A 57,671-nucleotide genomic window follows, 5' to 3' on the forward strand; every position below is an offset into this window, starting at 1 on the left:
TCATGGTGATCAGTAAATCTGTCAGTTCCTTGAGATCCAGCGAAATACTGATACCGATGTAAGGCTGCTCTTCTGAAGCGCGAAGGATCTCGCCGACAACAGGCATCATTACAGGCACCAGTAATAAATCGCCTTCTTTCAGTAACAATTCACGCGCCCCGGCCGTAATGCGCTTTTCGCCCTGCAGCAGCAAACACAGCATAGGGCTGTAGATGGTGGGTGAGCAGGAGGTATTTTCCGTGCTGTGCACCAGCTTAATCTCCGGCAACGCCGTTTCGGTCAGTCCCGGCCCGTCAATATGCCGATTCACCAGGTTGATTAATTCTTGTTGGGTACCCGTCATAGTGTCACTCACCATTTTCTCATCCACATACGACTATAGAGTATAAGGCAAGCGTACTGCCACTGTTTTATCTCATAATGACAATTAGAGGATTAGGCAAGGATTGTGTAGGAAAAGGCAAGATATCAGCTGTGGCGCGTTTCTGTCTTTTGCAGACTCAAGTGTCTATAATCTTTACCGCTACTGGTGTGATTACTTGCTGAATTGATCTTTTTGTAGAAATAGGCAATCTTCTCCGAGCTTTCGACAATATCAATACGCTGAATGGAACATAGAATGACAAGGTGAAATCCGATCCCTCTTTAGTGGTTCGGATAAGACATTGCATTTATCGAATTTCGCGTATCAAAGTCAGAGAGGATTGCCTGATGACCCTATTCACCCCATTCAGAAACGTGTTCAGGAAACAGCTTCTTGGTGGCATGTCTGTCTTTCTGGTGTCCGCCTCCGGGACAGCTATCGGCAATGAATCTCCGGCATCACCGCCGCTGCCTGCCATCAGTGTGGCGACGGTGCTCAGTGAACGTATCACTGAGTGGGATGAATACACAGGCCGTTTGCAGGCACCCGAGACAGTGGTGCTCAAACCCCGCGTTTCCGGTTACGTGACTGAAGTGGCTTACCGCGAAGGCGATCTGGTTCATCAGGGTGATGTGCTGTTCAGTATTGACGATCGCCTGTTTCGCGCCGAAGTTGAACGGCTGGAAGCGCAGCAGGCCAGTTTGCAGAGTCAGTTAAAACTGGCCGAGAGTGAGTTTGTCCGCGCCAAACGACTGAACGCCACCAAAGCCATTTCTGCCGATGTCTATGACAACCGTCAGGCGGCATTACAGCAGGCCAGGGCCGAGCTGGATGCGCTGAAAGCTTCGCTCAAGCACGCGCGCTTGCAGTTGTCATTCACCCAGGTGGTGTCGCCGATTGACGGCAGAGTTTCACACGCGCAGGTCACGCAGGGCAATTATGTCACCAGTGGCCAGAGCGAGCTGACGACCATAGTGTCGACCGAACAGATGTACGCCTGGTTTGATGTCGATGAGCAAACCTACCTCAATTATGCCCGCAACCATCTGGTGCGTGTGTCGGAAACCCGTGATTCCAGTCCTGTGATGATGGCACTGTCTGGCGATGCCGGATTTTCATATCAGGGCCATATCGATTTTATCAATAACAGTGTCAATCAGCAGACTGGCTCGATTCGGATGCGGGCCACCTTTGAGAATAAAGCCCAGATGCTGATGCCCGGCCTGTTTGCCCGCTTACGGTTGATCGCCAGCAAACCTTATGACGCGATTCTGATTGATGAAAAAGCCGTCGGCACCGATCTCAACCGGAAGTATGTCCTTAAGCTTGATGACGCCAACGTGGTGACTTACCAGCCAGTGACCCTGGGTGAGAAAGTCGCCGGTTTGCGTGTGGTGCAATCCGGCCTGACGACAGAGGACAGAATTGTGGTCAGCGGGCTGCAGAAGATCCGGCCGAGTATGCAGGTTGCGCCGAAAGTTGTGGAAATGGCCACCACAGAGCAACTGGCCGATATTCACCGCTATCAGCAGTGGCACACAGAAGACAACAGTGTGGAAGGAAGCGGTGTGCTGACCGCCCGCCAATCAACCGACGCACAGTAATCAGGACAGACTATGTTTTCACAATTTTTTATCCGCAGACCGGTATTTGCTTCTGTGTTGTCGCTGCTGTTTGTCATTGTCGGCAGTATTGCTGTCTGGCAGTTGCCGGTGACTGAATATCCGGAAGTGGTGCCGCCGACAGTGGTGGTCACGGCCAATTATCCCGGTGCTAATCCGGGCGTGATTGCCCAGACAGTGGCTTCGCCGCTGGAGCAGGAAATCAATGGTGTGGAGAACATGCTGTACATGTCTTCGCAGTCCACCGCAGACGGCATGATGACACTGACCATCACTTTTGCCATCGGCACAGATGTAGATCTCGCCGTCTCGCAGGTACAAAGCCGGGTTGACCGGGCGCTGCCGCGTCTGCCACAGCAGGTGCAGCGGCTGGGCGTGGTGACGGAAAAATCTTCGCCGAACCTGACCATGGTGGTGCATCTGTTCTCGCCTGACGACCGCTATGACATGCTGTATCTGTCCAACTTTGCCAATCTCAAGGTCAAAGATGAGCTGGCGAAAGTCAGCGGTGTCGGCTCTGTACGCTCCTTTGGTGCCGGCAACTTCAGCATGCGGGTCTGGCTGGATCCCAATCAGGTCGCCGCGCTGAACCTCACGCCGTCCGACATCGCCGAGGCGATCCGTCAACAGAACCAGCAGGCTGTGGCAGGCAGTTTGGGTACCCAGCCTGCAAGCCATTCGGATTATCAGTTACTGATCAATGTCAAAGGGCGTCTGTCGACGGTAGAGGAATTTGAAAACATCATCATCCGTGTCGGGGAGCAGGGTGAAATCAGCCGCCTGAAAGATGTGGCGCGGATTGAGCTGGGTGCAGATTCCTACGCGCTGCGCTCCACGCTCGATAATCAGGATGCCGCCGCCATCGGTATTTTCCAGGCCGCGGGTTCGAATGCGATTCAAATCTCCAATGATGTGCGCGATACCATGGCGCGTCTGGCGGAAGATTTCCCGGAAGGCGTATCTTACGAAATCGCCTATGACCCGACTGTCTTTGTGCGCGGCTCAATTGAAGCCGTGATTCAGACCCTGCTGGAAGCCGTGCTGCTGGTGGTTGCCGTGGTGGTGCTGTTCCTGCAAACCTGGCGGGCGTCAATTATTCCGCTGGTGGCGGTGCCTGTCTCGCTGATTGGTACCTTCGCCTTTATGCTGCTGATGGGATTCTCCCTCAATGCGCTGTCGCTCTTTGGCCTGGTGCTGGCAATCGGCATCGTGGTGGATGATGCCATTGTGGTGGTGGAAAACGTCGAGCGGAACATCAGTGAAGGATTGTCCCCGGTCGATGCGACGGTGAAAGCCATGCGCGAAGTGACCGGGCCGATTGTGGCCACCACACTGGTGCTGGCGGCGGTGTTTATTCCGACGGCCTTTATGACCGGACTGACCGGCCAGTTTTACAAGCAGTTTGCACTCACCATTACGATTTCAACTTTTATTTCCGCGATTAATTCGCTGACCCTGAGCCCGGCGTTATCGGCGCTGTTGCTCAAAGGCCATGATGCGCCGAAAGACTGGCTGACCAGAGGTATGGACCGACTGTTCGGCCGCTGGCTGTTCAATCCGTTTAACCGTTTTTTCAGTGCCTTGTCGGGCGGTTATGGCGTGGTAGTGCGCAAAGTCATCCGGGCCGGTGCCATTGCATCGGTGGCTTATGTTGCCTTGCTGGGTTTCACTGGCTATCAGTTTGCCACCACGCCAACCGGCTATATTCCGGCGCAGGACAAGCAGTACCTGATTGCCTTTGCGCAATTGCCGAATGCCGCGTCGCTGGATCGCACCGATGCGGTGCTGGAAAAGATGTCCGATCTGGCGCAGGCGCAGACCGGCGTCACCAAGACTCTGGGTTTCCCCGGACTGAGCATCAATGGTTTTACCAATGCGTCCAACAGCGGCATCGTGTTTGTGACGCTGGATGATTTCGACAAACGTCAGGATCCGGCAGCCAGTGCCAACGCGATTGCTGCCCGGCTGAATCAGCAGTATGCCGGCATTGAAGAGGCGTTCGTTGCTGTCTTCCCGCCGCCACCTGTGATGGGCCTTGGCACTATCGGCGGATTCCGGCTGCAGATTGAAGACAGAAACGGGCTGGGTTTTGAGGCCTTGCATCAGGCAACCATGACGGTGATGCAAAAGGCAGCTGCGACCCCTGAGCTGGCCGGGGTCTTTTCCGGCTATCAGGTCAACGTACCGCAACTGGATATCGAGGTCGACCGCACCAAGGCCATGCAGCAGGGCGTGAACCTGGATGTGCTTTTCCAGACGCTGCAAGGGTATCTCAGCTCAACGTACGTCAATGATCTGAACCTGTTTGGCCGCACTTATCAGGTTAATATGCAGGCGGATCAGGCATATCGTCAGGATGCCGCGCAGGTGGGCCAGATCAAAGTCCGCAATGCGCAGGGGGACATGGTGCCGATTGACTCTTTCATCCATGTGAAAGACAGCGCCGGACCGGATCGAGTGATGCACTACAACGGCTTTATGACGGCGGAAATCAACGGCGGACCGGCTCCCGGCTACAGCTCCGGGGAAGCGCAGGCGGCCATTGAGAAAATACTGGCTGACACCCTGCCGCGGGGCATGAGCTATGAGTGGACCGAGCTGACCTATCAGCAGATGATCACCGGGGACTCTAACCTGTACGTGTATCCCTTGGTGATCCTGCTGGTGTTCATGGTACTGGCGGCGCAGTATGAAAGTGTCCGCCTGCCGCTGGCGATCATTCTGATTATTCCGCTCACCCTGCTTTCTGCGCTCAGTGGCGTGGTGCTCTACGGTGGGGATAACAATATCCTGACCCAGATCGGCTTTATCGTACTGGTCGGGCTGGCAACCAAGAATGCGATTCTGATCGTGGAGTTCGCCAAAGAGCTGCAGGATCGAGGTTATTCGGTGAAAGACGCGATTCTGGAAGCCAGCCGGTTGCGACTGCGTCCGATTCTGATGACGTCTATTGCATTTATTATGGGTGTGGCACCATTGGCGTATTCCACCGGCGCGGGCGCCGAGATGCGTCAGGCCATGGGCGTGGCGGTCTTCTCGGGCATGATAGGTGTGACTGTGTTTGGTCTGTTGCTGACACCGCTGTTTTATTACCTGCTGGCAAAACGCGGACAGCAGAAAGCACAGGCGACAACAGAGCCACCCACGTTGGAAAGCGTTCAAGAGGCATCATGAGTGATATCTGGCAGGACACATGCGTCGGCATACTGCTGTACAGTGCGGTCAGCTTCTCTCCTGTGCTTAACAGTTCACTGTCACCCGAGAGGCTGTTTCAGGCCTCTCGGGAGGCTTCGCAATACAATGGGGAGGCCTGGCAGCATCTGTTGAATCCGGCCGTTTTGACCAGCTTGCCTGAGCAGACGGCCGGTTTGAAAGAGACTGTGATTATGGGCCTTTGCCGGGGTGAGCAGGGCGGGCAGATCATCTGGCAGATCGAGCCGTCTGAGCTCTGACTTTTTGCCGGAGGCTCAGTGTCCACCCCGAATATAGTACAGCGGGGTTTGGCCGGTTTGCTGCTTGAAAAACGCGATAAAGGCACTGTCGCTGGAAAATTCAAGCCGGTACGCTGCATCATTAACCTGAAGCCCGGCAGATAACAGCTCGATGGCTTTCAGTAACCGCCATTGCTGGCGCCAGTCCTGATAAGGCATCCCGGTTTCCCGTATAAACAGCCGGCTGATGGTTTTACTGCTGGCGCCAACCTGTTCACTTAACACTTTCAGTGACGGGGCATTTTGCTGATCCAGGTGCAGTGCATTGAGCCATGCAGACAGGCGTCTGTCTGATGGTAAAGGCAGGGATAAACAGGTTTCACGGGCATCTTGCAGCTCCTCAAAAAATAACGCGTGTGTCAGTTGCATGCTGTCAGTTGGCTTGTCCCAACGCCAGAAAGCCATTCGTTCAATCAGGGCCTGCAGCAGTGGATTAACCTCAATAATTTTCACCCTGTCTTCAATGTGGGCAGTGAGCCTGGGATCAAAATAGAGCGAACGATACTCCACCACCTGATACATTTCCGCACAGTGAAGTGTACCGGCCGGAATCCATGCCGCACGGGTCGGCGGTAGCACACAGCGCATCCCGCTCAGGGTAATGTTCATGCATCCCTGCGGGGCATAGAGCAACTGTGCTTTCTGATGCCGGTGCATCCCTGAGTCATGTTTTCCCAGCCGGGCGGCAATGCCGATCACGTCGGTTTCAATATCATCGGCATCGAAGTAGGTGGATTGTTTGATCAAAGCCATGTGTCTTTATTTCGATGTTTTTTGTCTTGGTGTTGTTATTAGGACAGTAACAGGTCTGAGTAGACTGTGCGCATCTTTTATTCAGATGAGTGCAGAAATAATGAATCCATCTCCTTCTTTGTGGCTGATGGTGGTTTTGATTATGTTCCCCCAGATTGTCGAGACCATTTACAGCCCGGCGTTACCGGATATTGCGTCCGGTTTTGGTGTGTCGGTACCTGTTGCCAGCCAGACATTGTCTGTCTACTTCACTGCGTTTGCGATAGGTGTTGTGTTCTGGGGAGTCATGTCAGACTGGATTGGCCGCCGTAAAACCATGCTGGCCGGGCTGACGGTTTACGGCGTTGCAGCACTGGCCGCGATGCAGGCGCAACAGTTTGAAGCATTGTTGCTGTGTCGGGTGCTGACGGCTTTTGGGGCAGCCGTCGGCTCTGTGGTAACACAAACCATGCTCAGGGACAGCTGTGACCGCGCCTCGCTTGCCAAAGCGTTCTCTTATGTGGGTATGGGTGTTTCTGTCAGCCCGGTGATTGGCATGCTGGCGGGTGGGGTGCTGACTGAGTATGGTGGATACCCGGCTGTTTTTGCTGTGCTGAGTCTGCTGGCGGGTGTTTTATGGCTGCTTTGTCTGCTGGGCTTACCTGAGACCAGGCCGCGGGAAGTCGCCAGAGCTTCATTGCTGGTGCTGGGCAAACGAATGGTTGTTGATACTCATCTCTGGCGGCATGCAATACTGGTGGCAGGATTCAATGTGCTGTTGTTTTCTTATTATCTGCAGGGGCCTTTTGTATTTGCGCGGTTGGGGTACAGTCCGCAGGTGTTTGGTTACAGCGGCCTTATTCTGGCAGCCGGAACCGTAGTTGGCAGTTTTCTCAACAAGCAATGGTTGCACAAAGGGCGTTCTCAGAACGTGTTGATTCAGGTTGCCTCGGGGCTTGCTCTGGCTGGTGCAGCCGGTGTCGTTATCTTGCAGGATAGCCTGTGGTTTCTGCTACCCATGCTGCTGATTGTGGTGGGGTACGGCATGGGCATTCCGAACATCCTGAGCCAGTCTTTGCAGGCGTATCAGGCGCAGGCCGGGTCAGCGGGGGCGCTGTTTGGGCTTCAGTACTATCTGCTAATCGGCGTGGGCTTGTCTGTCGCAGGTATGACAGCAGAGTTCAGTGGGTTTCATATCATCATTGCCGTTTTGATGGCTTTGCTGAGCCTGTCAGTGAAAGCCACCTCTATGCTTGAACAGGTTCTCAGGCGCTAACTTTTTGTTGCGTAAGCAGGGACCGTGTTGCGAGAGCCGGTAACGGATCATGCTATCGCCTCAAACCGTGTCATGACGAACTCAACGAACAGCCGTACCCGCATTGGCAGATGATCGCGGTCGCGATAGAGCATAAACAGGGTGCGGGGTTTGCTGCACCAGTCCGGGAGGACTCTGTTGAGTTCGCCATTTGCGATCATAGGAAGGGCAAAATAGTCAGGAATATAACCTATCCCCAGGCCAGACTGGATGGCATGGGTCAGCAAGCGGATTTCATCGACTTCCAGACGCAGGCCTTTGACGGGTTGGTGATCATATTCCGTGCCTGTTTCTGAATGCACCAGTTGCCAGAGCGACATGGGATGACAGAGGATCGACGGATGGTCGCTCAGCATCTCCGGGTGAGTGATGGACTGCACCGGATACCCGGGATGAGCACAGACAATGAAGTGAATATCTTTGAGCGGACGGGCTATCCAGTTTTCTACCGCAGGGGTGCCGACACGAAAGACCACATCCATCGCCTGTGCTTCAATATCAATCAGAGTGTTGGAAAACTGCAGATCTAACTGAATATCAGGATACTGCAGCAAAAAGTCGAAAAAGATATCACGCAGAAACTGGGAGCCTGCATTGATCGGCGCACTGATACGAATTTTTCCTTTCGGCTCATGCTTGTCTCTGTGCAGATCTTCCCCGATATCACTCAGCTCATCAAACAGTGTGCTGGAGCGTTCAAAATATTGCTGACCGGTATGGGTCAGCGAAACCCTATGGGCATCCCGGTTCAGCAATCGCAACTGCAGGTCTGTTTCTAACTGACGAATCCGCCGGCTGAGTGTCGACAGTGGCATACTTAAATGTTCAGCGGCTGTTTTAAAGCTGCCCAGCCGGGCGACGGTACAAAAACAGCGCAGATCGTCGAGAGAGTAGTTAGATTTCATTTTTGGGATTTACCATGCTGATAATGCCTGTTTATTCAGATCATGAAACCAATAGACTAGCGGTTATCATGTGACAAGTCATCTGGAGTGACTATGAATGCTTCATCAACAACGAAAGCCGTTGTTCTGCTCATTATCTGTACCTTCTTTTGGGGCAGCTGCTTTCCAATTGGTAAACATGCACTTAACGAAGTGCATGCACTCACGCTGGTGTTCTGGCGTTTTGTGATCGCGGCAATTTGTCTTGCGATCTATCTGAAACTGATTGGATCAGAACGTTTTGTGTTAACGGTGAAGCAATGGTGCTGGGTGATTGGGGTCAGTGCAGTGGGTGTCGGTGGCCTGAACCTGGGCCTGTTCACCGGGCTGGAGCACACGGAGGCCACCAACGGTTCGCTGATTATGGCCCTCAGTCCTCTGATGACGGCGCTGATAGCCTGTGTAGCAAGGCGGACTTTACCTACCTTGCCGCAATGCTTCAGCCTTGTTGTCAGCTTGTCTGGCGTGCTGATGGTGATCACTAATGGCCATCTGGAAGCACTACTGAACATGGCGTTTAATCAGGGCGATAAGATGATTTTCTCCGGCATGCTGGCATGGAGCTTTTACACCTACTGCAGCCAGGGAATCAGCCGCTGGATACCTGTGATCCCCTATACGCTTGTCGGCATGGTCAGCGGGGCGGCTGTGATTGGCCTGATGTGTCTGGCGACACCCGAGGTGAAACCCTTTGCCGAGTTGCTGGGCAGCTCGTCAGTCGGACTGATTGAAGTGGCGTACATCGGTTTGTTCGGTACTGTGGCGGGTTATCTGCTGTGGCTGAACGGTGTCCGGGAGCTGGGGTCGCCTACGGCGGCACTGTTCTTTAATTTTGTGCCCGTCTTTGCCGTGCTCACTGCGTACCTGATGGGGCAGGCCGTGACGCAGCTGCAACTGGTCGGGATTGCGATTGTGATTCTGGGGTTACTGGTGCCAAGGCTGTCGGTATTCAGGAAAGCGACGCAGGCGGTATAAACTCATGTCGGCTTCAAGAGCCGGGAGTGTCACCACTCCCGGCCATTATTACAGCCCCGCCAGCAACTCGTAGGAACGCAGCTTTTTCTCATGGTCGAAGATCAGGGCGTTAGCCATGATTTCATCGGCTTGTGTACGTTCTGTCAATTCGATCAAGCGGGTCCGGACTGTGTCCTGATCACCGTGAATGGATTCCCGCAGTTGTTTTTCGATCTGGTACTTCTCATGAGGCAGCCAAACTGACTCCATACTCCAGACCGGTGGCGGGATTTTGCCCTGAACGCCGCGGATCATATTAAGAAACTTCTGTTTTTCCGTGGTACCCAGATACTGCGCTTCGTCATCAGTATCCGCCACTATGATATTCACGCCTATCATCACATACGGCTTATCCAACTGCTCTGAAGGCTGGAAATGCTCACGGTAGATCTGTATTGCGTTCATCATGGCATCCGGCGCGAAGTGAGAGGCAAAAGCAAACGGCAGACCTTTAATACCGGCCAGTCGGGCACTGTAAGTGCTGGAACCTAACAGCCAGATGGGGACTGAAGAGTCCGAACCAGGATACGCTTTGACCGGCTGATTGGGTGACACCGGCCCCATGAAAAACTGCAGCTCTTCCAGCAGTTCATCAAAGTTGGGGTCCATGCGCTCCGGATCGCGGCGCAGCGCATGCATGGTGGGATAGTCGGTGCCCGGTGCTCGGCCCAGACCGAGATCGATGCGATTGGGATACAGCGCTTCCAAGGTGCCGAACTGCTCGGCAATCACTAATGGCGCATGATTGGGCAGCATCACCCCGCCCGAACCCAGCCGGATGGAAGAGGTGTGCGCACCTATATGGCTGAGCAGCACAGAGGTGGCAGCACTGGCAATATCGGGCATATTGTGGTGTTCTGCCAGCCAGAACCGCTTGTAACCCCATTTTTCAGCGTGTTGCGCCAGCGATACAGAGCGCGCATAAGTGGACGAAAAATCGGCCCCTTCAGCAACAGGGGCTAAATCTAAAATTGAGCGAGGCGGTAGCGTCATGGACCCTTCTTTCATATCAACAATGAATGATTGCCTGACTATGCCTGTTTATTACAGACTGGTAAACAGACAGAATATTGCTTGCTTCTATTGATTATTTTGATGATTGCTCGTTCTGTTCCTGACCTTGTTCCGAGACATGATTCGAACGCTCAAATGCCATTTCTTCGTGGATTCTGTCTTCAAACTGCCTGAAGAGTTTGAGGTAGTTATTATCAAACCGCTCGCCTTCGTTCGACTCGCCCAGCCAGGCCTGATAGAGACCGGCAGACAGCTCATCATCCACGCGTTTGTACGCGGATTTCTGTTGCTGTGCCAGGCGAGGCGGGAGACCCAATTCCCGCAGGGCGGCGGCCCCAATTTCCAGTGCTGAATGGTAGGTTTCAGATTCAATCACATCAGCACCTGCCTGACGGAGCCGGTAACTGTGGCCACGGTCGTAGGCGCGGGCCAGGATTTTGACGTTAGGGTAAGTGTGCTTGATATGTTTGACCAGCATAATGCTGCTTTCCGGGGTGTCCATCGCAACCACCACCATGGCGGCCTGCTCTATTCCTGCTGTGTGCAGCAGGTCCGGGCGGGTGGCATCACCAAAATAGGCCTTGGTATTGATGCGTCGCATGGTATCTATGATGGTCGACTGGTGATCCAGCACCACGGTTTTGATGCCGTTGGCGATCAGCAGGCGGTTAACGATTTGCCCGAAGCGGCCGATTCCGGCAATGATCACTGTGCCCTGTTCATCAATGGTATCGGCTTCGCGCTCATTGGAGGAATGCTCAAAGCGCGGCAATATGACTTTGTCGTAGAAAATGAACAGTCCGGGGGTGAACATCATCGACAGCGCAACCACCAAAGACAAGGTTTGTGCCAGAGCCGGGGGCAGCACATGATTCTGGACGGTGAAACTGATGAGGACGAACCCGAACTCACCGGCCTGGGCCAGACTCAGGGCAAACAGCCAGCGGTTACTGTTGCGGATCCGGAAAATCAACGCCAGCAGGAAAAGCACCAGCGCTTTTACCAGCATGATGCCCAGTGTCAGACCAATCACAGTAAAGAATTCACTGAACAGAATGTTGAAATTGATCCCGGCACCAACCGTGATAAAGAACAGGCCCAGCAGCAGTCCCTTAAAAGGATCGATGTTGGATTCCAGTTCATGGCGAAATTCACTGTTTGCCAGCACTACGCCTGCAAGAAAAGTTCCCAGTGCCGGCGATAAACCCACCAGACTCATCAGGATAGAGACACCCAGCACCAGCATCAGAGCGGTGGCGGTAAAAATTTCCCGTAAACCTGATGCGGCGACAAAGCGGAACAAAGGGCGGCTGAGGTAGTGGCCGCCAACCACCACAAAGGCGATGGAGGCGGTGATCACCAGACCATAAGCCCAACCGGGCAATCCCGCTACCAGGTTGAGTTCTTCATGGTGTTCGGCCGCCGCCGCTGTCACTGATTGTGCCTGCGCAATCAACTCGGGCAATGCCAGCAGCGGTAGCAGCGCCAGCATGGGGATGACGGCTATGTCCTGAAACAGCAACACAGAAAATGCATTTTTACCGCCTTCGGTCCGGCCGAGTCCTTTTTCATTGAAGGTTTGCAGTACAATGGCGGTCGAGGACATCGCCAGAATCAGGCCAATTGCCAGTGCCAGCGTCCAGGGCAATTCGAAAAGCAGTCCCGCGCCGGTAAAAGCCAAGGCAGTCAAACCAATTTGCAACCCGCCCAGTCCGATGAGCCGGTGCCGCATGGCCCAGAGCGATTTTGGCTCCAGTTCAAGGCCAACCAGAAACAGCATGATGACCACACCAAATTCGGCAAAGTGTTGAATAGAGGTGGTTTCTTCACCCACTAAGCCGATGACTGGCCCGATGACCACGCCAGCAATGAGATAGCCCAACACGGAGCCCAGCCCGAACCGCTGTGCCAGCGGCACGGCAATCACGGCTGCAATCAGATAGATAAAGGCATAGATGAGATATTCCGTCATGGTTACTTCCTTTTGACTGGCGTGGTGGGCGAATTTTGAGCACAGTCTGATAGTTATATGTCAGTGAGTGGTATTTTCAAAGGTGAGTTTTGGGATAGGGGAGGGTGTGTACCGGGATATCAGTAGAGTTGAAGGTATGTCGCGCTTGAGTCCGGTGTTTCTTTCGGCATGGTGTGATGCGCGCCAGACACTCTTTGTCAGGCCAAAGAGTGCCCAGAAAGCCCTTTTTGTTCTTTGGCGTGGTCCGGGCCGGTTGTAGGCGCTCCCGGGGCCGACAACCTGAAAATTCGTCCTGAATTTTTTCCTCGGGGAGTGGGTTTCTTTGGCGTTTTTGGGGTGTTGAGGCTGGGGATTTTGGTACGGCTGAGGTATGTCGCGCTTGAATCCGGTGGTTTTCTTGGCATTGTGTGATGCGCGCCAGACACTCTTTGTCGGGCCAAAGAGTGCCCAGAAAGCCCTTTTTGTTCTTTGGTGTGGTCCGGGTCGGTTGTAGGCGCTCCCGGCGCCGACAACCTAAAAATACATCCATGTATTTTTCCCTTGGGGATGAGGAAATAATTTGGCTCGAAACTCGTTTTTGCCCCGTTATAATTCAGAGAAAAATCTCGTTCACATCTTATCGAGGCTAGTTTGCCTTATCTCAAGTTATCCGAAGTTGCGTGTACACCTGCTAGAAACAGATATCACGCTAAGAGGTATTGTTGATGCGTTGAATATCCAAGGATTCAAAACTCAGTGAGGTAAAGACTGGACGGCTGCTGGTATTAGAAACCTATTGGTTTGCCTGAGTAAACAAATCTTATCGAAGTAGCAATAGCAATAAGCAACTGATATAGTAAGAAAAAAGATAGAGCACATTATGACAGTACAGGCTATAAAAATTACCAATTTGTTATCATTCGATGAGATAAATGTAGATAACTTAAACGACTTAAACTGTATTGTCGGTCGCAATAACGTTGGAAAATCTAACTTACTTAAAGTTCTTAAATTCTTCTACAATAAACTAGAAGGTAAAGAAGAGTTACCTCCAAAATTAAACTCTAATTATTCGTATAAAGGTTCTATATCAGTAACTTTTGATATGACAAGAATTTATAGGATAGCTAGGAATCAACCTGAAAATAAGTATTTTGATTTTATAATCCGAAAACTTGTACCTCTCCATAAACGAAGCATATTTGCATTAACACGCTACGATAATGATTATACCACTTATACTTTGACTCTGAACATTTACAATGATGGTAAAGTTAAGTGGTCAACTAAAGACAAACAAACTTTAAACCTTATTCTTTATCTATTCCCATTTTTCCATATTGAACCGAGACACATGGATTTACATGAATGGGACAGCTTATGGGATCTTATATCAAGACTAAAGTCTTTTAATTTGTCTAAAATTGATGACCAATCTGTAATTGACTTTTTTGATAAATCAATAAATTCGAGTGGCGATAATTCGTATGAGAATTATATTTCAGACTTAAACAAAACAATATCTACTAAGCCAAGTTCTCAGAAAGAAAAGGTATTGATCTATATTAAAGCTGGATTAAAAGGTTATAGTTTTGAGATAGATGAGAATGATTTAAAGTTTCACTCAGATGGAACGAATTCATTTCATTTCATAAAAACCTTTCTTAAGATACTAATTACAATTTCAAGAAGAGAATATATAACACCATTTGTTTTTATTGATGAACCAGAGCTAGGTCTACACCCTAAAATGAATGAGGTTTTAGTCCAAGATATATATACTAGTTATAATTATAATGAAAACAAAGATGATCGAGTTACTAGACCAAAGGTATTTCTAACAACTCATTCGCCTAATATAGTAAAAGAGATAATTAAAAAATTCAGACAAAAGCAACGTGTTTATTGTTTTCAGAAGAAAGCTGATTCTAGAACTACGATTAGTACATTAAATTCCACTTATGACAACGAGAGCTTTATAAATATTTTTAGTGACAATGAAGCAAGATTGTTCTTTAGCGACTTTATCCTATTTGTAGAGGGTGAAAGTGAGTTGGAAGCTTTCGGAAACATGAAGATGACCGAACATTTCCCACATTTAAGAAATATAGATGTTTATAAATGTAGTAGCAATGTCATTGGTGAACGAGTTAATCCATCATACTCAAACTCTGCTATTCCATACCTATTCTTATTCGATGCAGACAAAGCAATATCAATCAAAGGTGAGCCTCAAAGTTTATCTATAAAACTAGGAAAAAATGGTGACTACTTTAACTTTAAACCAGACACTTTAAAATCAGAACTTAATAAGTATAAACTTGGATTTAGTAAGAAATACAAGACAAAACGAGAAAATATTGAAACTTTGTTATCCGTTATAAATAAAGCAGTAAAAGTAAATAATACAACTCAATGTTTTCTAAAGGAATCTGACTTCGAGTCGGTATTTACTGCTGTTAAAAGTAGGCTACTTGACAAGAATATTTATCTAAATAGAACAACCTTAGAGGGCTGTTTAATTCAGAAAAATAGCTCAAAAATTGTATATGAATGGTTGGGTAGGAAACATAATTCTAATTTTGATTCTATATTGCAGCGTATAAAACGAAGCAAGTATGTTACAGAGGATATGCTCATTGATTACATTAGAGTTATTTTTAATGGAAAATCAATGGCGCTAACTGACTATAGCCACTTCAATATTGAAGCATACAAACAAACTTTAGCTAAAAAGAAAAAGGTAAACGGCAAGCTGCGGTACACTTCTAGGCATGCAAAAATGCTAATGAAATTATTAGAAGAGAAAACTGTACACAACAAATACCTTGATAAAACCGATGGATGGACTACAAGCTTCCTAAATCATGCCGTCGAATACGTTGAGAAAGAATCTTTAGCTAAAAATCAACCATTTGGGGCAATATTTAAAGTTTATTTCCCTGAGTTCTATGATATCATTCGTATGCTTCAACCCGATAGTAGAGGGGAGATATGAGTTTCGACAAGTATCTGAGAGCTTGCCTCTCCCGCTCTTTGCTTGAGGGAGTCCAACTTCTTTTTGCTTTGGGCATAGTCCTAATGACTGCTAATCTGGTCGCTCTGATTAGTATGTGTCGAAGTACACACCTACGGTGTAATGGTGTTCTTTTGTATCGGGTTGAAGCTCTATGATTAAAAATAAAATTAGCGATGACTTCTTTAAGAAAGCAATACTTAAAGGCAATGAAGGTCTTCTAAATGACTTCTCTCCTTCTGTCAGAGAGTTTAAAGTTGGTTGCGACAACTTTTTTGAGATTTCTAGGGACTCTGAACACAAGCGTATAAATGATAGAATAACTAAGTTTGTTCTAGATAAAAGCCCAATTAACTCATCTGCATGCGGCTTTGTTCAAGGTAAATCTTATTACGACTTTCTAAGACCTCATATTCAGGGGTATTACTTCTTACGATTAGATATTAAAAAGTTCTTCCATTCAATACCCTCACATGAAGTAAAAAGCCTACTCGCTCAGCACTTCAATAATGAAAAGAATGGCAAAAAATACTCAGCTCTAGACATTGCATATATGTCTATTACTCACAGGGTTAGTGATAACTATATTGACAAAGATTTTCGTGGGAAAGAAATTTTACCTATTGGGTTCTCATCTTCCCCAGTAATATCAAACATAATATTCAGAAGAGTAGATATTCTTATTCAAAAGTTATGTGAAGATAAAGGAATTATCTACTCTCGTTATGCAGATGATATGCTTTTTTCTTGTGACAATAGTAAATATCTGCACTCTGAGCAATTTGAAAAGGATATTTCTATCTTTGTCTCTACACTTTCGCTCAAGTTGAAAAAAAGAAAAAGGAGAGCGACTGAGAATACTATATCGCTCAATGGTTACGTAGTTCAGAACAGGAAAAGAAAGAAAGGCTTTTTACATGTATACAAAGAAAAGCCTGTTGGCAACATCAGACTATCTGATAAAAAACTTAAACCGTTGAAAAAACTATCTGCATTGCTCAAAAAACAAAAAGATCCAATATATATAATGGAGAACATATTCTATTTAAACCCTAAAAATTTTATTCGAAGATATGGGGGAAACTTTGCTTTTTATTCTAAGTATGCTGATGATCAATTACAGAATAAATTGAAAGGTTATCGCTCATACTTAGTATCACTTATAAAATATAATGATAAATATGGGTGTGTTAATATTGATTGTATGAAAAAAGTCAAAGGACTAGTTGAAGTTTTCGAGTCCAATATCAAATAAAGAATGGGCAACACACCTCGACTATATACCTGAGGCAGTTGGAAATCTCTGATTATGAATTGTCGCACTAATTGGTGAGTGAACAGTAGCTCATTAGGCTGACTCAGTCGAGCAGGAAAACGTCACTGTCCCGAATCGAGTTAGGCACAGAATGTCCATGATGTTCAGTGTAGGGGGGAGTGAATTTGGCTACTTGATTAGAAGTTTTGCAATATCCCAGATAATCCGCTTAATACTAATTTAGCAAAGTCACTGACAAAGTTCTGTCCAAAAACGAGTTTTAAAATAGAATGTCCCATCTTTCCAGGGAAAAATTCAGGACGAATTTTTAGGTTGTCGGCGCCGGGATCGCCTACAACCGGCCCGGACAACACCAACGAAATCAAAGGCTTTTCTGGGCACTCTTTGAGCCAGCAAAGAGTGTCTGGCGCGCATCAGTTCATGCCAAGTAAACCACCGGATTCAAGCGCGACATACCAGCAAACTCAAACACAGCAACTTGTAACGGTACTCGCTGTATGGATTACCGCCTGCGCGGTAATGACGGAGGTTAAGTCATTGATGTATGACTGACAACGCTTCTGCCCAACAACAATATTTGAATCCAAGAAACCCACTCCCACAGGGAAAAATTCAGGACGAATTTTTAGGTTGTCGGTGCCGGGAGCGCCTACAACCGGCCCGGACAACACCAGCGAAATCAAAGGCTTTTCTGGGCACTCTTTGAGCCAGCAAAGAGTGTCTGGCGCGCATCAGTTCATGCCAAATAAACCACCGGACTCAAGCGCGACATACCAGCAAACTCAGCTGAAATATACACTGAACCCAAACGGGAGTACTGCGGTGCGGCACATGGATTAAATTCAGGTTATTGTGGCTTGCACAGTCATGGCAGTTGGGCGGATAAGTGACTAGGTCAAAGCTAGTAGAAGTGGCGATAGACCACATTTAACTGACCTTCGCTCAGACCCGCCATGTCAGCATATTGAACGCCAAGATCAACAGCACTGTTTTCAAGGCCAAGATACGTCATCGTGACAGAGCCTTTATATTTGAAGTCATTGTTCGCATATTGGTTCCAGACGGTGTTCGCTGACAGCGCCATTTTTATATCGTGGCGGAAGTAGCTGAACAGGCCCATGTCAATAGCGAATGCTCCCCATGCCTTTTCGGTATTCATCGATAGCTCAGTACCGAAAGTCGCAAAAATATTAACCGCATTGTTTACCTGGTGGCTCAGTCCTAATCCGCCTGCGATAAAAAAGCGCTTATTATCCCGTTCGGTGAAATCAGTCCCCCGATCCCATTGAACGGAAAAATGACCAGACAGGCCGCCAAACAGAGGATCATATGGCAGGTAACTGTGTATGCCATATAAGGTGAAGTTGTCCAGATTAAGCTCCTGTTTACTTGCGCTAACGGATATCTTGAGCAGCTCCAGCGATGATTCACTGAACGCATTACGGTTATCGTCCATCAGGGTATGTGAGGCGGGTAGCCAAGTCCCTGTTAATTCCGGAACGCCTTCCGGCGACCAGCGTGTTCCGATCTGCCATTGGGCATCTTTATTCCGCTTGATCGGATTCTTGAAATTACTCAAGTCGACCGCGTAGGAGGTAAACTGTGCCTCATAGGCAGCCAGTCTCCTGCTGTTTTCAGTATAAGATTCAGGAGTAATGTTCTCATTCTCCAGCAAATATTGGTTCATAGCCTGAGCGAATTCCCAGGTAAGGAATTGCTCTTCGATGGGAACGTCTGTGTCGCTGAAGCGGGTTTGTAAATCGCCTGTACTGAGTTGATCCAGCAGCAACTGCTTGGTTGAATCTTGCTGATTGGCGCCATATGCACGCAACTTCCAGCCGGTTGAAGGCGTAATACTGGTTTGCTGAATCATGTGATGCTGGCTCGCCAGTTGTATTACATCCAGCGGACTGAGCCAGTCGCGGCGGTGTTTCATTAGTTCCGGGTTGGCAATCGCCAGTAAATTCAGCGTAATGGATGCACAGTTTTGGTTGTGGAAAAAATAATCAACTCGGGTATCTTTTAACTCCCACAAATGTAGTTGAATGAGTTTTTTATTTTTTGCTGAAATATCCAGCTGGTATTCAAATACATTTCTGCCTTCGATGTCTTTATAAAAATTCAGGCTTTCCTGGTAGGGCGAAACAATAAAATAGCTTTCTTTCCCTATGACCAGAGAATCGAACATGATTTTGGGTAAATTGAACCCATCTACTTCCGTAAAAAATGAGACAGCATGGCCTGGATCTTTTTCATTCTTACTGAGCTTGATAAAAGTATGGCCCATGAAGCTGCTGGGGCTCAGCAGGTTTTCTGAGGCATAGGCAAGACTGATTGTCTTTGCAGACACCGCATCTAAAAATTCCTGTAGCTCAGGGCAGCGGGAAAAATCAAGTGGGGCGACCTGAGGGCTGTATTCAGTCAGCCATTGTGCTCTGGCCGGAAAACGACAGGTGTAGTCCTGAGCCTTTGCAGGGTTTGTTAGTTGCGCTAAATTGGCTTCAATTTCTGCCTGAATATTTGTTGGCTGGGACGAGAAATAAAAACTGGCGTCGTCTATATTGAGTGACTGATCACTCACGTGAAGCAGTGTTGCGAACTGGGCTATGGCAAAGGCGTCATCGCTTACAGCGGCAGAAGGCACCATAGTTACCGCCATGGCAGGCTGGATGCCCGAGACACAAAAAAAAGAAGCCCCGAAGAGGCTTCTCAACATCAGTTGTTTATCAAACTGCATGGTTAGCTGAAACTTAGTTACAGTTGATTTGCAGGGTATCCTGATAACGCCACATCTTTTCAGAAGCGAAGTCGGTTGTTGAACCGAATGCACCACCAGACAGGATGTTCACAAAGAAAGTGGGCTCAACTTCTTTGTTCAGTGCGATTTGCTGCTCACATTCTTTTGAAGTTACTTTCAGCGTTTTGTTTTTGTTTTCTTTCTTCACTGTGATAATGCCCGGCGCAGTTTGCTCGATGCCATCAACTTCCACGGTGAATTTCTTACCAGAAGAAGAAACAACATTAATGCGCTGATTTTCGTCAGTCAAAATTGTTGAACAACCAACAGCAGTCAGTGCCGCACCTGCAACAACTAGGCTTTTCAATACTTGCATGAGATATCCAATAGATAATAATGATAATAAGCGCGAAGATTATACATTTAATTTTTTATTTGACAATACTCTGACATGGGGTGTTTTTATATTGTTAAATAATTGTGTTGATTTTTTAATTAAAATTAAATCTATTTATTGCAAAGATACAATGTTCAAATATGTTTTCATATCATCCTAAGTTTCACATTGCTCTTTAGAGTCTGTATCTTCCTTTATGGTATTATATTATTCGAATAAAGAATATCTTTGATATTCAGTCAAAGTGCGGCTTTTGGTTTCATTGAAGGTGGATTTCTAGGCTGGTACTGTTTGAAATACATTTGATTTTGTCCGGAAAGCCGGAATGTTTAGTTTCATCGGAGGAGTGTTGCTTCATATCCCATGTCTGCAGGTCGCATTCTGTACTATTCTGTACTGGGAGTTGACGGCTGGGGTCTGTGGCCGGATTAAAGCAATGATACTTGTCAGTTGGCATGAAAGGATTAAAGGAAAATGAAAAAACTAACGTTACTGATCATTCTTGGGCTTTCCGCAATGAGTGCTCATGCCGAAGTTAAAGACACTATTAGTGATATGACAAAGGGACTTGTGAAATTTACGAAAGAAATCTCAAGTGGTGTCACTGAGGGTTTCAAAGAGGGAAGAAGCGCGACAGAAAGTTCCGATGGCTCCATTGTCGTGACGAATGAAAAAGAGACACTTGAGTATATCGACATTGATTTGTTGAGCTTGTCTCCTAAGAAAGATTCGAATCAGACGGTTGTCGAACTCAGCTTCAAAAATCGTCATCACAAGCCGGTGAAAATCACAGGGCTGAGTGAAGAAGGCGCTTTACTGACCATTGATAAAGACGGCTTTTCTCATGCCCTGTCAAACGGGCTTCAGATTGAGTTCATCGTGCCCAACGAAGCTGCGAAAAAATATGCCTTCACTTTTTACGGCGACGCATCGCAAGTGAAACAAGTGAGAGTATGGCGGAAAACTTATGAGGTAAAGGACTAGCTTCCCCGCATGGCTGATGTTTCTCTGTAAGAGAGCATAATTGCGCTGATGACTTAAATGCCTTTACCACTATATAACCTCGGCGCACTGCGGTGAGGCACATGGATTAAATTCAGGTTATTGTGTCGCGCCCAGCGCACTGTCATGGCGGTGGGGGCGGACAGGGTCACCAGCGTGCTGATCTTGGCCCGGACAGCTTTCTGAATCAGTTCCAGGCTGCAGCGGCTGGTCATCACGGCAAAGCCGGACTGCGGATTGATGCGGGCTGTGGTCATGGCGCCGATCAGTTTGTCCAGCGCGTTGTGGCGGCCGATATCTTCCCGGCAGAGTTGAATGTCTCCTGCGGCATCGACGTATAGCGCGGCGTGCAGTGCACCGCTGCTGCGGGCCACTGACTGCGCATCACTGATGCGCGTTCGTAAATTGCGCAGCAGGCTGGCTTGCGGGGGCGGAACCGGTGTCAGCGGGGTTAAGGGCGGCAGTGCCTGTTCGATGGCTTCCACACCACAAATGCCACAGCCGCTGGTGCCCGCCAGTTGACGGCGGTGATTTTTCAGAGACCAGAAAGCGCGGTTTGAAATCTTGACTTCGGCATGGTGGGAATCGCAGCCGGCGGTGAGGGTGATGTCGTAGATTTCGCTCACCGAGCGAACAATACCGTTACTCAGGCTGAAGCCTTTGACGAAATCTTCAATATTGCCCGGTGTCACCATCATCACGGCCTGGCTGATACCGTTATAACTGATAGACAGCGCAGTTTCGCTGGCTAACACGGCACTGTGTGCAACTGGGGTGTCAGGCGCAATGTCATCGTGCAGCTCAATATAACGGAATGCATCAGGCGCAGGCGGTGCCGCATTCACATCTGCGATTTCAGATTGTTTGTTATCAATATCATTCATCTTATTGCCTGATGTCGGTTTTAAACCCTGATACAGACAGGCTACTCAACAGCCCGGCGGAAGTCCAATGGCTTGTTTTGAAGGACCGATAAGGCCCGTCTGTTGCCTTCTATTGTTTGTGCCGCCTGACTCTGGTTGCGTTATAAGTCACACCCTCAGGTTGGTGTTATTTGGGAAACTGCGTGTGTCTGAATTAAAAACAGCATCTATCAATAATGGTGTAAATCGAGTAATTGTTGTGGGGTATTGATGTTTTGCAGCCGGGGATCGTTCAGCGCGCAGTCTACTGCCACGGTATCATGGCGGGTCAGGATCGCCATCAGACTGCGCTCGCCCGACTGCCAGGCCTGTTGCAATACAGGGAGCATAGGCTTGGGGATCAGGCTGAACATTGGCTGCCACTGTTGGCCCTGCCGAACCATGACGGGACGCGGTCTATCGGCTGAGGCGGCATCCAGCATCTGGCTGACGAGGGACTGGTCTATCATGGGCGCATCGCAGGGAAACAGCAGCAGCCAGTCGTGTTTTGCCGCAGTCAGTCCTTTCAGTATGCCGGTTAACGGGCCGGGAAAGCCGCTGACATCGTCAGTCAGTATATGGTCACAGTAAGTGGCATACTGCTCGGTATTGCGGTTGCAGGAGATCAGAAGGTCATCTGTCAGCGGTCTGACAACGTCAAACAGGCTGGCAATTAACGGCCTGCCGCTAAAGGAAACCAACCCCTTGTCTTTGCCTCCCATTCGGGAGCCTTGCCCGCCGGCAAGAAGGAGTACGGAAAAGCAAAGGGGAGTCGGTTTCATCGTGATAACAGCCAGGTAAAATATACCCCTAAAAAATATACTGTTTTTGTGTGCCAGTCCAATAAAGCAGACTGATGAATTGATAGACAGGGCTTATCAGGCGGGCTGCCGTCGTGAATGACTGGCAGCCCGTTTTACTGAGGTGTCACGAGAGGCTTATTTTCAGTGTAGTACGAATTCCCGTGACGCCAACGGTGGCGGTAAATCTGTGTAGCCCAGTGCATCTGAATACTATGCTTTTCATTTGAAAGTAACAGGGTGTGAAATACTTCCTGCATTGTTTCTGTCTTGGTCGATCCCGTTTGTCAGTCCTTCAATACTATCAATGAGACGCTGCACTGCTATCGCCATAATCTTTGATGAATATCATTTTAATGACAGATGCCTGTGTATTCTGTTGTGATTTTTATTTTGTTTGCTTGATGCTAGTACCTGTTGCTCACAATAGGTTTTCGATGCTGAATTATTAATTGTTACTTTGAAAAATCATTTTGATTTTGCTGTTATTAAAAATTTACTTTTTATTTCAAGGTTGTGCAATGATGTTTGTGTCATTAGGTGTGGTTGAACTAATCTCAGATGGCAGTATGGAAGTAATGATGACTTTTAATATGGAGAACACCTATGGCTGCAATTATCCATGAGATTAAGCAAGATTTTATACCTGATGTGACTGAAGGCTCTGCAGTTACCGTGAACTTTGTCGTTGATTCGAATAATGAGCCAGAAATACCTGGCGCAAGAATTGAAGCTGCATTAACAGGCAATGCGCGTGTTACACATATGTCGTATCCTGGCTCTGGATCTGAACTATTTATTTCTGCCGATGGGAAAACAGCTTCTGTTACAAGTACGGCTGAACAGAGTGCTGGTTGGACAAGGAACAGGACAATTTCACTACTTGTGGATGATATACCACCAGGAGAAGAAGAGTTTATTGTCGGGCAGGTAAACTATTATAACCATGAAGGTATAAAGGGGCCAGGATTCGATATTACACTTAAACGTTCATCTTCTGGTCTGCAACCAATATTAAGTCGAGCAGAATTCAAATCATATTGGCAGGACTGGGAATCACAAGGTTACATCTATAGCTATGAAATATTGCTGAAAGCCTCATCTGATCCTATTACACATTGGAAAGTCTCGTTTTCCGACTTGCCTCCAGGAACAACCATTGCGAGTGTTACATGGCCGGAGGTTGTGCTTGATGGTTCAGAAGGTGTGGTTGAATTAAAAACGCCTAAGGATGGGAACTACCTTATCAACCCGGATACAGAGTTACCCGTTGCGATTCAGTTGCTGTACCCAGCTCAAGAAGGTGAACAGGAAAAGTTCAAGAAGCTCTATAACTTACAAGGTTATGACCTCAGCTAGCAGGGGGGTATAACGTCATGGGCTGTATCAGGAATACAGCCCATTGATGATGTTCAGCGGGTTGTTTTTCATGAAAACTAATCAGATAAATATTGCTGTTTGTATTTAGACGCTTTGGCAAAAAAGGGCAAGGTACTGCCAATTAAAATAATCACCCCTGCCAGTTCAATGGTTTCATATTCAATCAGTATAAAAGCGGAAATTAAAAATGTCAGGGTGAGAGATGAAATGAGAAATATATGAAAGTAAGGGTGTCTTTTAGAAAATTTCGCATATCCTACAATCATCATAAGCCTCTTCTATCGTTTAAATTACAGAAAATGCATGTGTCAAAGCATTAGCCCTATAGTCAGCGTGATATTTTTCAGTCTTATTCTCTGAAGTATATGACAGGTTCATTGGGATTTCTGACTTTCTGCCTAACGGGTAAAGCTGGGAGGATACGCTTGCTGGTATTGCAACTGATTTGCAATTGCAACGTTTGCCGGGGAATGCTTGAGAAAATGACTGAAAAGAGAAGACGTTTATCTGAGAATGATGTTAAGTCTTTGAAGATATAACATCCCCTCCCGGGATCGGGAGGGGGTGGTCAGGGTTTATTTCAGATCAAATCGATCGGCGTTCATGACTTTGGTCCAGGCGCTGACAAAGTCGTTTACGAACTTCTCTTTGCCATCGCTGCCGCCATACACTTCCGAGATGGCACGCAGTTGCGAGTTGGCACCAAACACCAGATCGACGCGGGTTGCGGTCCATTTCACCTGGCCTGTTTTCCGGTCACGGCCTTCGAATTCATCTGCGGCTTCTGTGGTGGGTTGCCACTCGGTGTTCATATCCAGCAGGTTGACAAAGAAGTCGTTTGTCAGCACGCCCGGTTTGTCGGTGAATACACCGTGTTTCGAACCACCGAAGTTGGCATTCAGTGCACGCATCCCCCCGAGCAGCACTGTCATTTCCGGTGCAGTCAGGGTGAGCAGCTGGGCACGGTCCAGCAGCATTTCTTCGGCCGAAACTGTGTATTTGGTTTTCATGTAGTTACGGAAACCATCAGCGACAGGCTCGAGCACATCGAACGATTCTGCATCCGTCTGATCATCGGTGGCATCGGTGCGGCCTGGTGAGAAGGGCACACTCACGCTGATGCCTGCGTCTTGTGCGGCTTTCTCAACAGCAGCATCGCCACCAAGGACTATCAGATCAGCCAGTGACACAGCCTTGTTACCTGACTGTGCTGAGTTGAAGTCTTTCTGAATCCCTTCAAAGGTGCTCAGGATTTTCTTCAATTGTCCGGGTTGGTTCACTTCCCAGCCGTTTTGCGGTAACAGACGAATACGGGCACCATTTGCGCCACCACGGCAGTCAGAACCGCGGAATGTGGCGGCTGATGACCAGGCGGTGTAAACCAGTTCTGTCACACTCAAGCCAGAGTTGAGAATGGTTTGCTTCAGTGCAGAAACGTCACTGTCGTTGATAAGATCGTGATCGACGGCGGGTACCGGATCTTGCCAGATCAGCTCTTCTGCGGGCACTTCAGGGCCAAGATAGCGCGCTTTAGGGCCCATATCGCGGTGAGTCAGCTTGAACCAGGCCCGGGCAAAGGCATCGGCAAATTCCTCAGGATTGGCACGGAAGTGCTCTGAAATCTTGCGATATTCAGGATCTTCGCGCATCGACATATCCGCTGTTGTCATCATGATATTGACGCGTTGTGAAGCATCTTCCGGATCGGGTGCCTGGTTTTTATCCGTGACGTTTTTCACTTTCCATTGGTTGGCACCAGCCGGGCTTTTTGTCAGTTCCCACTCATTACCCAGCAGCATTTCGAAGTAGGTGTTGTCCCATTTGGTTGGTGTCGGTGTCCAGGCACCTTCCAGGCCGCTGGTAATGGAATCACGGCCCCTGCCTCTACCATGTGTGTTTTTCCAGCCGAGGCCCATCTGCTCAATAGGAGCTGCCTCAGGATCAGGACCAACCAGCGCCGCATCGCCGGCACCATGGCATTTACCAAAGGTGTGACCACCTGCCGTCAGCGCGACGGTTTCATAATCGTTCATCGCCATTCGGGCGAACGTTTCGCGGACATCACGGCCGGATCCCAATGGGTCAGGGTTGCCGTCCGGTCCTTCCGGGTTAACGTAGATCAGGCCCATTTGCACGGCGGCCAACGGGTTTTCTAGATCACGCTCGCCGCTGTAACGTTTGTTATCGAGCCAGACGTCTTCAGCGCCCCAGTAGATGTCTTCTTCCGGCTCCCAGATATCCGTTCGTCCGCCACCAAAACCAAAGGTTTTGAATCCCATGGATTCAAGGGCAACGTTGCCGGTAAGAATAAAGAGATCTGCCCAGGAGAGTTTGTTGCCGTATTTTTGTTTTACCGGCCACAGTAAGCGGCGGGCTTTATCCAGGTTGCCGTTATCCGGCCAGCTGTTTAATGGCGCGAAACGCTGATTACCGGTTGATGCACCGCCACGGCCGTCGCCGGTACGATAGGTGCCTGCTGCGTGCCAGGCCATACGTATCATGAGCGGGCCATAGTGACCGTAGTCTGCCGGCCACCAATCCTGCGAGTCGGTCAACACGTTCTCAATATCTTGCTTAACGGCTTTCAGGTCGAGTTTTTTGAATTCTTCTGCATAGTTGAAGCCTTCACCCAGAGGGTTTGACTTTTTATCGTTCTGATGGAGGATTTTGAGGTTCAGCTGATTCGGCCACCAATCTTCGTTCCTTGTCCCCGCGCCGCGAAGGTTGGTATTGCTGCCATGCATTACTGGGCATCCACCCGTAGTGGTACCTTTGCCGTTGCTCATACATTGCTCCTTGAGAATTAGTGTAGGGTGTGGTGTGTCTCAGTTACACACTTGAATATAGACCGACTGGCAATCGGATAAAGACGTTTTTATCAATGACAACAATCGGTTTTTTCAATAAAGGGCAGAGGTTTGTGCCAAGCGGGGTGGTGCCTATAGCTGGCGCAGGAAATCTGTGCTGTCATTCACCTAAGAATTTGAGTGATGGAATATTTCCCGGTAACGTGACGCTGTGAAATCTTCATCAATGCGTCAGATAATCAAAGCAGGGGAAGCGCCATCCTGCTATTTATTGTTGTTCCAGGTGTTGATTAATGATTTCCGCCAGCCGTCGAATGGCATCTGTGTGACTTTCATCCAGCTCAAAAGAAGTATTCAGCCTCAGGCAGTGGTTAAATTGTTTGCCGGGAGAAAACATCTTGCCCGGTGCGATCGTAATGTTTTCTGCCAGTGCCTGGGTGTAAATTGCCATCGTATCTGAGGTGACAGGTAATCGCAGCCAAACGAAATAACTGCCTTCCGCAGGCTCGATTTCGACGTCAGGGGGAAGCATTTGTGTCAGCAGCCTGCACATGGCTTTTTTACGTTTGTCTAAGGTTCGCCTCAGCTGCCTCAGGTGGTGCTCGTAGTTCCGGGTACTGAGGTAATCAACCAGTGCGAGCTGAATGGGTACGCTGGTGGTCAGGGTACTCATCAGTTGAAGTTTTTGAATGTCTGTGGCCCGCTTCCCGGCGGCCACCCAGCCGATTCTGAAGCCGGCGACCAATGACTTAGAAAAGGATGAGCACAGCATCACATTCCCACTGGCATCAAACGCTTTGGCCGGGAGTGGTTGTTCATTGCCTGCGTAGAGTTCGCTGTATACGTCATCTTCGATGAGCGCAACCTGGTATTTGTTCAGCAGCGATATTAACTGCCGCTTTTTTGGCTCTGTCAGCGTGAATCCGAGCGGGTTTTGGTGATTGGTCATCAGCCAGCAGGCCTTGACCGAATGTGACTGAAACGCGCGTTCAAGCGAGGTTAAATCAAGGCCGGTCTTGGGATCCGTTCTCACCGACAGCGCTTTCAGCCCGAGACGTTCCAGCGACTGAAGCGCACCGTAAAATGTCGGAGATTCCACCACCACCCAATCGCCGGGGCGGGTTACTGCCTGCAGGCTCAGGTTCAGGGCTTCGAGCGCACCCGCGGTAATCACGATTTCATCGGGGGCGATACTGATGCCTTTTGCGGCGTAGCGCTGAGCAATCATAGCGCGCAGAGTGTCATTGCCCGGCGGCAAGTTATCCAGTGCATTGGAAACCGGTATGCTGCGGGCGGCATGCATCAGGGATTTATTTACCTGATGCCGTGGATACAGATTGGGGTCCGGGTAGGCAAACGCAAAGTTGATCATATACGGCTTTCTGCAGGCTTGCAGAACATCGAAAATGAAACTGTTGATGTCGACAGCTTCGGCGGTTTCGACTGCTGCGTTGTGTGACTGGGGGCTGATTCGGATGCTTTCGGCCACCGTATAACCGGAACGGGGGTGCGCAACCAGCCAGCCCTGAGATTCCAGCTGCTGATAAGCATGCATGACGGTCATCAGACTCATACCAGAGTGCGCTGCCTGCTTCCGGAGCGATGGCATTTTTTCACCGGCACGCCAGATACCAGATTCAATTTGTTGGCGGATTTGAGACGCCAACTGTTCATACTTCGCCAATCTTAACCTCAGTTCCCGTGGTTGAATTTACTGAAAATATAACAATTGTTTAATAAAACTGTTATAGGTTTTAAGTCTGGTTCTGTATCTTTTTTTTCAGTCGGGTTCTTTCAATATAAGCGTGCTTTTCAATGACTCAATAGGAAGCTTATGTTTGGACTCGATGCTTTCATGCTCGCGCGAATACAGTTCGCATTCACTGTCTCTTTTCACATCATATTTCCGGCCATCACCATTGGATTGGCAAGCTATCTGGCGGTTCTGGAAGGTCTCTGGTTGAAAACCCGTCAGCAAGATTACAAAGCGCTGTACCACTTTTGGTCAAAAATTTTTGCCGTGAACTTCGGTATGGGTGTGGTTTCCGGGTTAGTCATGGCTTACCAGTTTGGCACAAACTGGAGTGGCTTTTCTGAGTTTGCCGGTAGCATAACCGGGCCGTTACTGACCTACGAGGTGCTGACCGCATTTTTTCTGGAGGCCGGATTTCTGGGCGTCATGCTTTTTGGCTGGAAGCGCGTCGGGGATAATCTGCACTTTTTTGCGACCTGCATGGTGGCGCTCGGCACCATTATTTCGACGTTCTGGATTCTGGCGTCGAACAGCTGGATGCATACGCCGCAGGGCCACGAAATCATTGACGGGCAAGTGGTGCCTGTTGACTGGTTTGCGGTGATCTTTAACCCGTCATTTCCGTATCGGCTGATGCATATGGGCGTAGCGGCTTTCCTGAGCTGTGCCCTGTTTGTCGGCGCGTCTGCGGCATGGCATCTGCTGAAGGGCAACCAAAGCAGTGCGGTGCGGACTATGTTTTCCATGTCGATGTGGATGTTGGTTTTCGTGGCCCCCATTCAAGCATTTATCGGCGATCTGCATGGACTGAATACCCTGAAGTATCAGCCGGCCAAAATCGCTGCAATTGAAGGACACTGGGATAACAGCGCCGGAGAACCGACACCGCTGATTCTGTTCGGCTGGCCGAACATGGAGACAGAGCGCACCGATTATGCGATTGAAATTCCGGCCATGGCGAGCCTGATTCTGAAGCACAGCCTGACCGAACCCATTCCGGCGTTAAAGGATTTCCCGGCAGATGAACGTCCGTACTCACCGTTAATCTTTTGGTCATTTCGCATCATGGTGGCATTGGGGTTGCTGATGATTGGGCAGGGGCTGGTCAGTGTGTGGCTGCGCAAGAAAAACAGACTGTATCAGCATAAAGGATTCCTGACGTTTTCTCTCTGGATGGGGCCAGCCGGGCTGGTTGCCATTCTGGCAGGCTGGATCACCACGGAAGTAGGGCGTCAGCCTTGGGTGGTTCACGGGCTGCTGAGAACGGATGCCGCAGTGTCTGCTCATGGCGACTTGCATATGAGTATCAGCCTGCTGACGTTCTTCGTGGTGTACAGCCTGGTATTCGGATTTGGTTATTACTATATGGTTCATCAGATTCAGAAAGGGCCGCAGCCGGGTGATGAAGACATCGCCCATGATCTGCCGACAGTTTCCGGTCGGATTTAATCCATGAATGTTGAATGATTAAGAAGGAGAGACACGGCGATGGGCGTGGATTTATCGGTATTGTGGTTTGGCATCATTGTGTTTGCCACACTGATGTATATCACTATGGATGGCTTTGATCTGGGGATCGGTATTTTGATGCCTCTGATCAAAAGTGATGAACAAAAAGATGTCATGGTCAATTCAGTGGCACCAGTCTGGGATGGTAATGAAACTTGGCTGGTACTGGGAGGAGCCAGTTTATTCGGGGCTTTTCCGCTGGCTTATGCGGTGATTATTGATGCCCTGACAGTCCCGTTAACTGTGATGCTGATTGCACTGATTTTCAGAGGAGTGGCGTTTGAGTTCCGCTTTAAAGCATTGCTGTCGCATCAGGTTTTTTGGGATAAAGCCTTCATGGTGGGATCGCTGGTTGCTACTTTTTGCCAGGGAATCGTGGTTGGTGCAGTGATTGAAGGGTTTCCGGTTGAAGGCAGGCAATTTGCAGGTGGCGCATTTGACTGGCTGGCACCGTTTCCGTTGTTTTGCGGTCTGGGGCTGGTCATTGCGTACGCATTACTGGGATGTACCTGGCTGACCATGAAAACAGAAGGAGAACAGCAAGCGACTATGTACCAGCTGGCACCAAAAATTTTGTTGCAACTGCTGGCGGTCATTGGGGTTGTCAGTGTGTGGACGCCTTTGGCGTACCCGGAAATTGCTGCCCGATGGTTCAGTTTGCCGAATTTAATTTACTTTGCCCCAGTGCCGCTGCTGACCGTGTTACTGGCATTACTGTTAGTGATTTCAGTGAAAAAACGCAGGGAAATTCAGCCATTTGTGGCTGCACTTGGCATCATTTTTCTGGGATTCAGCGGGCTTGGAATCAGCTTGTGGCCGAATATTATTCCGCCGGACGTGTCAATCTGGCAGGCAGCAGCCCCGCCTCAGAGCCAAGGGTTTATGCTGGTGGGCGCTTTGTTCATTATTCCCTTTATTCTGTTGTATACCTTCTGGAGCTACACCGTGTTCAGCGGCAAAGTGGACCCGCAGGAAAGCTATCACTGACAGGAGGTGAGGATGAAGATGATGATGGATACTTTGAAGCAATACGGGTGGCTGGTGCTGATCTGGAGCATCAGTGTGGCAGCTTTAACCTGTATCTCCTGGCTTTTTCGTGCACTGATGACAGCAGCGGGTTTAACCGTTTAAACCAATCAAAACCCGAATCATTTAAAAATCCGATGACGCGGCGTCATCGGATTTTTTTCGCTGAAAAATCAGGCTTTTTTCAGTTTTTTCTTCAGTTTCTTAAGTTTACCTTCGTGCTTGGCGACTTTCGCTTTGCGCACTTTGATTTCTTTTTGCAGTTTTTTTGCTTTTTTGGTCACTTTTGCCATTTCCATTCTCCGGTTTCATTAACGTTTGAGGAAAAATGGCTGACATGAAAGGAACAGCTTTCACCTAACCTATCAACCTGGCCGTTCTGGCCGCATGCATGTGGTAAGCCGCTGGTCACTGTGGTTGTGCGTTTTCTTTCACAAACTGACGGATGAAACGACGCACTTCACGTGCGGCGCTGGTATCCATTTCTTCGCATAAAACAACAAAGGCATCACGTTCTTCACCATTAATTCTGATGATTAACTGACTGTCTTTCTTCATTGCTTTTGATTTCTTGCGACTAACCATGACGGCTCACTATTACACACACATATACAATGTATATACATTCGATAGCGTTTTGGCAAATCGGTGATCTGAAATCTGCGTTAAGGCGCGAAAAACCGGGTATTACATATGTTGCATGACATTGTCGCCTACTCATTGGCGATCCAGTCAGGCAGGTAAAATTGAACGCTTATCAAACCACAGGCATTGTGTTGGTGGGGTTCATCAACACCTTATGCATGTTGTTTGTGGCAGAGACCAAGGTAAACCCTGTGATCATGATGGTTGCCATTTTATGTATGCTGGGTGTATCCCGGTAAGGCTCGGGATCTTGAAAGTGAAGCGCTGTAAGCATTGCGCAAAGCGTCGGCATCAACACTAAACAACGCAAGAGATAATAATGGCATTAACAATAATAGCGCTGTGTCTGGTGACATTTTATTTTTACTTCAACAAAGAGGATGTTATTTATTTTGACGCATTGCTTTCTGTGCTGGTGATGATTGTTTATATCACGGCTTATATTTATTTTTCTGCGGACTTTCCCCTGCATATCAAGCGCGCAGGTTTGATTTGTGAGCTGCTCCCTGCCGCTTCGCTCTGTGCCATTTTATTTCCTGACTGGAGTACCCGCTTCTCGCCCGAAGTGACGGTCAGGTTGGGGTGGGCTGGTTTGTTATTGTCATGCATTATTCTGGCATTACTGGTCATTTTTATTGCTTGAGTAGGCGGTATGCGACCGGGCGTTGGTTTTCAGTCTGATTGTGACTGAATGCTGAATTTTGCATTCAAGCCTGAAGTTTTTTCTGGTCTATTAGGTGGAGGTTTTTCATTCTCACGACGCTTTATTTATTGCTTTTGGTTGCGGTAAACAGTGATAAGATACTTTCACTCAGTAAATGTAGGGGTTTACGTTTAGCCGGAGGAGCTTATTTACCGGACAAGCGTTTTAACAAACCTTTTTACAAGAGCAAGACATGATATGGCTTATTGTCTTTATACTGGTTGCCATAATAAAAGCGTATCAATTGGGAGATGAGAATGAATAAAGCGTATGTATTCGTTTCAATGGCTGCAGCCACTTTGCTGTTCGGATGTGTGAGTCAGCCAGAGAGCGAGCCGGTGGGATCCGCGAACCCGGCTGCCGTGTATTGTGTTCAGAAGGGCGGGAAGCTGGATATGGTGACTGAAGATGGTAAGCGAGTGACTTATTGTATTCTGTCTGATGGGCGTCGCGTTGAGCAATGGCAATATTTCCGTGATAACCATCCTCAGGTTGCAGAAGCCGAGGCAATGTAACTTTGTATCAGGGCCACGTTTCAGCGTGGCTTTTTTCACTGTCTGCCGGTAATTCCTTCTGCCTTGTTTACGTAAGTAAATGTAAATATGCCACTTTCACGGGATATTTCCCTGCAGATCAGCGTCTAACGTGCTTATTAGGAAGCAATAAGGATAATGTTATGTCAGTTCTGGATAATGCTCAGCGCTATGGTGTGATAAGTCGGTTTTTACATTGGGGGGTGGCACTGCTACTGCTTTGGCAGTTTTTGTCGGCAGTAACGCACGCATTACTTGAAGATTCGTGGCTGGATGAACTGATGTGGGCAACGCATAAGCCACTGGGTTTTCTGTTGTTCATTATCATTGCTCTACGCCTTGTGTGGGCGGTTCTTAATCTGTCGCGCCGTCCGGCCTCCATCAACCGTGTCGCTGCACTGGGCCATAAAGCCTTATATGCGCTGATGATTATCATCCCCACTCTGGCTCTGATCCGGCAGTATGGTTCTGGCCGTGCTTTTTCACCCTTCGGAATACCGTTAATGGACGGGTTTGACAGCGCAAAAATTGAGTGGATGGTTGGGCTGGGCAATTTGCTGCACGGAGAGCTGGCCTGGCTGCTTTTGGCCTTTACTCTTGGCCATATTGTGATGGCGTTCTGGCACCGTATCCGTAAAAGCCATGAGGATGTACTGGCACGTATGTGGCGTTAATTGTGTATGTTACTGAAAATAGCCTGCTGATCACTTGACGGCAGGCTATTTTTTCAGCGTGATAATGTCCTGGTGAATAACCTTATCAAGTAAGATCCTGACTTAATATTGATAACTAAGATCATTGAGTCCTCTTTTTCCTGCACTCTTATATACTTAACCTTAAACAGAATCTGCACGTGATTAATCGGCAGCCGGTAGTCATCCAGTTTGCAGTGCTTTATGCCGCTTACAGCCCATGCTGTGTTATCTGTTTTTACACCTGCATAAACTTCAGAAATCGTAAATAAAGAAGAAGGATACAGGATATGAATAAGTATTTGGCTGAGTTTGTCGGTACCTTTTGGCTGGTGCTTGGCGGCTGCGGAAGCGCTGTTCTGGCAGCTGCATTTCCAGAAGTCGGTATTGGTTTACTGGGTGTTTCTCTGGCATTTGGTTTAACGGTGCTGACCATGGCATTTGCGATTGGTCATATATCAGGCTGCCATCTTAATCCGGCTGTGTCTGTCGGATTATGGGCTGGGGGGCGTTTTCCTGCCACTGAACTATTACCTTATATTGTGGCTCAGGTTTTGGGGGGCTTGGTGGCAGGTGGGGTGCTATATGTGATTGCCTCTGGTCAGGCCGGTTTCGATGTATCTGCCGGTTTCGCATCAAACGGTTATGGTGATCATTCTCCCGGGCAATATTCTTTGCTAGCTGCACTGGTTTGTGAAGTGGTGATGACCATGATGTTTCTGATTGTCATTATGGGAGCGACGGATTCACGTGCACCGGCCGGTTTTGCTCCCATTGCGATTGGACTGTGCCTGACTTTGATTCATCTTATTTCTATTCCTGTGACTAACACCTCGGTGAATCCTGCGCGAAGTACTGGGGTTGCTGCCTATGTGGGTGATTGGGCGATAGCGCAACTTTGGCTCTTTTGGCTGGCACCTATCGTTGGAGCCGTAATTGGTGCAACTATTTATAAAGTGATTGCACGGGAAGGGGAGCAGACTCAGTAAGTTGTCTGACCACTCTTTGCATTCAGGTGTCGACCGTTATGCTGGCAGGCTGTCTTGATCATGCTGAGCTGGAAAAACGAGAAAAGTAACGATTTGGCATGGGAGCAAAGAAAAGACAAAGCAAGCACTATGCCCGGCAACATTGCCCCTTGCTAAACTTAAGTTAAGAACAGGCAATGATTCCGGGCGGTTCCATGAACGAATACCTTCAGCTCGACCCCCATTACGACATTTATTTTCTGTCTGATCCGCACGGACAGAATGCTTTGCTGCAAGATGTACTCAAGGAGGTGGGGTTTCGTTACCCGCTTGATGGTGAAATCCGGGATCGGCTGTTTATTCTGGGCGATATGATAGATAGAGGTCCGGATTCTATGGCGTTATTAAAAACCGTGCAGGATTGTCCGGCGATGTATGCCATTCAGGGAAACCATGAACAAATGGCGTTCAATGCCCTGGAGAATAATGCCGACAGATCTTTATGGATCATGAATGGCGGCCGCTGGCATGAAGATGTTGCCATTGCTGAGGTCAGAAAAATGCTGAATTTTGCGGCAAGTTTACCACTTTGTTATACCCTTCAGATCAACGGCCACCGAATTGGCCTGGTGCATGCCGCAGTGCCAGCACCCTATGACTGGCAACAGTTCACTCAGTGCTGTAACGAGCATACTCTGAGCAAAGAAGATCAACATTTTGCAGTCTGGGACCGGGATGTTTTCACGCAGGATGAACATAGTGTCGTATCTCATATAGATGCGGTGTTGATGGGGCACAATATAGTGTCAGGCCTGAAACCTAAGGTCAGCGGTAACCGGGTTTATATTGATGGCGCTATGTCAATGGGAGACAGAGGACTGCTACTGAAATACCGTCGGGGAGGTGAAGTGCTGGGGCTGTTTCAGGTATTCTCTTTTCTGCGAGAGCAGGCTACAGACTCATTGGTGTGGGTTTGATTTGTGAGTGTTGATGGTGTTTATTTTTCGAGCAACGCACAATGGATTTTATAATCCTCAATAACTTGCTCACTGTATTGCTGGCAGGCGGTGATTAATGCGTTCACGTTACCGGGCAGGCTTTCGCTCATGAATTGTTCGAAACGCACTGAGCGCCTGTCGCCGCGTGAATGGGCCAGCGCCAATGCCTCGCCGCAGGCGGAGGCATACTGGCAAAAGGCGGTGCAGGGATCTTTGTCATTTAAGACCAGATCTTCGGGTTTGACCGACAAACGCGCATGGTGTCGTGATCGGACCAGCCAGTGTTTACCCCGCCAGATAACCTCGTCCAGTATGAGATCAGGCCGACGTTGCATAAAACGCTGGCAGTCAGCGGTCAGATGCGCCGGATTGAGCGAGTTGACGGGACTGACCTCAGGGAACGCGAATATGGGGGCAGCCTGGCGTTGCTGCTTCACTTCAACAATATGACACAGGGGTAAGTCATCGATACTCCTGACGTCGTTCGGGCCAACCAGAAAATAATAACGCCCGACATTGTTGGAGCCAGTTCCGGCATCAAGACGGATCACTATATCCAGCACCTCATCATCCAGATAAGGCCGGAATGTTGTCTCCGCCTCCTCATAGTCAGCAGTATCAATGCGCTGGTATTTTAACGGCTTGTCAGCAAAGCGAAGCCTGCCATCTTCAAAAGTGGTGGATTTGGCTAACTGGCTTTTACTCAGAAAGTCTTTCCCGCCTGCGGCTCGCTTAGTGGCTTTGCGGCAATATTTATCAAGTACATGATCATCATCGAATTTTTTCAGGACATTGTATCTGGCATCATTATCCTCAATGACAAGCTGCAATGTTTTTAAGTAAGCCGACAGGAAGGCTTCACAAGCTTGATGGATGTCGTCTTTATTGACTGCGTTTAAATCGTCGTCGATAGCCAGTTCTTCTGTGAGATATCGTCCTTCTAATAACCCACAGCCGAAATCGCTGGCCAGTGCCAGGCTGGTCAGGTAGCGGGCCAGATCCCAGACACCATACCCGACACAGGCATCATCAAAATCGTCAGGAGAAAAGATAACCTGATCACCTTGTGATCCTTCTTCGGTCAGAAAGCCAAAGTTAGTCAGGTGGCAGTCACCCATGATGAAAGTCTGGCCGGGTTTAGCCAGCAATAAGTCGGGCAGTACCAACACCCCCTGAGCAAGATCGGCATAAAACAGCTGTGCAGTGCCGCGGAAGAACTGGAACGGGCTCCAGGCCATTTTCTGGTGTTTGTTGAGCACAATAGCGCTGTTGGGGACTACGCCATCAATAAGACAGATTTGTTGGCACAGGAACTCGTGTCGGGTTGTCATAAACTTCTTCTGGATTAGCGTCTATACCATTACCAGTATTGTTGATGCTCAAAAGAAATCTAGCTGAGGGGACACATTTGCGCTTAATAAGCCGATGCCGATGCATTTTGTTGCGCTGAGACTGAGTCCGCAGCGGGTCTGTTAACAGACACCCGGCTGCCGGAATATCAGTTTGCATTCTTTGATATGAAAATACCGCCCGAGTCATTCAGGCGGTATTTTTCGATTACTTGAGATTATTTTGCCAGCGCTTCTTGTTCGGGTTTGGCAACCACTGCATTTGTGCTGGGCGAGCCGCGGCGGATCATGACCGTCATTGATAGCAGGACAGTGACCACGCCATAGCTGACTTCTTCCCACGGAACCAGGCTGCCGGTGAATCGGTTAACCAGTAGTACCAGCACAGGGATCAGATAGGTATAGGCCGATACCTGTTCGGGAGCCAGCGCAACGCTGCCTTGCTGGAACAGGAAGAAACTGATAGCTGTTGCGAACACCGCCAGATACCCGATACCCAGCCAGATATCAGCAGGAATTTTTGTCCATTGCACTTGCACCAGTTGCGGCGCAGTGGCGACGGTCAGCAAGCCTGTTGCACAGATCAGTGTCCAGCAGGTCAGGTGAACGAAAGATTCGCCTCTGTAACACTTTTTGACAATGATCGGATTGAGCGCCATCCCCAGACAGCCCAGCAGATAAATTTTGTTAGAGGCTGTCATCGCGATAGAACCGGCAGCGCTCAGATCGCCACGGAAAATAATCAGACCGGCACCCAGCATACCGCCAAGCAAAGCCAGCGTGACAGACATTGAGGTACTGCGTTTGAACACGAACGCAGCCAGAATGGCGCTCATTAGCGGCACAGTCGTATACAGGGCGCTGGCGTCGAGCGGACTGGTGTCGCGCAGAGCAATAAACATGGCAACAAAATAGCCCAGTGGCGGCAAGCTGATCAGCGTGTATCGGCCCAAATCTTTCGCGGAGGGGATACGGAACTGTCCTTTAGCGACCAGAAACCCGACAAACAGCAGGCTGGCCAGCAGGTAACGTACCCAAGTCACCACAAGTGGTTCCATGGAAGCCATAATATAGCTGCCAATCGGGAATGACAGGCTAATCAGCACAGTGAAGAAAAATAACTTCAGATGTGAAATTTGGTTCAATGACAACATTCAACTTCTCTATGACTAAGATTAACTCGAAAACCAGAGTATTTAACCAAAACCTGACCTACAAGACAAGAAAATTTGACCCGAAAGTTAAACAAAAAACTGGCAATATGAGTTGCCGGCTGTGATCTCTGTCATTCAGTTTGTTGTAAATTTACAACGTAATGACTGAAAGCAGGGGGTTAGCGGGGTTGGTATAGCGGGATGAAACCCACGTACAAGCTTGGGTTTTGTTCTGATAAACAGACCAAAAACCTGATGATGTTGCGGTATCGCGTTGAAACACTTTTGTCATCAGCTGGAATAAAGTAAACCGCGGTTCAGGGCTCATTAGCTGGTGTCAGCATTCACACTTTTGTCCTCATGGGCAACAAAACATTATTCAATTAGATGAATATTGATCCAGATCTATAAACTGGGTGAATTTTTCACCAACAATGGCTGCTTAACCACTCATAAGGAGTCGCAGTCATGAAAGCCGCTGTTGTGAATGAATTCAAAGGGAAACTGGAAATCAAAGATATTCCCCTGCCTGCTGTCAAACCCCGTGACATACTGGTGAAAATTCATGCCTGTGGGGTGTGTCATACCGATTTACATGCCTGTCACGGCGACTGGCCGGTGAAACCCAAAATGCCTCTGGTGCCGGGTCATGAAGGGGTCGGCGAAGTTGTCCAGGTGGGCAGCGAAATTCATCATCTCAAGTTAGGTGATCGGGTGGGTGTGCCCTGGCTGTATTCGGCGTGCGGTCATTGTGAGTATTGTTTATCTGGCCGTGAAACCTTATGCCTGGATCAGCAAAATGCCGGCTATTCTGTCGACGGTGGCTATGCAGAGTACTGCCTGGCTCATGGTGAGTATGTGGTGAAAATTCCGGACGGGCTGTCTTATGTTGATGCTGCGCCTTTGTTCTGCGCGGGGGTGACCACTTACAAAGCGCTGAAAGTGACAGAGGTCAAACCTGGCCAGTGGGTTGCTATTATAGGTGTAGGTGGTTTAGGCCACCTGGCGGTTCAGTATGCCAAAGCCATGGGAATGAACGTCATCGCGGTGGATACCGGCGCCGAGAAAATGGCGCTGGCGAAAGAACTGGGTGCTGTGCACTGTATCGATTTTATGCAAGAAAAACCGTCCGAAGCGATTCACCGACTGGTGGGAGGCGCGCATGGTGTTGTGTGTACGGCAGTGTCCAAGCCTGCGTTTGAAGAAGCTTACCGTTCGGTGCGCCGCGGTGGCAGCTGTGTGCTGGTGGGCCTGCCGCCTGAAGACATGCCGATACCTATCTTTGATACCGTACTGAATGGCATTAAAGTGATTGGCTCGATTGTCGGCACGCGTCAGGACTTACAGGAATGCCTGCAATTTGCCGCGGAAGGCAAGGTGAAAGCCATTACTGAAGTGAAGGCGCTGGAAGACATTAACGAGATTTTTGACGACATGGTGAAAGGCGAAATCACAGGCCGGATTGTGATGAATCTGGCGTAAGCGCTCAGCAATAACAGGGTTAACCGGCCGCTTTGCTTTCCCCTCAGGCAAAGCGGCTATTTTTCTTTGAAAAGCTCCTCTTTTTTCTGCGTTGCCTACTTGTCTTCATGCCGTTTCGTGCTATTTTCTCGCGACAAATGTCTATCTGGAGTTTATGACTATGCCAAAGGCAAGTGATATTAAAAAGTCTGCAGCTATTGAACACGAAGGTAAGGTGTACTTTGTTAAAGACATTAGCAAGTTAACACCGAGTGGCCGCGCAGGTAGCAGCCTTTACCGTATGCGTATGTATGATGTGGCAACCAACGCGAAAGCGGATGTGAGCTTCAAAGCCGATGACATCATCACACTGGCAGACTTTAGTCGCCATGCCGCGTCTTTCTCTTACATTGACGGTGAAGAGTATATCTTCATGGACAATGAGGATTACACCCCGTATCACTTCCACAAAGATGTGATTGAAGAAGAGTTGCTGTTCATTACTGAAGACATTCAGGGACTGCATGTGTTGGTGGTCAATGGTGCGCCGGTTGCGCTGGAATTGCCGTCTACAGTCGATTTGGAAATTGTAGAAACCGACCCTTCAATCAAAGGAGCTTCTGCCAGCGCCCGGACAAAACCTGCTGTGCTGAGCACTGGCTTATCGGTTCAGGTGCCAGAGTATATTGCTACCGGTGATCGCATTCGTGTGAATACACTGGAACACAAATATATGAACCGTGTAGAGAAGTAAGTTTCTCATTATTGTTGGAAAAAGCCGCAGCAAGAGGTGCTCCTGAATGTCGGACACTGTTGTTATGCGGCTTTTTTTGAACAACCTCCCAGCATACCTGCTTTTATTTGCACTGCTTTTAACTATCGTTAAGATATGCAACACACTTTTATCTGCTGACCCGGCTTCTGTTGGGAAGAGTTAATATGAAAAAGACCCTGTCCAGCCTCATTACTTTATTTATGCTTCAGGGTTGTGCCGGCTATGTAGGAGGCGACCTGGAAGATGTCGTTGTTGATACCTATATTGATCAATGCCGGTATACGCCGGCCTATTATGAAATGAAAGTGTATACCGACGCAGTCAATGACTACGCTGATGAAAATATTTCCGGTATTATTTCGACTTATACCTTAGGATTATTTCCGACCTACTGGCTGTCTGAAGTGCGCAGTAAAGTCACGATTGAAGGTGAGGGTAAAGAGGTTTATACCAGAGAAGATGTCAGTCGTATTCATACATTCTATGGTATTTTATGGCTGCTGTTTTTAAGTGACGACAGTGTGAATGCGCTGAGGGCGGATGAAGGTTCGGGTCTGCGTGTTATTGAAGGCATACAGGACAGAGCTGTAGCTAAAACGCTGAATGAAATGCCTGACAGTATTGATATTAATGAACTGTGTGTCACATATCTGGATTTATAATATTCTTATTTATGTGTCTACCGTATCGTTAGGTTTTCCTGTCATCTGTGGTGTTAAATTTGTTAATAATGAGCCCACTGTCAAATAATCAACTAAAATATCATCCATTGTGATTGGCTGTGACTTCCGCGATCTGTGCTGCCTTTCCCGATTTCAGTCGTGACTTAGTGCTGATTAATGCCATATTTGCGTTTGTTTATGCCATAAAGTGGCAGAAACCTGACATTTACCCTGATTGTTTTCTGTTCAATCTCAATTGAGTTTGCAAGATTTAATTTGCTATAACCATCCTCGTATTAGTTCGATACATCAGCATTTTGATAACGATAAGGATACAAGGATGTCTATGCGTAAATTCGTAAGCGGTATTGTGGCAGCTTGTGCATTGTTAGGCACGTCAGTGTCTGCCACTGCTGGCCCGGTAATGGACGATATTGTGAAAACCGGCGAACTTCGCGTGTGTTTTGACGCAGGCTATATGCCGTTTGAAATGAAAAGCAAAAACGGCTCTTTTGTTGGTTTTGATATTGATATCGGTAAAATGATGGCCCGCCAGATGGGGGTGAAATATGTGCCGGTCAACACAGCCTGGGACGGTATTATCCCCACTCTTCTGACCGGTAAGTGTCACATCATTAATGCGGGTATGACCATTAACGCGCAACGTAATATGCGCGTAAACTTCGCAGAACCCTACATCATTGTGGGTCAGACTATTCTGCTCAATCCTGAGCTTGAAGGTAAGATCAAAAGTTATAAAGACCTGAACAACAGCAAGTACACCATTGCGACTAAGCTTGGCACTACAGGTGAGCAAGCGATCAAGCGTATGATCAGCAAAGCTAAGCTCAATGTGTTTGAAACCCAGTCTGATGCTGTGCTGGAAGTGGCAAACGGCAAAGCGGATGCCTTTATTTACGACATGCCGTTTAACGCCATTTATGCTTCGCAGAACTCAGGCAAAGTGGTTCACCTTGAGCAGCCATTCACCTATGAGCCATTAGGCTGGGCAGTCGCTCAGGGCGATATGGACATGCTGAACTTCCTTAATAACTTCCTGCGCCAGATCAAAGGCGACGGAACCTATGAGCGAATCTACGACAAGTGGTTTAAAGACAACAGCTGGCTGAGCCAGGTGCAATAAAACCTGATAACGGCTGGCCGCTGGGCCAGCCGTGCGTTCCCGCTGTTTTCTCATTCCGACACGCCTAAGGAAGAAGTATATGATTAGGACGTCTAACCGGTGGCTCTGGCAAACTGTATTTGTCGTCATCCTGGCGCTGCTGATGACGGGGCTGTATCAGGCTTCGCAAAGCATCAATTACAACTGGCAATGGCACCGTGTTTTGCCATTCATCGTGGATACCACCCCTAAAGAGTTCAGGGCGCAGGGGGATGGTACCGTTCAAATTAACGCTGATAACTCAATTATCATCAACCTTGACTACAGTAATGTGCCTCAGCAGATCCCAGCTTATGATGCCCGCCTGGTACAACAGGGCGATCTGGTTTTTGAAGGTGATGTGATTGCCAGCAGCGATCAGTGGACCATTGGTCCTGTCACTCTTGGCTTGTGGGTGACCCTCAAAATCTCGGTTCTGTCACTGTTCTTCGCCATTATTCTGGGCCTGATGGCCGGATTGATGCGGATATCGCATAATCCTGTAACCAAAAATCTGGCTTTCCTGTACGTCGAAATTATCCGCGGCACACCGTTACTGGTGCAAATTTTCATCGTGTACTTTTTCCTGGGTACGATTTTCGATCTGGAACGTTTTACCGCGGGTGTGGTGGCGCTGTCCATTTTCACCGGCGCTTACATTGCGGAAATTATCCGGGCCGGTATTCAGTCGATTCCGCCGGGGCAGATGGAAGCAGCCCGCTCTCTGGGCATGAGTTACCCCAAGGCAATGATGTATGTCATCCTGCCGCAGGCCTTTAAACGCACTTTGCCACCAATGGCGGGTCAGTTAATTACGCTGATCAAAGATTCATCGCTGGTGTCGGTTATTTCTATCACCGATTTGACCAAGGCCGGCCGCGAGGTCATCAGCGGCAGTTTCGCCACGTTTGAGGTGTGGTTTGTGGTGGCAGGACTGTATTTGCTCCTGACGACCAGCCTGTCGTGGGCCGTGCAGCGAATTGAGAAGAGGTTGGCGAGCAGTGACTAATACATATCAGGGCGATGACATGATAGTCGCCGACAAGGTCAATAAAATTTACCCCAATCTGTGCCATGCACTGAAAGATGTCAGTGCAACGGTGAAACGTGGCGAGGTCGTCGTTATCATCGGGCCGTCTGGCTCGGGTAAATCCACCTTTCTGCGCACTCTGAACCAGCTGGAAGTGATTACCTCAGGTCAGATTCAGATTGATGGCATGAACATGTACGCCAAAAGCACCAATATCAATGAGTTGCGTGCGAACGTTGGCATGGTATTCCAGTCGTTTAATCTGTTTCCCCATAAAACGGTAAAAGGCAATGTGATGCTGGCACCGCAGAAAGTCAGGGGGCGCACGAAAGCGGATGTAGAGCCGGAAGCCGAAAAACTGCTCAGGCGGGTCGGTCTGGCGGATAAAATGAATGTCTATCCGTCGCAGTTATCCGGTGGTCAGCAACAACGCGTCGCTATTGCCCGGGCTCTGGCTATGCGGCCGGACGTGATGCTGTTCGACGAACCCACCTCTGCGCTCGATCCTGAAATGGTCGGTGAGGTGCTGGATGTGATGAAGGATCTGGCCGCAGAAGGCATGACCATGGTAGTGGTGACGCACGAGATGGGCTTTGCCCGTGAAGTGGCCGATCGGGTGCTGTTTATGGAAGACGGTGAGTTGCTGGTCAGTGACTCGCCCGAGAACATTTTTGATTCACCCAAGCATCCGCGGTTGGCGCAATTTCTGTCAAAAATTCTCTAGCAGTCACACGTTTCTCTTAACCTGTGTAAGACCCAAGGCAGACTCAGTGAGTCTGCCTTTCTATTTCTACAATCTTTTTGGTTCCACCATAAAATCATGGTATTGCACCCTAAAGATGCACAGCTGTTCTTGTTGAACTGTATTGGTGCATTGTTCGTGCAAATATCAAGCAATTCCCCTCTGTAACAATCAATTTCAGTGGCACTGAAATTGCAGTCTGTTGATATAAACAACAATAAGTTACGACAGACACGACACAAAAAGACAAGATGCAGGGAGTTTGCACAATGGATTTGTCCGCTCAGGAAAAACGTTGGTTACCCGTTTGGGGGCGTTCGGGAAAACTGGCAATGCGACGGGCTTGCTGGCTCAACCGCAAGCGACAGGATGATTTGCAACAAACCTTTACCAGTGTGGCACTGACACGGGTGAGAATTTTAGAAACCTGGGTGGAGAACCAATGGCTGTTCTTACAGGATGCGGCCTTGTATCTGGCCACCAAACCCGAGGATGAACGCGATGACGCGTTGCGCAGGCTTAAAGGACGGGCGGCGCACTTTTCTGAGTTGTTTATCACTGACAGTCATGGCCTTGTCAGCACCTCGACCCATCAGGGCCACAAAGGGCAAACACTGGTGGCGCAGAAGGCGCTGCAGAACGGGCTCAGGGCGCGTTTTCTGCATGGCCCTTATGTTGATCCAGTGACAGAGCGGCTGGGTCGCACCACCTCTTCTTTTCATGACGCAGTGACCCTGATGTTCTATCAGCCGGTAACTGTCACGCTGGCAGACGGTACCACACAGGTTCAGGGGTGCTTGTGTGCCAGGCTGCCTAATGATGTCATCAGTGATTTAATTCAGCGCGAAGCCGGACACATCTATCCTGAATCGGGCGATAACTATATTTTCATGGTGGAGTCTGCGTTTGATCCGCAACTGCTGCCGGGTACGGCGCTGTCACGCTCACGTTTTGAAGACGATACCTTCTCCCACGGCGAAAACCTGAAATCCGGTATTCATACCCAGTACGGTACGGTCAGGGTAAACCGGCATACTGAGTTTGAGATCCGCTTTACCGATCCGGCCACCGGAGATCTGCATCCGGGGGTCAGGGAGACAATCCGGCACGGACAAAATCTGTTCGTGTCCTATCCCGGCTATTCAGACTATCGCCACATTCCAGTGATTGGCAAAGGGGTGACTTTTCAACTGCCGGGCTCGCCGGATCGCTGGGGCATGATGTGTGAAGCCGATCTGGAGGAAGTGTATCGTCACCGATCTTTGCATTACCGGCTCAGCAACACCTTTTTCATGTGCAGCGCGGCCGCGATTTTCTTCCCTATGCTGATGAGCGTGACTCAGGGGCTGGGTCCCTTGGCCCAGGCGGGCCTGGGAATACTGACCGCTTTGCTGAGCTTAATGGTGTTTCGTTTAACGGCTTCTGGCCCGCTGGTGAAGCAGATGCAGGAAATGACCTCAGTAATTCAGGCGCTTGCGGAAGGCGACGGAAATCTTCAGCAGCGATTGAATGCCGAACGCTTTAAACCCGATGAAACCGGTGAGATGGGGCGCTGGATCAACAGTTTCATCGACAATCTGGATGGGGTGATCAGTGAAATGATACACGCGGCGAACGAAGTCCGGGAAGTCAGTGAGTCCATGCTTCGCCGTTGTGAGCGGATGGACGGCGCAGCGAATGACACCTCAAGCGCGATTGCAGCGATGCTGAATCTTGCCGGTAGCCAGCAGAGCGATATCAGCTCTGCATCTGTGTCGGCGCATCAGATGCAGGATGTCATGCACCTGGTGGTGGTGGAAGCAGAGCAGGAGTACCAGCAGGCGTTAGCCAATACCAACAATATCAAAGGTGTTGTCGAGCGTTCAGCACAGAGTGTGAATGGGGTAAACAACGAAATGAGTCAGATTGGCGATATCGTAAAGCTGATCACCGACATCACGGCGCAGACCAATCTGCTGGCTCTGAATGCGGCGATTGAAGCGGCAAGGGCCGGCGATCATGGCCGCGGCTTCTCTGTGGTGGCGGATGAAGTGCGCCAGCTGGCAAGCCGCACGTCAGAGGCGGCCAACCATATTGGTTCGTTAATGGAGAAACTGCGTCTTGAATCGGCTGTGGCCGTGCAATCGATGGAGCAGGGTATCCGGGATGTGGAGCAGAGCACAGTCGTGATTGATGCCGGAGAGCGTAACCAGCAGATGCGGCAGGCGGTTGAAGCCATGTTTGAGGTGATCAATCAGCTGGCAGGCAACAGCGAGCGTCATCACGACACAGCGCAGGCCGCTCAGCATTCCACTGAGCTGCTGACCCGCTCATCACAACAGCTCAGTCGCCGCACTGTGCTGGTTCAGAATGCCATTTCCCGGTTGCGCCAGATGGCGGACAGGTTCGAAGTCAGTTCAGGCTCTGATGTCAGTCATGTGCCTGATCGGTTGCCGGGTCACAGAACAAATGGGTGAATGGCGGTGAATCTTTGACAAACTCGTTATAATTTAATCAGGTAGGATGATGACATGAACGAGTGCTAAGGATTCGCATGAAACTGAACTGTGATATGGGTGAAAGTTACGGAAGCTGGCAAATGGGCGATGACAAGGCGGTCATGCCCTGGGTGGATATGGCAAACATTGCCTGCGGCTTCCACGCTTCTGATCCGGATATTATGTCTGACACCGTGGCCTGTGCGGTGGAACATCAGGTGACGGTAGGTGCGCACCCCGGTTACGACGATAAACCGGGTTTTGGCCGGCGCAGTATTCCGCACAGCCCGGCGGCCATCACTCACCTGGTGGCCTACCAGACCGGCGCCCTTGACGCTGTTTGCCAGTTGCATGGCAGCAGCGTGTCTTATGTCAAACCGCATGGCGCGCTTTATCACGACATGATGGCCAAACCTGAGGTGCTGAACGCCATTTTGCAGGCGCTCGCTGCCATGAACCGCCAGCGGTCATCACCGCTGAGCCTGATGGTGCTGGCCAGGGCTGATAACAGCGAGACAAAAACTGCCGCGCAGGCATTCGGTGTGCCCTTGCTGTTCGAAGCCTTTGCCGACCGGGCATACGATGAAGCAGGCAATCTGGTCGCGCGCAGCCAGCCGGGGGCCGTGCATCATGACCCGGCCAGAATTCAGCAGCAGGCCATGGAGCTGGCTTCAGGCACAGTGACCACACACAGCGGGACGATTCTTGCTCTGCATGCCGATACCCTGTGCGTACACGGGGATAACCCGGAATCAATTGCTACCATCGCTGATATCAGAAAGGCGATGGCGTTATGATTCGTTTTGATTCAGTGTCCGAAACCTGCCTCATGGTCCATCTGGCTGATGAGATAGATCTGAGCCTTACCCCTTTGATAGGAAGGCTGGTCAGCCAGATCCAGGCTGATTTTCCGCACCAGCTGATTGAAATTGTGCCTTCTTACACCTCTATCCTGATTCATTTTCACCCGGATCAGATTACCGAGCGGTTGCTCAGAGAGCGTATCAGCCTCTGCCACAGCCAGTGGCAGGATACACCTGTGTCGGCTGTGGGGAAGGTGATCGAACTGCCGGTTTATTATCATCCCGATGTCGGGCCGGATCTCATTCCTCTGGCAGAAGCCAAGGGGCTGAGTGTGGAGCAGGTGATTGCGCTGCACAGCCAGCCAATCTACACCGTGTGTGCTATCGGTTTTGCGCCGGGATTTGCGTTTCTGGCCAGTGTTGATGAAGCCATTGCTATGCCGCGTCATGCCGAACCCAGATTAAGCCTTGCGCCGGGCAGTGTCGGGATAGCCGATCGTCAGACGGCCGTTTATCCGGCGCAGTCACCCGGCGGCTGGCAAATCATTGGTAACTGCCCCAAGTCATTATTCAACCCTGAACGGGAGCCGATGACGCCTTTCACTGTCGGGGATCAGGTACGCTTTCAGCCCGTCGATCGCTCAACCTTTAAGTCGCTGGGAGGTGAAATATGGCCACACTGGAAGTAATACGGCCAGGTACGCTGACACTGGTTCAGGATACGGGACGTCTGGGCGTTGCCAGTCATGGCCTGAGCCAGGGAGGTGCCGCCGATATGCATGCCTACTGCTGGGCCAATTACTTGCTGGGTAATCCGATGGATTGTGCGCAGCTGGAGATCACTCTGGGTCAGGCCAGCTTTAAGGCCCATGCCGATATTGAATGCGCCCTGACGGGGGCGGACATGCAGGCCAGTCTGGATGGTGAACCGGTTTATACCTGGAAGACTTTTATGATGCGAAAAGGGCAGACGCTGCAGCTTGGTTATGCCCGATCAGGGCTGCGTGCGTATCTGGCTGTTCAAGGAGGCATTCACACGCCAAGCGTGCTCGGCAGCCGCTCAACTGTTGTGCGTAATCAGATAGGCGGCGTGGAAGGGCGTCCGCTACAAAAAGGTGACAAGCTACCGATTCAGGCCAGCTTAGTGCGCCACAGTCCGCGCTATGTACCGCCTCGTTTCATTCCCGATTATGACAAGCCGATTGAACTTCATCTGCTGGCTTCGTCTCAGTGGGATTATTTCTCACCCGAGGCCCGGAACCAGTTTTTCGATAACCATTACCACGTGAAGCCCGAGAGCGACCGGATGGGATGCCGTCTGGAAGGCAATGCCATACTCGGTGGCCCGCCGGGTATTGTTTCGGAAGGCATTGCGCTGGGGGCGGTGCAGATCCCGCCCAATGGTCAGCCGATTGTGCTGCTCAACGACCGGCAGACGTTAGGCGGTTACCCTAAGCTTGGCTGTGTTGCCAGGATCGATCTTTCTCGTCTGGCACAGGCGCGTCCCGGAAAAGACATCCGATTTATTCGTGGCGATTTGGTATCATTGCGAAAAGCCTGGCAGCGCTTCTCACACTTTTTCGGGTTGCCATATTAGGCAACCCAGACTGGCCAGGTCGTTAATCCGGTGAATTTCGAGGGAGGAAACCATGTTTATCTTCGGCTACGGTAGCTTAATCAATCGCGCGTCTCGCCAGCTGACCGGGCAGACAGGACAGGCTGTCCCGGCTGTGGTAGAGGGCTTGCAGCGCCATTGGGGCAAAGTCGATGGCAGTTATGCCATCTCGCCTTTGGTCGCGTCGCTGGGCGAAGGCCGATGTAACGGCGTGCTGCTGAAAGTGGAAGATAACACACTGGCGCATTTCGACCGCCGGGAGCGGGGTTATTCTCGTGTGGAAGTGGATCCGTCACTGATCACTCACAATGGCATTCTGCAATTTGATGCGCCTGTCTGGGTGTATGTGAAAGCCAATCCAGCGCCTCCCTGTGCGAATCAACCTATTATGCAGACCTATGTCGACACAGTGCTGGCGGGGTGCCTGAGCATTTCCGATGCGTTCGCAAAGACGTTTATTGAAACCACGTTCGGCTGGCATCATCCGCTGGAAAACGACCGTGAATCGCCGAAATACGGCAATCTGGCCGGGGTGGAAGATGTGCATATTCCCGTGATTGACCGTTTGATCTCTCCGGCGCGGATTCATGGCTAAGCCCAGTAAGAAAGGGCCGGACACCACAGTTGAGATTTTCTGCAGCCAGTGCCGTACGCGTCTGTTTAAGTACCGCAAAGGGGGAAAGGGGGCACTGGTGAAGTGTTTCAAAGAAAGAATCGTGAAAGATTATACGCTTTTACCCTGCCAGTGCCCGAATTGTGAGCAAGTGTTTGCCCGCGATACCCTGATACGTGGCACGCCTGCCTTTAAAATGATTGGCGGTAAAGCGTTCCAGAAATAGCCGCGGCACGCCGGCTATTTCTGATCAGTGACTGTGTTGACTGTCATCTCATCAAGATTGTTGCTGAAATAACTTTGCGGGCAGACTTCCCGTTTCGTGCGCAGTATGGCTTTTAAATCGAGAATTTTGCGCTTATAAGTGCCGCGAACCAGTTGATAGTCCAGCTCGGGTGAGAACCAGAATTTGACTTCCCGGTCGGGCTTTTTGATTTGCTCAACCCGTATGGTCTCGACACTGCCGTAATTGGTTTGCAGTTTTTCTTTACCTGCGACTCTGAAAAAGTAGTGATTCACCTCGTCTGACTCCTGCATCTTGAAATCAAAAGTCTGTTTGCCCTGAATCAGGTTCAGCCGCATCTGGCTGGCAACGGCTTCTATATCCAGCAACGGCAGGTCATTACTGTTAAAGCTGAGTTTCTCACCATCAGTGATAATGTCTGAGCGGGTGCCATCCTGATTGAAGCTGCCGCGTGTCTCGCCATCAAGTAATCCTGTGATATTCCTATGAAAAGATTGTGTGAGAAACGAGTTTTTAACGTCGGACCAGACTACACGGGTTTGCTGCTGGTAATGGGTTTTCGCCACTATGGCTGACAGACGGCTGGTGGACTGGATATCAACGCGTTGATTGTCCTGCCAGCTTAACTTGCGCTCGAAATAACCGATTTTATGGCTACCGTAGAAGAGATCGTAGGTCAGCGTTTTCACGCACTGATGCCACTCAACGGGCGGGGAAGCCATAAGGTTAGAAGATGCCAGGCAAAGCGGCAGCAATGCAGACAGAGTAAGTCTTTTCACGAAACCTCCCCAGTGGTACCTAGCCCAATAATAAGGCCTATTTAAGCGTAACCAATATGTCTGGTTATGTTAATTGAACTGTGCAAGCAATCCACAGATGAGACACTTATTTTTAGCCGTTGCGCCGGTGACTGCTACCGGTGTGTGGTATGTGGCTGGTTTTCCGGTAAAGCATGCCTGATAAAGTGTCTTCGCAGCATATCTGATTTATGAAGTTTTTATGTCATTTCTCAGTCAGTAAATTCAGTGGCTTAGCGTAAATGTTAAGTGTAGCTGGTAAGATCACAACCGGTATGGCTGCATAATTGGTTGATCTCTGGTGAGTCATTTCGCCTGCCTTAGCAAAGCAATGTGACATCCTGGTGTCGGAAATTTGACGCTTTTAGGATGGGAACCTATGTTTTATGGGCCCTTGAGGTACAAAGCTTGTAAAAAGTGAGCATTGTTAAGGTTCAACCCATGAGCAGGAGGACAGGATGAAAAAGGCAAATGGTGTCTATCGGCTGCAAATAATAAAGGAGGTCGCGATAAGAAAGCAGCTTGAAGGCAGCAGTGATCCAATGGCAAACCATATCCACCAGTTACTGGAATCCAGGTCGGCGGATCCCCATAGCGAAGAGACGCAATTGTTCAGTGGTAATCATTATGATGATCAGGCGGGTGGCTGGGTCAGTAATTTCTGGAACGCCAAGTAACCGGAATGAATGAGTGACGAGACCGGGTCAGGCCTGCTGGGATCTGACCCTTGTCGGCTCCGGGATCGACCCGGAGGTAACTACCTATAATATTTCTCATTGATAGCCTGGTTCTGGCATCAAAGCCTTATCTGCGGTACATTTCCCGGTCTCACTTTATTCTGAATCAGATAATGCATTACATCGACATTAACACTTATTCCCGTAAATGGATTTTCACTCATGCTTCTATGCCAGTTCCGGCTGAGGATCTGGTACAGATTAAGCCTTTGTCCCAGGCCAGATCGGCCACATTATGGCGCGAGCATATCAGCAGCCAGAGCCCGGACTCGGATCACTTCGGCAAGGGTGACTGGGCCGGCGAGGATAAAAACTGGACAGAGACTGTCGAGTGGCAGGCAGCGTGGGATGACGATGAACCGGCATTACCTGAGGTATTAGCAGACTTCCTTGATTGGGAAGACAACACCCCCGTCTATTTTTGTTATGAAAAATATAACCTGATTGAGACAAGCTGGGGGGTGTTTAAGCGTAACTGGAAAAACTTCCTGTTTTTTGATGATGGCCCCTTACTGATCGCCAGAAAGAAAACCCAGGCAGTGTGGTTCCATTCAAACGGCACCTGCAAGATAGGTCACAGAAGCGCTTAAATAACAACGCACAGTTAGCAACACCTGACGATGAGTCACACATAATCGAAGAAGGGGCGGGCTGTATCAGCGGAGCAGGCAGTAAACACTTTCGGCCTGCTCAGGAACTGATTTCAGAGCCGACTTTACCGCCCATCAGTTTGGCGATCTTGTCACAGGCCAGATGCATATTTTCCTGGTTGGAATGCACCGAAGCCCCGGAGCTGAGCAAAGGTTGTTTGAGCGGCTGGCCTAACACCAGAAATAAGCGGGCTCCTTTCTGGCTGGTTTTGATATGTATGGGTAAAGCGGACGGTTTCAGTATTCCCATTTGCTGCGGATAAAGCTGGTTTGCCCCTATGTATACCGATCCTGAGCGCAGATAGACAAAACCAACGACCAACTTTTCATCCGGCTCCCAGTACCAGCCACCGTAAGGCGAAATCATAATATCCAGGTAAGTCACAGGTATGCTGGAAGCTATGGGGCTGATGGCCTCTTTGTACTGGCCGATCAGCACCTTGGTTGTTGCATCCGTTTCTTCGACCAGTGGCAGATTCTGGGTGCAAGCATACTGGCTGGAGGCATCGGCCATTTCCTGCTCCCCGGCTGGTAAGGCAGTCCAGAGTGCGAAGGATTCAGCACGGCCGCCGAGAGGCTGCATGGTATCTTTGTGAACGACACCGTTACCGGATGTCATGATTTGAAGATCGCCTGTTTGCATTGTCACAGTGCAGCCGCAGGAATCGATATGATGCAGGGTGCCCGTTACCGGGTAACTGAACGCTTCAATGCCGGAATGGCCATGATAGTCGAGCCCGGTTTCCTGCTTGATGCCATTGGCGTCAAAATGATCCCAGAGCACGAAAGGGTTAAGTTCAGCAAGATTATCGCGGTAAATGTAAGCAGTCATGGGCCCGGATTTCCGACCGTAGCGGACTTTATTGATTGTTCTCGTCGCTTGCATGATCGCCACCCACTTTTCTGTACTTCTTGTGATTAGAGCTTAGCTTATACTCTCAGTAAACGACTATTTGAACCCTTTTGTTTTCTAAAAATTGACGTCATTTTTACCATCCTTGATTCAGTTCACATTTGCCAGACAACATGGTTCACTCTGGCATCCAGTCCCAGTTGCTGAAACAGCCGCAGCCAGCGCTTCTGATTGGCCTGCAGGGTATCACCCGGCCCTTTCACTTCGACCCACTGAATATGCCCGCTTTTGAACATTACCAGGTCAGGCTGGCCGCTGCGATTATGGCGTGGATCGAATAACAGGCGCGACAGCATGGCATACAGTTGCTCGCCGTTTAAGCAAGATACCGTCTCCTCAACCAGCGCTGGCGTTAGAATAGCCCAGTTCACCCAGTCGTTAGTGATTCCTTGTTTTTGCTGATAAACAGCCAGCCAGTGGTTCCAGCTTTCTGTGCGGATAGCATTGAGGCGGGCTGTGAGCATGTCACGCCGGCGCTCTGAAAATTCACTGTGGTACATATCGCGGGGCGCCCGCTGGAAGGGGTTAAGAAAGGCCCCGGAAACAGAGGCAAAAATAATGTCCCAGAATGCCAGGCCAAATAACCCGCATATCAGGGCATTTTCGGTGTAGTGAACACGCCATCCTGCTTGCCGGTAATGGTTAGCAACGGCTAACTCGACACGTTCTCCACTGGCAGGCAGTGTGAGTGTCTCCAGCGTAAAAGTGTCTTTGATCGCCTGTGCTACCGGCAGGTTTAGCATACGGCTGAGTTTATGCGCCAGGCGTTGTCCGACTTCGGCTTCTTCTTCATTAAAGGGCGCTGACAACATCTGCCGGCAGATGGCCAAAGCGGTTGAGTGGCGCTGCAGTTTTTCCAGTATCCGCACCCGGCGTTCGCGGCTGGGCGGTAGCGCACTGTGATTAAACAGAAACAACGCCAGATCATATTCGCCCAGGCGCTCAAGATCCCGGGCAACCCGGTTGAACAATCGTTGCCGTCGCCGTTCCAGCGGCGGCCATGTGCAGGGGCCGGGCAGGCGACCGGCAAATTGCCTCGTTGCCTGGGCCCTTTTGCTGAGTGAAAGCTGTTCGTATTCGGCCGCTAAGGCTTCAAGGGACAGCCATTCCAGTATGTGCTGTCGCTGCTGAAACAGGCGGGTTGTCGGGTCGACCTGATAATTTTCAAAGATATGCAGGCCTAAATCAGTCAGCACAAACTGGCTTAAATCCTGATACTGGTTGCCGAAAAACAACAGTAAGAAGATTGTCAGGTGCGCCTGATGTTCAACATGTATGATGGGTTCGTTGAATGCCGATATGGCCGGTGACGTGGCGAGTATGGCTGCGGTGAGATCCGCTTTTCTGGCCTGCTTTAACGCTTGGTCATTTGTGCGCGCATCAGGGGAGTGTTTCTCTCTATAGATCTTAAGCAGTTCTGGTTTGGTGAATAAATCCAAGATCTCATCCACCGGCCAGTTTGCTTCATTGCAGGTAAGAAATTTGTTGCTCAGAAGCTCCTCAATGGCGTTTTCTGTATGCCGGATTTCAGGGTAGCTGAGTTTGCTGACGCGGAAGTATCTGCCCTTGCGGGACAACATTCGGATGTACAACTGTTTGGCATCGGGCGTAAGCCGGGAGTAAGTATTCAGCCACCAGTGCTCGCTATGGCTCAATAGATCATGATATTGCTGCCGGACACTGCGCAGCAGGAAATCAAAGTTGTGGCGGTAATAATCCGGCGCCAGCACTGTTGGTGTATTTTGAGTCATCATTGTCTTAACGGCTTATTGGATGCGCTGTATTGTGGGAATTTCTCACGTTGCGGTAAAGCTCTGATACCAGAAACAATAAAATGAAATTAACATAACATGATCATTTATGGCATTTTAATGGTCGCATATACTCCGTATTGATAAACTTGCCACAGGTAATAGTTTAAAAATGAAAGGTTTTCAGTGATCAGACAGCGTGCCCTTTATCCGTCTGCTTTTATCATGCTCGCTTTTACCGTGTTCGCTTCTCTGTTTGCTGTTCTTTCGTGGAATGTGCATGCCGAAGAAGTGAACAACCAGCGCGTTGTTTCCGTTGAACCGCATGACGAACAGCCTGCCAGTCTTGTTGGGGCAGCCTGTGTTATCCGGCATGGTAAGCAGATGGTCATGGTGTCTGAGGTCATTACTCAGAAGTTATCCATTCCGGGCGGCTATATTGACAGTCAGGATACTGCCAGTGAGGCGGCCAGAAGAGAGGCGCTGGAAGAAACCGGATTAGATGTCGACGTGATAAAGCTTTTGCAGTTCAGGGGCAGAGCGGCGATATTTGCTTGCGTAACGACACAACCGATTCTGGTTGCTGAGCAAGAGGAAAGCGATCAGCGCCAGCAGATTGCAGCCTGGCAAGCGGTGGACTTCAGCCGGGAAGTGAAAGCTGTATACCTGATGTCACCGCTGTCTTTAGCATCCGCTGAATATCGCTACCCCGAAGATACTGCCTACTTATATCAGTGGATGATGGAAACGCCAGAGAGCGAGGTGGTTTTTTATACCGATATCAGTGACCGGGCAAGCGCATTTCATCAGGCTGAACTGATTGTGATCAAGGCCTTTAAGGACTGGGGTAACGCCCTGCCGGATGTCGCAAAATCTGTGCTGGACAGCCTGATGTGGCTGCTGAATCTTTCCGGCGAATACTGGTTTGTGTTCTTGCTAATTGCTGTTATTGCTTCCTTATTCGGACCTACTGCAATGTTGCAGTTGCTTGCCGCCACCGTGATTACCATCCTGGTCTCAACCTGCCTGAAACAAGTTTTCAATCTGCCGCGTCCGTTTTATCTGGTGCCGGCACTGCAAAACGGCAATGCCTACGGGTTCAGTTTTCCGAGCGGGCATACCCTGTTAGCCACTGTTATCTGGGGAATGTTCTGGATGAAACTGTGCGCAGGAAAATCACGGTTCCGCGCCGGGGCGGGCTTGTTGGTGGTTAGCGCTCTGATCCTGGGTCAGGCGCTGGCCCGTGTTTGGTTTGGCGTGCACTTTATTTCCGATACGGTAGCGGCAATAGTCATCGGTATTCTGCTGCTGATCCTGTTCTCCCGGCTGATCACCCCGACCGCCATACGGGGAAAGTCGGTGTGGCTGGGGATTACTGTCCTCACCGGTGTGGCGGCCGGCTTAACCTTGCAGCCGGCGCACACCTATCTGTTTGCCATCTCACTGGGGGTGTTTCTCAGTCTGGATGTGTTACCTAAAAGAAGCCTGACACTGTCTGTGCACCGGCATATTGCGGTGGCTTTGGTGCTGTTGGCAGGGTCTGGCGCGTTCGCTTACTTCTCTGCTGTGATGGTCAATGCCTGTACTGTCAGCCTTATTATTCTGGGGCTGCGTGCAGCCGGCGCATTTTTGCTGGCGGTCTGGCTGGTGGCGGGTTCGTCATTGATGCTGAAGTTATTGGCTGAGCCGGAAACGGCTTAAAGACGCTGCCCCGGCAAGCTTACGGATAAAGCAAACAGAAACCTGTCAGTAAGCTGTGTCTGGCACTTTGTTTCATGACTTGAGTGCGGTAAAGTGAGCGCAAACGATTATATCAAACAGGCATAATTGTCTGGATTAATATGGAGCCAGTGAAAGCAGGATAGCCTAAAACTGGACAAGGAGAGCAATGTTACCCGCACTGACGTTTGAGAACAGTATCGATGACATCGTACTGTCGTATCTGGATGCGCTGGAAAACGCAGGATTTTCTGGCGATGTTGAACGCACCTATGCCAGCCGTCTGGCTGTCGCAACCGATAATAGTATTTATCAGCAATTACCTCAGGCTGTCGTCTTTCCTAAATCTGTGGATGATTTGGTGCTGGTCGGAAAAGTGGGCCAGCAGCCCGCTTTTCAGCAGGTCAGTTTTTCTCCACGCGGAGGCGGCACCGGGACTAACGGTCAGTCGCTGACACCGGGTATCGTCGTCGACCTTTCACGCCACATGAACCAGATTCTTGAGATCAATCCGCAGGAAGGCTGGGTCAGAGTGCAGACCGGGGTGATCAAAGACCAGCTCAATGACGCGCTTCGCCCTCATGGTTTCTTTTTTTCCCCCGATTTATCCACCAGTAACCGGGCGACCATTGGTGGCATGGTCAATACGGATGCGTCCGGTCAGGGATCGCTGCAATACGGTAAAACCTCAGATCACGTTCTGGCACTGAAAGCGGTACTGGTTGATGGCTCAGTGCTGGATACCGAGCCTTTGACGCAAGACGGGCTGGCCCGGATCGCACAGCAGAAAGGTCAGGTTGCTGAAGCCATTGGTGTGGCGGCGAGAGTGTGCCGTGAAAAACGTCAGCAAATTCTGGATAAATTCCCGCCGCTGAACCGTTTTCTGACCGGTTACGATCTGAAAAATGTGTTCAACGACGCACTGACTCATTTTGACCCGGCGCGCCTGCTGTGTGGTGCTGAGGGTTCTCTGGCCTTTATTGCCGAAGCTAAACTCAATATCACCCCTATCCCTAAAGCCCGGGCACTGGTGAATATTAAGTACGACAGCTTTGATGCGGCGCTGCGTAATGCGCCTGTGATGGTGGAAGCCCAGGCTCTGTCCGTCGAAACTGTGGATTCAAAAGTCCTTAATCTCGCCCGCCAGGATATTGTCTGGCACACCGTCAGCGATTTGATCACCGATGTGCCGGGTAAGGACATGCAGGGCATCAATATTGTTGAATTTGCCGGTAATGATGTTGATTTGGTCAAGCGCCAGGTACAGCAACTGGGTGAGCGCCTGAACAGTTTAATTGGTCAGCAGGGGATTATTGGTTTTCAGGTGTGTGACGACCTGGACAGCATCAACAAGATCTACAATATGCGCAAAAAAGCCGTGGGTCTGTTAGGGGCTGCCAAAGGCTGGCAGAAACCGATTCCCTTT

52 protein-coding genes (2 of these 52 only partly in view) are annotated in these 57,671 nt (G+C 49.4%); 34 read left to right on the plus strand and 18 right to left on the minus strand.

Translation table 11 applies throughout. From position 1 onward, the window contains the following. Positions 1-358, minus strand: partial view of an AraC family transcriptional regulator gene (locus IFO68_RS05340; RefSeq protein WP_218384045.1) — the 5' portion only. The gene continues 572 nt to the left of window position 1, outside the view; 358 of the gene's 930 nt are visible here — the first part of the coding sequence; it begins with the start codon at positions 356-358; its stop codon lies beyond the left edge, outside the window. A 353-nt stretch (positions 359-711) separates the two neighbouring features. On the opposite strand from IFO68_RS05340, the gene IFO68_RS05345 reads away from it, so the two are divergent. Genes IFO68_RS05345 through IFO68_RS05355 form a run of 3 tightly spaced genes read left to right on the plus strand, consistent with a single transcriptional unit; the run spans position 712 to position 5,438 of the window. Beyond that, positions 712-1,968, plus strand: coding sequence for an efflux RND transporter periplasmic adaptor subunit (locus IFO68_RS05345; protein WP_192014915.1), 1,257 nt, complete (start codon positions 712-714; stop codon positions 1,966-1,968). Between the two features lie 12 nt (positions 1,969-1,980). Continuing rightward, positions 1,981-5,160: an efflux RND transporter permease subunit gene (locus IFO68_RS05350; RefSeq protein ID WP_192014916.1), complete on the plus strand. Its 3,180-nt coding sequence runs from the start codon at positions 1,981-1,983 to the stop codon at positions 5,158-5,160. Continuing rightward, complete coding sequence (locus tag IFO68_RS05355; RefSeq protein ID WP_192014917.1) at positions 5,157-5,438, plus strand: hypothetical protein; 282 nt, start codon at positions 5,157-5,159, stop codon at positions 5,436-5,438. The genes IFO68_RS05350 and IFO68_RS05355 overlap by 4 nt, the downstream gene beginning before the upstream one ends. A gap of 15 nt (positions 5,439-5,453) precedes the next feature. Here the strand turns inward: IFO68_RS05355 and IFO68_RS05360 are convergent, their stop codons facing one another. Beyond that, positions 5,454-6,230: an AraC family transcriptional regulator gene (locus tag IFO68_RS05360; protein WP_192014918.1), complete on the minus strand. Its 777-nt coding sequence runs from the start codon at positions 6,228-6,230 to the stop codon at positions 5,454-5,456. Between the two features lie 100 nt (positions 6,231-6,330). On the opposite strand from IFO68_RS05360, the gene IFO68_RS05365 reads away from it, so the two are divergent. Beyond that, on the plus strand, positions 6,331-7,485 hold the full coding sequence (locus IFO68_RS05365) for a multidrug effflux MFS transporter (RefSeq protein WP_192014919.1): 1,155 nt from the start codon (positions 6,331-6,333) through the stop codon (positions 7,483-7,485). A gap of 47 nt (positions 7,486-7,532) precedes the next feature. Here IFO68_RS05365 and IFO68_RS05370 read toward each other — a convergent pair whose 3' ends face one another. Beyond that, positions 7,533-8,429: a LysR family transcriptional regulator gene (locus IFO68_RS05370; protein ID WP_192014920.1), complete on the minus strand. Its 897-nt coding sequence runs from the start codon at positions 8,427-8,429 to the stop codon at positions 7,533-7,535. A gap of 93 nt (positions 8,430-8,522) precedes the next feature. Here IFO68_RS05370 and IFO68_RS05375 point away from each other — a divergent pair, with 93 nt between their 5' ends. Then, entirely contained in the window at positions 8,523-9,443 is a 921-nt protein-coding gene (locus tag IFO68_RS05375; protein WP_192014921.1) for a DMT family transporter, read from the plus strand. A gap of 48 nt (positions 9,444-9,491) precedes the next feature. Here the strand turns inward: IFO68_RS05375 and IFO68_RS05380 are convergent, their stop codons facing one another. Both IFO68_RS05380 and IFO68_RS05385 read right to left on the minus strand, forming a co-directional pair. Then, positions 9,492-10,475 carry an LLM class flavin-dependent oxidoreductase gene (locus IFO68_RS05380; protein ID WP_192014922.1) on the minus strand — a complete coding sequence of 328 codons (984 nt, stop codon included), beginning with the start codon at positions 10,473-10,475 and terminating at the stop codon, positions 9,492-9,494. Positions 10,476-10,569: 94 nt separating this feature from the next. Beyond that, entirely contained in the window at positions 10,570-12,468 is a 1,899-nt protein-coding gene (locus IFO68_RS05385; protein WP_192014923.1) for a monovalent cation:proton antiporter-2 (CPA2) family protein, read from the minus strand. Positions 12,469-13,327: 859 nt separating this feature from the next. Between IFO68_RS05385 and IFO68_RS05390 the strand changes: the two genes are divergently transcribed. After that, entirely contained in the window at positions 13,328-15,445 is a 2,118-nt protein-coding gene (locus tag IFO68_RS05390; protein ID WP_192014924.1) for a retron Eco8 family effector endonuclease, read from the plus strand. Between the two features lie 172 nt (positions 15,446-15,617). After that, the gene (locus IFO68_RS05395; protein ID WP_192014925.1) at positions 15,618-16,718 is read left to right on the plus strand and encodes a reverse transcriptase family protein; all 1,101 of its coding nucleotides are present in this window, start codon (positions 15,618-15,620) and stop codon (positions 16,716-16,718) included. A 922-nt stretch (positions 16,719-17,640) separates the two neighbouring features. Here IFO68_RS05395 and IFO68_RS05400 read toward each other — a convergent pair. After that, a complete protein-coding gene (locus tag IFO68_RS05400) occupies positions 17,641-19,455 on the minus strand; it encodes an Lnb N-terminal periplasmic domain-containing protein (protein WP_192014926.1) in 1,815 nt (604 codons plus the stop codon). Positions 19,456-19,489: 34 nt separating this feature from the next. Continuing rightward, complete coding sequence (locus tag IFO68_RS05405; protein ID WP_192014927.1) at positions 19,490-19,852, minus strand: adenosine deaminase; 363 nt, start codon at positions 19,850-19,852, stop codon at positions 19,490-19,492. Between the two features lie 495 nt (positions 19,853-20,347). On the opposite strand from IFO68_RS05405, the gene IFO68_RS05410 reads away from it, so the two are divergent. After that, a complete protein-coding gene (locus tag IFO68_RS05410; protein WP_192014928.1) occupies positions 20,348-20,857 on the plus strand; it encodes a hypothetical protein in 510 nt (169 codons plus the stop codon). Between the two features lie 53 nt (positions 20,858-20,910). Here IFO68_RS05410 and fdhD read toward each other — a convergent pair whose 3' ends face one another. Further along, positions 20,911-21,759: a formate dehydrogenase accessory sulfurtransferase FdhD gene (gene fdhD / locus IFO68_RS05415; RefSeq protein ID WP_192014929.1), complete on the minus strand. Its 849-nt coding sequence runs from the start codon at positions 21,757-21,759 to the stop codon at positions 20,911-20,913. A 209-nt stretch (positions 21,760-21,968) separates the two neighbouring features. After that, entirely contained in the window at positions 21,969-22,559 is a 591-nt protein-coding gene (gene mobA, locus IFO68_RS05420) for a molybdenum cofactor guanylyltransferase MobA (RefSeq protein ID WP_192014930.1), read from the minus strand. A 624-nt stretch (positions 22,560-23,183) separates the two neighbouring features. On the opposite strand from mobA, the gene IFO68_RS05425 reads away from it, so the two are divergent. Then, entirely contained in the window at positions 23,184-23,936 is a 753-nt protein-coding gene (locus IFO68_RS05425) for a hypothetical protein (RefSeq protein ID WP_192014931.1), read from the plus strand. A 77-nt stretch (positions 23,937-24,013) separates the two neighbouring features. Here the strand turns inward: IFO68_RS05425 and IFO68_RS05430 are convergent, their stop codons facing one another. The 3 genes from IFO68_RS05430 to IFO68_RS05440 all read right to left on the minus strand — a co-directional run bounded on the left by IFO68_RS05430 (position 24,014) and on the right by IFO68_RS05440 (position 28,448). Further along, on the minus strand, positions 24,014-24,226 hold the full coding sequence (locus IFO68_RS05430; protein ID WP_192014932.1) for a hypothetical protein: 213 nt from the start codon (positions 24,224-24,226) through the stop codon (positions 24,014-24,016). Positions 24,227-24,532: 306 nt separating this feature from the next. Further along, positions 24,533-26,743 carry a catalase/peroxidase HPI gene (gene katG / locus IFO68_RS05435; RefSeq protein ID WP_192014933.1) on the minus strand — a complete coding sequence of 737 codons (2,211 nt, stop codon included), beginning with the start codon at positions 26,741-26,743 and terminating at the stop codon, positions 24,533-24,535. A gap of 289 nt (positions 26,744-27,032) precedes the next feature. After that, a complete protein-coding gene (locus IFO68_RS05440) occupies positions 27,033-28,448 on the minus strand; it encodes an aminotransferase-like domain-containing protein (RefSeq protein WP_192014934.1) in 1,416 nt (471 codons plus the stop codon). A gap of 150 nt (positions 28,449-28,598) precedes the next feature. Between IFO68_RS05440 and IFO68_RS05445 the strand changes: the two genes are divergently transcribed. Genes IFO68_RS05445 through IFO68_RS05455 form a run of 3 tightly spaced genes read left to right on the plus strand, consistent with a single transcriptional unit; the run spans position 28,599 to position 31,157 of the window. After that, positions 28,599-29,966: a cytochrome ubiquinol oxidase subunit I gene (locus IFO68_RS05445; protein ID WP_192014935.1), complete on the plus strand. Its 1,368-nt coding sequence runs from the start codon at positions 28,599-28,601 to the stop codon at positions 29,964-29,966. Positions 29,967-30,005: 39 nt separating this feature from the next. Then, a complete protein-coding gene (gene cydB, locus IFO68_RS05450; RefSeq protein ID WP_192014936.1) occupies positions 30,006-31,013 on the plus strand; it encodes a cytochrome d ubiquinol oxidase subunit II in 1,008 nt (335 codons plus the stop codon). Between the two features lie 12 nt (positions 31,014-31,025). After that, a complete protein-coding gene (locus IFO68_RS05455) occupies positions 31,026-31,157 on the plus strand; it encodes a DUF2474 domain-containing protein (protein ID WP_192014937.1) in 132 nt (43 codons plus the stop codon). A gap of 303 nt (positions 31,158-31,460) precedes the next feature. Here the strand turns inward: IFO68_RS05455 and IFO68_RS05460 are convergent, their stop codons facing one another. Continuing rightward, positions 31,461-31,637, minus strand: a complete 177-nt coding sequence (locus tag IFO68_RS05460) for a hypothetical protein (protein WP_192014938.1) — start codon at positions 31,635-31,637, stop codon at positions 31,461-31,463. Between the two features lie 161 nt (positions 31,638-31,798). Between IFO68_RS05460 and IFO68_RS05465 the strand changes: the two genes are divergently transcribed. From IFO68_RS05465 to IFO68_RS05490, 6 genes are all read left to right on the plus strand, one after another. Next, positions 31,799-31,936 (plus strand): hypothetical protein, encoded by a 138-nt coding sequence (locus tag IFO68_RS05465; RefSeq protein ID WP_192014939.1) that lies wholly within the window; start codon positions 31,799-31,801, stop codon positions 31,934-31,936. 80 nt (positions 31,937-32,016) lie between these two features. Continuing rightward, positions 32,017-32,340: a hypothetical protein gene (locus IFO68_RS05470; RefSeq protein ID WP_192014940.1), complete on the plus strand. Its 324-nt coding sequence runs from the start codon at positions 32,017-32,019 to the stop codon at positions 32,338-32,340. 317 nt (positions 32,341-32,657) lie between these two features. Continuing rightward, positions 32,658-32,915, plus strand: a complete 258-nt coding sequence (locus IFO68_RS05475) for a putative hemolysin (protein ID WP_192014941.1) — start codon at positions 32,658-32,660, stop codon at positions 32,913-32,915. Positions 32,916-33,076: 161 nt separating this feature from the next. Further along, entirely contained in the window at positions 33,077-33,607 is a 531-nt protein-coding gene (locus IFO68_RS05480; RefSeq protein WP_192014942.1) for a cytochrome b, read from the plus strand. Positions 33,608-33,915: 308 nt separating this feature from the next. Further along, positions 33,916-34,614: an aquaporin Z gene (gene aqpZ / locus IFO68_RS05485; protein ID WP_192014943.1), complete on the plus strand. Its 699-nt coding sequence runs from the start codon at positions 33,916-33,918 to the stop codon at positions 34,612-34,614. A gap of 194 nt (positions 34,615-34,808) precedes the next feature. Next, positions 34,809-35,570 (plus strand): metallophosphoesterase, encoded by a 762-nt coding sequence (locus tag IFO68_RS05490; RefSeq protein ID WP_192014944.1) that lies wholly within the window; start codon positions 34,809-34,811, stop codon positions 35,568-35,570. 20 nt (positions 35,571-35,590) lie between these two features. Here IFO68_RS05490 and IFO68_RS05495 read toward each other — a convergent pair whose 3' ends face one another. Together IFO68_RS05495 and IFO68_RS05500 are read right to left on the minus strand one after the other, a co-directional pair. Beyond that, positions 35,591-36,922 (minus strand): DUF2252 family protein, encoded by a 1,332-nt coding sequence (locus tag IFO68_RS05495; protein ID WP_192014945.1) that lies wholly within the window; start codon positions 36,920-36,922, stop codon positions 35,591-35,593. A 236-nt stretch (positions 36,923-37,158) separates the two neighbouring features. After that, the gene (locus IFO68_RS05500; RefSeq protein WP_192014946.1) at positions 37,159-38,094 is read right to left on the minus strand and encodes a DMT family transporter; all 936 of its coding nucleotides are present in this window, start codon (positions 38,092-38,094) and stop codon (positions 37,159-37,161) included. A gap of 468 nt (positions 38,095-38,562) precedes the next feature. On the opposite strand from IFO68_RS05500, the gene adhP reads away from it, so the two are divergent. From adhP to IFO68_RS05560, 12 genes are all read left to right on the plus strand, one after another. Further along, positions 38,563-39,576, plus strand: a complete 1,014-nt coding sequence (gene adhP, locus IFO68_RS05505) for an alcohol dehydrogenase AdhP (protein WP_192014947.1) — start codon at positions 38,563-38,565, stop codon at positions 39,574-39,576. 160 nt (positions 39,577-39,736) lie between these two features. After that, positions 39,737-40,309: an elongation factor P-like protein EfpL gene (gene efpL, locus IFO68_RS05510; RefSeq protein WP_192014948.1), complete on the plus strand. Its 573-nt coding sequence runs from the start codon at positions 39,737-39,739 to the stop codon at positions 40,307-40,309. Positions 40,310-40,494: 185 nt separating this feature from the next. Further along, positions 40,495-40,992 (plus strand): hypothetical protein, encoded by a 498-nt coding sequence (locus IFO68_RS05515; RefSeq protein WP_192014949.1) that lies wholly within the window; start codon positions 40,495-40,497, stop codon positions 40,990-40,992. 346 nt (positions 40,993-41,338) lie between these two features. Beyond that, entirely contained in the window at positions 41,339-42,136 is a 798-nt protein-coding gene (locus IFO68_RS05520) for a transporter substrate-binding domain-containing protein (protein ID WP_192014950.1), read from the plus strand. A gap of 79 nt (positions 42,137-42,215) precedes the next feature. Then, positions 42,216-43,163 carry an amino acid ABC transporter permease gene (locus IFO68_RS05525; RefSeq protein ID WP_192014951.1) on the plus strand — a complete coding sequence of 316 codons (948 nt, stop codon included), beginning with the start codon at positions 42,216-42,218 and terminating at the stop codon, positions 43,161-43,163. A gap of 19 nt (positions 43,164-43,182) precedes the next feature. Further along, complete coding sequence (locus IFO68_RS05530; RefSeq protein ID WP_192015060.1) at positions 43,183-43,908, plus strand: amino acid ABC transporter ATP-binding protein; 726 nt, start codon at positions 43,183-43,185, stop codon at positions 43,906-43,908. 287 nt (positions 43,909-44,195) lie between these two features. Further along, positions 44,196-46,382 carry a methyl-accepting chemotaxis protein gene (locus IFO68_RS05535; RefSeq protein ID WP_192014952.1) on the plus strand — a complete coding sequence of 729 codons (2,187 nt, stop codon included), beginning with the start codon at positions 44,196-44,198 and terminating at the stop codon, positions 46,380-46,382. Positions 46,383-46,459: 77 nt separating this feature from the next. Next, positions 46,460-47,200, plus strand: a complete 741-nt coding sequence (locus IFO68_RS05540) for a 5-oxoprolinase subunit PxpA (protein ID WP_192014953.1) — start codon at positions 46,460-46,462, stop codon at positions 47,198-47,200. After that, entirely contained in the window at positions 47,197-47,895 is a 699-nt protein-coding gene (gene pxpB / locus IFO68_RS05545) for a 5-oxoprolinase subunit PxpB (RefSeq protein ID WP_192014954.1), read from the plus strand. Before IFO68_RS05540 ends, pxpB begins: the two co-directional genes overlap by 4 nt. Continuing rightward, a complete protein-coding gene (locus tag IFO68_RS05550; RefSeq protein ID WP_192014955.1) occupies positions 47,877-48,803 on the plus strand; it encodes a 5-oxoprolinase subunit C family protein in 927 nt (308 codons plus the stop codon). The genes pxpB and IFO68_RS05550 overlap by 19 nt, the downstream gene beginning before the upstream one ends. Positions 48,804-48,855: 52 nt before the next feature. Continuing rightward, entirely contained in the window at positions 48,856-49,416 is a 561-nt protein-coding gene (locus IFO68_RS05555; protein ID WP_192014956.1) for a gamma-glutamylcyclotransferase family protein, read from the plus strand. After that, positions 49,409-49,660, plus strand: a complete 252-nt coding sequence (locus IFO68_RS05560) for a hypothetical protein (RefSeq protein WP_192014957.1) — start codon at positions 49,409-49,411, stop codon at positions 49,658-49,660. Before IFO68_RS05555 ends, IFO68_RS05560 begins: the two co-directional genes overlap by 8 nt. A 14-nt stretch (positions 49,661-49,674) precedes the next feature. On the opposite strand, the gene IFO68_RS05565 is transcribed toward IFO68_RS05560, so the two are convergent. Then, positions 49,675-50,457: a DUF3108 domain-containing protein gene (locus IFO68_RS05565; RefSeq protein ID WP_336510265.1), complete on the minus strand. Its 783-nt coding sequence runs from the start codon at positions 50,455-50,457 to the stop codon at positions 49,675-49,677. Positions 50,458-50,933: 476 nt separating this feature from the next. Between IFO68_RS05565 and IFO68_RS05570 the strand changes: the two genes are divergently transcribed. Continuing rightward, positions 50,934-51,152, plus strand: coding sequence for a hypothetical protein (locus IFO68_RS05570; protein WP_192014958.1), 219 nt, complete (start codon positions 50,934-50,936; stop codon positions 51,150-51,152). A gap of 173 nt (positions 51,153-51,325) precedes the next feature. Then, complete coding sequence (locus IFO68_RS05575) at positions 51,326-51,802, plus strand: DUF2947 domain-containing protein (RefSeq protein ID WP_192014959.1); 477 nt, start codon at positions 51,326-51,328, stop codon at positions 51,800-51,802. Between the two features lie 100 nt (positions 51,803-51,902). On the opposite strand, the gene IFO68_RS05580 is transcribed toward IFO68_RS05575, so the two are convergent. Both IFO68_RS05580 and IFO68_RS05585 read right to left on the minus strand, forming a co-directional pair. Beyond that, positions 51,903-52,694, minus strand: a complete 792-nt coding sequence (locus tag IFO68_RS05580) for a pirin family protein (RefSeq protein ID WP_192014960.1) — start codon at positions 52,692-52,694, stop codon at positions 51,903-51,905. Between the two features lie 176 nt (positions 52,695-52,870). Beyond that, positions 52,871-54,529, minus strand: coding sequence for a VRR-NUC domain-containing protein (locus IFO68_RS05585; protein ID WP_192014961.1), 1,659 nt, complete (start codon positions 54,527-54,529; stop codon positions 52,871-52,873). A 183-nt stretch (positions 54,530-54,712) separates the two neighbouring features. Between IFO68_RS05585 and IFO68_RS05590 the strand changes: the two genes are divergently transcribed. Both IFO68_RS05590 and ydiJ read left to right on the plus strand, forming a co-directional pair. Further along, positions 54,713-56,227: a bifunctional NUDIX hydrolase/phosphatase PAP2 family protein gene (locus tag IFO68_RS05590; protein ID WP_192014962.1), complete on the plus strand. Its 1,515-nt coding sequence runs from the start codon at positions 54,713-54,715 to the stop codon at positions 56,225-56,227. A 187-nt stretch (positions 56,228-56,414) separates the two neighbouring features. After that, positions 56,415-57,671, plus strand: partial view of a D-2-hydroxyglutarate dehydrogenase YdiJ gene (gene ydiJ / locus IFO68_RS05595; RefSeq protein WP_192014963.1) — the 5' end (the start) only. It continues 1,803 nt past the right edge of the window; only the first 1,257 of its 3,060 coding nucleotides appear in the window; its start codon is at positions 56,415-56,417; its stop codon lies beyond the right edge, outside the window.

This window comes from Photobacterium arenosum, from assembly GCF_014841115.1.
GTDB lineage: Bacteria > Pseudomonadota > Gammaproteobacteria > Enterobacterales > Vibrionaceae > Photobacterium > Photobacterium arenosum.

Coding starts and splice junctions, on each gene's coding strand:
- IFO68_RS05345 (WP_192014915.1), top strand. CDS start 712: ATGACCCTATTCACCCCATTCAGAAACGTGTTCAGGAAACAGCTTCTT.
- IFO68_RS05350 (WP_192014916.1), top strand. CDS start 1,981: ATGTTTTCACAATTTTTTATCCGCAGACCGGTATTTGCTTCTGTGTTG.
- IFO68_RS05355 (WP_192014917.1), top strand. CDS start 5,157: ATGAGTGATATCTGGCAGGACACATGCGTCGGCATACTGCTGTACAGT.
- IFO68_RS05360 (WP_192014918.1), bottom strand. CDS start 6,230: ATGGCTTTGATCAAACAATCCACCTACTTCGATGCCGATGATATTGAA.
- IFO68_RS05365 (WP_192014919.1), top strand. CDS start 6,331: ATGAATCCATCTCCTTCTTTGTGGCTGATGGTGGTTTTGATTATGTTC.
- IFO68_RS05370 (WP_192014920.1), bottom strand. CDS start 8,429: ATGAAATCTAACTACTCTCTCGACGATCTGCGCTGTTTTTGTACCGTC.
- IFO68_RS05375 (WP_192014921.1), top strand. CDS start 8,523: ATGAATGCTTCATCAACAACGAAAGCCGTTGTTCTGCTCATTATCTGT.
- IFO68_RS05380 (WP_192014922.1), bottom strand. CDS start 10,475: ATGACGCTACCGCCTCGCTCAATTTTAGATTTAGCCCCTGTTGCTGAA.
- IFO68_RS05385 (WP_192014923.1), bottom strand. CDS start 12,468: ATGACGGAATATCTCATCTATGCCTTTATCTATCTGATTGCAGCCGTG.
- IFO68_RS05390 (WP_192014924.1), top strand. CDS start 13,328: ATGACAGTACAGGCTATAAAAATTACCAATTTGTTATCATTCGATGAG.
- IFO68_RS05395 (WP_192014925.1), top strand. CDS start 15,618: ATGATTAAAAATAAAATTAGCGATGACTTCTTTAAGAAAGCAATACTT.
- IFO68_RS05400 (WP_192014926.1), bottom strand. CDS start 19,455: ATGTTGAGAAGCCTCTTCGGGGCTTCTTTTTTTTGTGTCTCGGGCATC.
- IFO68_RS05405 (WP_192014927.1), bottom strand. CDS start 19,852: ATGCAAGTATTGAAAAGCCTAGTTGTTGCAGGTGCGGCACTGACTGCT.
- IFO68_RS05410 (WP_192014928.1), top strand. CDS start 20,348: ATGAAAAAACTAACGTTACTGATCATTCTTGGGCTTTCCGCAATGAGT.
- fdhD (WP_192014929.1), bottom strand. CDS start 21,759: ATGAATGATATTGATAACAAACAATCTGAAATCGCAGATGTGAATGCG.
- mobA (WP_192014930.1), bottom strand. CDS start 22,559: ATGAAACCGACTCCCCTTTGCTTTTCCGTACTCCTTCTTGCCGGCGGG.
- IFO68_RS05425 (WP_192014931.1), top strand. CDS start 23,184: ATGGCTGCAATTATCCATGAGATTAAGCAAGATTTTATACCTGATGTG.
- IFO68_RS05430 (WP_192014932.1), bottom strand. CDS start 24,226: ATGATGATTGTAGGATATGCGAAATTTTCTAAAAGACACCCTTACTTT.
- katG (WP_192014933.1), bottom strand. CDS start 26,743: ATGAGCAACGGCAAAGGTACCACTACGGGTGGATGCCCAGTAATGCAT.
- IFO68_RS05445 (WP_192014935.1), top strand. CDS start 28,599: ATGTTTGGACTCGATGCTTTCATGCTCGCGCGAATACAGTTCGCATTC.
- cydB (WP_192014936.1), top strand. CDS start 30,006: ATGGGCGTGGATTTATCGGTATTGTGGTTTGGCATCATTGTGTTTGCC.
- IFO68_RS05455 (WP_192014937.1), top strand. CDS start 31,026: ATGAAGATGATGATGGATACTTTGAAGCAATACGGGTGGCTGGTGCTG.
- IFO68_RS05460 (WP_192014938.1), bottom strand. CDS start 31,637: ATGGTTAGTCGCAAGAAATCAAAAGCAATGAAGAAAGACAGTCAGTTA.
- IFO68_RS05470 (WP_192014940.1), top strand. CDS start 32,017: ATGGCATTAACAATAATAGCGCTGTGTCTGGTGACATTTTATTTTTAC.
- IFO68_RS05475 (WP_192014941.1), top strand. CDS start 32,658: ATGAATAAAGCGTATGTATTCGTTTCAATGGCTGCAGCCACTTTGCTG.
- IFO68_RS05480 (WP_192014942.1), top strand. CDS start 33,077: ATGTCAGTTCTGGATAATGCTCAGCGCTATGGTGTGATAAGTCGGTTT.
- aqpZ (WP_192014943.1), top strand. CDS start 33,916: ATGAATAAGTATTTGGCTGAGTTTGTCGGTACCTTTTGGCTGGTGCTT.
- IFO68_RS05490 (WP_192014944.1), top strand. CDS start 34,809: ATGAACGAATACCTTCAGCTCGACCCCCATTACGACATTTATTTTCTG.
- IFO68_RS05495 (WP_192014945.1), bottom strand. CDS start 36,922: ATGACAACCCGACACGAGTTCCTGTGCCAACAAATCTGTCTTATTGAT.
- IFO68_RS05500 (WP_192014946.1), bottom strand. CDS start 38,094: ATGTTGTCATTGAACCAAATTTCACATCTGAAGTTATTTTTCTTCACT.
- adhP (WP_192014947.1), top strand. CDS start 38,563: ATGAAAGCCGCTGTTGTGAATGAATTCAAAGGGAAACTGGAAATCAAA.
- efpL (WP_192014948.1), top strand. CDS start 39,737: ATGCCAAAGGCAAGTGATATTAAAAAGTCTGCAGCTATTGAACACGAA.
- IFO68_RS05515 (WP_192014949.1), top strand. CDS start 40,495: ATGAAAAAGACCCTGTCCAGCCTCATTACTTTATTTATGCTTCAGGGT.
- IFO68_RS05520 (WP_192014950.1), top strand. CDS start 41,339: ATGCGTAAATTCGTAAGCGGTATTGTGGCAGCTTGTGCATTGTTAGGC.
- IFO68_RS05525 (WP_192014951.1), top strand. CDS start 42,216: ATGATTAGGACGTCTAACCGGTGGCTCTGGCAAACTGTATTTGTCGTC.
- IFO68_RS05530 (WP_192015060.1), top strand. CDS start 43,183: ATGATAGTCGCCGACAAGGTCAATAAAATTTACCCCAATCTGTGCCAT.
- IFO68_RS05535 (WP_192014952.1), top strand. CDS start 44,196: ATGGATTTGTCCGCTCAGGAAAAACGTTGGTTACCCGTTTGGGGGCGT.
- IFO68_RS05540 (WP_192014953.1), top strand. CDS start 46,460: ATGAAACTGAACTGTGATATGGGTGAAAGTTACGGAAGCTGGCAAATG.
- pxpB (WP_192014954.1), top strand. CDS start 47,197: ATGATTCGTTTTGATTCAGTGTCCGAAACCTGCCTCATGGTCCATCTG.
- IFO68_RS05550 (WP_192014955.1), top strand. CDS start 47,877: ATGGCCACACTGGAAGTAATACGGCCAGGTACGCTGACACTGGTTCAG.
- IFO68_RS05555 (WP_192014956.1), top strand. CDS start 48,856: ATGTTTATCTTCGGCTACGGTAGCTTAATCAATCGCGCGTCTCGCCAG.
- IFO68_RS05560 (WP_192014957.1), top strand. CDS start 49,409: ATGGCTAAGCCCAGTAAGAAAGGGCCGGACACCACAGTTGAGATTTTC.
- IFO68_RS05570 (WP_192014958.1), top strand. CDS start 50,934: ATGAAAAAGGCAAATGGTGTCTATCGGCTGCAAATAATAAAGGAGGTC.
- IFO68_RS05575 (WP_192014959.1), top strand. CDS start 51,326: ATGCATTACATCGACATTAACACTTATTCCCGTAAATGGATTTTCACT.
- IFO68_RS05580 (WP_192014960.1), bottom strand. CDS start 52,694: ATGACTGCTTACATTTACCGCGATAATCTTGCTGAACTTAACCCTTTC.
- IFO68_RS05585 (WP_192014961.1), bottom strand. CDS start 54,529: ATGATGACTCAAAATACACCAACAGTGCTGGCGCCGGATTATTACCGC.